This is a genomic window from Veillonella parvula (genome assembly GCF_040094895.1).
GTDB classification, from domain to species: domain Bacteria; phylum Bacillota; class Negativicutes; order Veillonellales; family Veillonellaceae; genus Veillonella; species Veillonella parvula_L.
Window position 1 is genome coordinate 1 of record NZ_JBBNGV010000003.1, and the last position, 57,671, is coordinate 57,671.

Sequence of the window (57,671 nt, forward strand, 5' to 3'; positions counted from 1 at the left end):
ACCAATTCGATCAATTCTTCATCGTCAACCATGTCAGCTTTGTTCAAGAATACTACGATTGCAGGAACACCAACTTGGCGAGCCAACAAGATGTGTTCGCGAGTTTGAGGCATAGGGCCGTCAGCTGCGGATACAACCAAGATAGCGCCGTCCATTTGAGCCGCACCAGTAATCATGTTTTTAACATAGTCAGCATGGCCTGGGCAGTCAACGTGTGCATAGTGACGGTTAGAAGTTTCATACTCAACGTGTGCAGTGTTGATTGTGATACCGCGTTCACGTTCTTCTGGAGCTTTATCGATCATGCTGTAATCTTGGAAGTCAGCTTGACCTTTTTCAGCCAATACTTTAGTGATTGCAGCAGTCAAAGTAGTTTTACCATGGTCAACGTGACCGATTGTACCGATGTTAACATGCGGTTTCGTACGTTCAAATTTTTCTTTTGCCATTAGGATTATATCCTCCTTCACAAAAACAAATTACATTCTAGTATTAATATAATATATTAACCCTAATTTATCAATGGAATATAAGATTTCCTTACCTATTATTATACCATATATACAAAGTCTTAGAATAGCATGTCATATGTAAAGAAATAAAAAAATCCCCACCAAGGTGAGGTTTAATGGTGGCGGCACACGGATTTGAACCGCGGACACACCGGGTATGAACCGATTGCTCTAGCCAACTGAGCTATGCCGCCATGTATGGAGCTAGTGACCGGGATTGAACCGGTGACCTTATCCTTACCAAGGATACGCTCTGCCGACTGAGCTACACCAGCACAATGAACGATCATTTCACTGTGGTTTTTATGGTTGCGGGGACAGGACTTGAACCTGCGACCTTCGGGTTATGAGCCCGACGAGCTACCAACTGCTCCACCCCGCTATGAATGGTGGAGGGAGAAGGATTCGAACCTTCGAAGTCGAAGACGGCAGATTTACAGTCTGCTCCCTTTGGCCGCTCGGGAATCCCTCCATAAATAAAATGGAGCTGGCGATAGGAATTGAACCCACAACCTGCTGATTACAAGTCAGCTGCTCTACCTATTGAGCTACGCCAGCATCATTACGACAAGATGAATTGTATCACCTAGCACACTAAGTGTCAAGAACATTTAAAAACTTTTTTGAAGTTTTTCGTTCACTGTGGTCACTCTTAGTGCTTAATCATAATAACATGAAACGATACCCTATGCAAGTATTTTGTCAAAAAAAATTTATATTTTATCAATCCTCTATAAAATGCCTCGTTTTCAGTATATATCCAGTAATCAACTTTTATTTACTAGTATATTCTTTATATACCTTTACATAGTTTCATTCCTTACCAGTCCATGTCTGCTAACATCCATATTTCAGGTTTACTAAAATCAAATAATAGGAAATTACAAAACTATATTTTTTACCTAATAACTGTAATTATATAACTAAAAAAGGAGATAGCCCGCTATCTCCTTCTATACATCTATAGTTTTCCCTATATTCAACCAATATGTTCAAACATACATTTAGTCGATTGCAATAACATGATCTGGATGTGCAATACTAACTACAGCATGTTTAGGATTATTGTTATGTTCTAAGTACAACTGATCCCCTTCAATATGTCCACGCCAGCCAACGACAATAGGATACTTCTTACTAATAGTTTTTAACAACTCAAATGGTTTTAGATTTAAGATAGGTGCAAAGAATACATTAATGCCATCTAGCAAGACTACTTCCGTATCGCTACGGCTAAGAGCACGGCAAATAACTTCTTCCGCTAATTGAGGCCGTTCATCACGAGGCACGAGCAAAAACTCTTCCTCGATGAGTTGCTTAGCTTCCAAGTATTTCCAGCCCTTCTGCTCAGACAATTCACGAATTAGCAAACTTTTACCAGAACCTGGACCACCAACGATAAACAATATACGTTCATCATCACCTTGAATCTTTTCCCAACGTTCTTTTACATCTTGTACAGTAACCATACCCTTTGCCTCCTCGCTGTGACCTATCCTATTTTACAGGACGGTCAGATAACATAACGGATTTGATATATTGGTTTTTATCATCTAGGGCAAACTGTAAATAAGAGTTGCTTGCCGCTGGATTTTTATATTCATATACGGTAGACGTCCCCGCCTTTGTTGTAGATTCAACAATACGAGTTGGCATACCATACACAAAGAGCAATAAATATTTGGTATCACCCATTGCGATTCCACGACGTGTAGGCGTATACACATTTAATAATACGCGATTGATAAGATCTTTTTTATCTACACTCACACCGTATTCATTATAGCCAATAAAAGTGGAACCAAACAATATGCCTTGATGTTTCCAATCATTATTAGGATCATTAACAAAATGGTCATTCAACTTGAACCCACGCAATACAAAATCATCAGCCGTAAGTGTACCAGCTTCAAAATCATACACTTCAGCTTTCGGCAATCCAAATCTAGGCCATACTTGTCCACTAATAATATCTACAGCCTCTATATTACTTTGTTTAATGGTGAAAGCAATATATTCTTTTTGCTGACCAAGCATAGATTGTTGTTGGCTATCACTATTTGTATTCTCTACGGGACTCTTAAACTCCTTTTTTTGAGGCAATGAATTTTCGGAATGCCCCTCATAAAGGAAAATATATGTCTCATTTTTCTTATCACGCCACATCGCATTAGGACTGCCATAGGCAAATATCAATTCCATCCGTGTGCTACCAGGACCAATGTCGCGTACTGTATTAGAGCCTTTTTTCGTACTATGAATATTTGTAATAGTATTTGGTTCAAAGAAGTAAGTCGCCCCTTGCCCACGTAATTGATTGTTAACCAACAATTCTTGAGCAGGTCCAGTATATACAGTTACTGCTACATCTTTCATGTAATACGTAGTAAAGTTATCACGTACCTCAGTTTTTTCTACATCTTTTGGAACTTCAAACTGATCTCCCAATCGGTATGTGCCGATAGCATAGTCATCCTGAGAACCTAAAGGCGGTAAACTGTTTGCCGTATAAGACTTACCAATATCAGCTAAATTATTTTGAGTGATACTCGGCAAAGAACCTTCGTTCTCACTAGCCGCTTGCCAGAATTGTATAGAATCACCAAATTCAGTTACAGCCATTTGCTCTGCGAGCCATCCGGTTTTAGAACCTTCCTGTTTCGTTTTTGGATCTAGCTTAACAACTCTAACTGGTGCATTATCAAGGTAAGACAAGCTATCAACCTCACCAGTTCCATCTACACTACCATCATTGCTCGCATTAGCGGAATCTTGAGCTACAACGTTAGTGTCATCAGTAGTTTCTACTGCAACTGGATTAAAAGTGGAAATGGCAGGCTCTGCTGCATAACTGATTGTAGTAGCACACAAACCCACAAGGAGGGCCGCTACAATACGGCTCTTCATAGAATAGTTCATCGATTATTCTCCAACTGTGCACGCAACCAATTCAACCATGGTTCAAGACCGTTGTGGGCGGTGCAACTTACTTCAAAAATTTCTCCATTTGGATTTAAATTACGGATATCTTGTATTGCCTGCTCCTTTTTGAAAGGCACATAGGGCAATAAATCAATCTTGTTAATAAGGATGGCCTTAGACTCTTTAAAGATTAACGGATACTTAAGGGGCTTATCTTCACCTTCGGTAACAGATAAAACCGTTACTTTCATGCTTTCACCAATCTCAAATTCCGCAGGGCACACTAAATTGCCTACATTTTCGATAATAATCATATCGAGGTCATCAAGATTCAGATCACCTAAGGCATCTTGAATCATCTGTGCATCGAGATGACACCCACCAACCGTATTAATCTGGATAACAGGCACACCCAACTCATGAATGCGCTTGGCATCCTTTGCCGTAAATAAATCGCCTTCAATAACGGCTAAGCGATACTCCTTTTTTAAATCTTGTAGGGTTGCCTCCAAAAGGGAAGTCTTACCTGCCCCAGGTGAACCTAACAGATTAAATACAAATATATTCTTTTCCTTAAACAACTGTTGTAAAGCCTCTGCAATAGCATCGTTTTTTGCCAGTACATTAGTTTTAACTTGAACTTGCATGCCCTAACCTTTCTATCAATCGATATCCATAGAGGTCACTTGTAACTCACGACCGCCTATAGTTTGTACGAAATGGCTGTCACAATAAGGACAAATAAACGTATAATTTTTTACAGAAAATATTTTATCACAATCTAAACACTTTCCTTCAATAGGAATAGTATTGATTTCTATGCGTGAGCCTTCCGCAGGGGTTCCCTTTGTAATGGCTTCCCAACAAAATAACAATGAATCAGGTTCTACCCCACTCATTAACCCTAAGTCTAGTTGAATAGAATGAATGACTGTCGCATCGTGTTGACGTAAGGTATCGAGCGCTACATCAAGAATACCTTCTGCTATAGACATCTCATGCATGGTATGCCTCGTATACCGCTTCTAACATCATTGTCGTTGTTACGGATCCAACACCTCCTGGCACAGGAGTAATGGCAGATGCAATATCTTTTACCGCATCATAATCAACATCACCTACAGTTTTGCCGTCCAGTTCATTAATACCTACATCAATAACAACAGCACCAGGCTTAATCATATTAGCAGTAATCATATGAGCACGACCAGCCGCAGCAATAATAATATCACCACGCTTTACTTGCTCTACTAGATCAGAAGTTCTAGAATGGCACATTGTAACAGTACCATGTGCAGCGAGTGCCATAAGCGCTACAGGTTTACCGATAACTTGGCTACGACCGACTACAACCACATGTTTTCCTTCTAAAGGAATATTATAGTGATTTAAAATAGCTATACAAGCCTTAGCCGTACAAGGAGCAAAGCCACCCTTACCAGCTGTTACTAAACCGATGTTATATGTTGTAAGACCATCAATATCTTTTTTAGGATCTAACATATCGATAAGAGTTTCTGTATCAATGTGTTTAGGCATTGGCATTAGCGGTAAAATTCCATGAATAGATGCATCAGTATTTAATTCATGCAACGCCGCTACCACTTCATCTTGTGTTGCCGTTTCAGGCAATTGCTTTAGCACAAAACCATAGCCAAAATTTTTAGCTGTTTTTTCCATAAATGTAGCATACATATGAGCGCCGTGATCTTCACCGACAAGTAACACTGCCATAGTAATCACAGAGTTGCCTACTGCTGCAACTTTTTCTTGTAAAATCGCCTTGTGAGCATCTGCTACCGCTTTACCTCGTAATTCGATCATATATATCTCCATTCATTCAAACTATTTATAAAAAAGGTGCCTCCTGAGAGGCACCAAAGTCTCTTATTCTATTATATAACGAACTGTCTATAATTTCTAATTATCTACTAAAGTGAACGGTAATTGCCGTCCCGGCTTGAACAGTAGTGCCTCCACTTTCATCTTGAGAAACGGCAATACCCGTTCCATCAGGTTTAAATGCAAGCCCCGCCTTATGTAACCAATCACGTACCTCACCATAGGTGAAGCCCGTAAAATTAGGTAATGTTACGGAACCATCACTAGAAAGATTTGGCTCTGGCAATGTATTGCTAGGTTTAACAGCTACAGGAGTACTATCTTTAACATATGGGCTCAATTGGTAGTACCGTACAAGTTGAGACACGATGTCTTTAAATACTGGCGCTGCAATTTGGCCCCCATAAATAGACCCTTTTTGAGGATCATCAATGGCTACAAGAACCACAAATTTTGGATCCTCTACAGGGCCAAAGCCGATAAAGGATGCAATGTATTGACCATCTAAATAGCCCCCACGTTTAGTGTCTAGTTTTTCTGCGGTACCAGTTTTACCACCGAAGTGGTAGCCTTCCACCATCGCTTTGTTACCACCGCCTTCAGACACTTCTTTTTCCAAGATATCTACAATAGTTTTTGCCGTTTCCTCTGGCACTGGTTGACCTACTACAGTATTTTCGGTAGTGCTTGTTACTTCCCCTTGAGCATTGCTATAAGACTTGATAATATGAGGACGCATCATAGCACCCCCATTAGAAAGAGCACCAAAGGCACGTACCATTTGTAACGGCGTAACCGCAATACCTTGACCGATAGACATAGTCGCTACATCTAGCTTACTCATATCTTCTGGATTATACAGGATACCTGCGCCTTCACCAGGCAATTCAATGCCTGTTTCAAAGCCAAAACCATAATCGCGTACATATTTAGAAAGGATATCTGCTCCAGTTGTTGTACCAATTTCTGCCATACCTGTATTGATAGAATACTTCAAGATATCTAGCAATCGAACTGGTCCATACCCTTCACCATTCCAGTTTCTCATCACATGACCATTCGCTACAAAGGCCCCTTTATCATTGTACACTGTTTCTAATTTCCACTTTCCTGATGCAAGAGCTGCAGATGCAACGATTGGTTTGAATGTAGAACCTGGTTCGTATAAGTTAGTAACAGCAATATTTTTGAAAGCCTCTTCTCCACTTTGGTTATAATTGTTAGGATCATAGCTTGGACGATTTGCCATCGCAAGAATTTCACCGGTCTTAGGATCCATAACGATAACACTAGCATGTTTAGCCCCTGTATCCGCCATCGCTTTATCAAGCGCACGTTCTGCAATAAATTGAATGGTCGCATCGATTGTTAATGTTACGCTTTTACCCTTATCAGGTAAGAACTTGGACAAAACGGAACCAAAGATAGCATTACCTTTGTTATCGGTAGCAACGATTTCTTGCTGTACACCACCCTTTAACTCTTCATCAAGGACCATTTCGAGACCATCAAGGCCTTTATCATCGGTGCCTACAAACCCCAGTATTTGAGCCGCTAGTACACCATTTGGGTAATAACGTTTGGACTCTTCCACAAAGTTAAGGCCTGCAATATTATTATCCTTAATAACTTGTGCCACCGCCTTAGACTTGTCCGCATCCATCATGCGATTAATCCATACGAAGGCAGAATCCTCTTGCAGAGCTTTCACAATATTTTCTTTTGACATGGTTACATATGGCGAAATGAGTTCCGCAATCTCTTGGGGAGACTGTTTAATCATCTTAGGGTCCGCATACAAAGATTTTGTAACCACACTCATCGCCAAAGGCTTACCATTACGGTCATAGATCGTACCGCGCGGTGATTGTAATTTTCTATCTACTTGAACCTGTAATAAATTTTTCTTCTCCAGATCAAATGTATCAAAGACCTGCAACTGTGCCAAACGCCCTATGAGGACAAAGGCAACAGTCATGAGAATGGCAAGACACCAAGTAGTACGACTCCAACCACTCATGCGTCGCAACGCTTTATTTAGTAAATTCATCATTTCTCCACTGGACGGCGTAACTTATGGTCTAATGCGTCATATAGCGCATCTGGTTTATTAGGAATAACCCCATTTTGTACCTGACCTAATAAATACTGCAATCCTTCCCCTACTTGTTTTCCAGCGAGCTTAATCACTCGTTCGTCATAATTTAAGTCCTTGGTATGCACAGGCATCTCTAAACTAAGATCTGCCATACATTCTCCAAAGGCTAATGTTCCGTCTGTAGACGAGTAAGGTTTCCCACAACCTAATACATCGGCAGCGCAAACCTTAGCTAATTGCTCCCATGCAGTGCGCATAATTTGGCTATCTCGGAATTCACCACTACGGGCTTCCTTGCGAAGCCATTTTTTCTCGTTTGCATCGCCATTTTGTACAAAATAGTGAAAGCGCATGTGATTTTTCACAATCCACGCCACGCGTTTTACAAAGGCCTTCGGATATCCTAGTCGGGTTAATAACGTTTCTGCCATTTCCGCGCCTAGTGTATCATGGCCACGATCCGTAAGGCGTCCATTGATAACAGCACGTACCGCTGGCATTCCCTTTGCCACATCATGTAATAAGGCACCCCAACGCAGCACCAAATCCGGCTCCGTATGGGACACAACGGCTAGTGTATGGTACCAACCATCGAATTCGTGAAAGTCCTTTTCTTGGGGCAAATTCACGAGATGATATAGTTCAGGCAAGATGGGAATCTCCCGAGCCGCACCATTTTCTACAACACGACAAGAGCATTCTGCCAAGCGGGATTGAACAAGAACATCAAGGCCCTTAGCCACTGCAGGCTCTAACATGAGACGATTAATCTCATTTCGTACACGTTCTAATGACAATCCAGGTACGCGGTGAAAAGCCTTGGGCATAGCCTCTAATAGGTCTTTACTCGGCAAAAAATCCAACTTCGCCACAAAACGGCATGCTCTAAATAATCGTAATGCATCTTCTTCAAAACGTTTCTGCGCATTACCAATGGTTCGTAACGTTTTATGTTTGATATCACGTCGTCCACCTACAAGGTCTATAACTTCACCATAACGGTTCATAGCTATGCCGTTGACAGTAAAATCACGACGCAACACATCTTCTTCTAAGGTATCGGCATAAGTAATTTCTTCGGGACGATGGCTATCTGCACCATATCGTTCTGTTCTATATGTAGCGATTTCGTATTGCTTGCCCTCTAATGTAGCTACCACTACACCAAAAGATTTTCCTACGAGGTCTGTCGTTTGAATATCATGACCGCGAAGAACCTCAATCACTGTATCGGGACGTGCAGACGTCACAATATCGAAGTCATGTGGCTTTTGATGCATCAACATATCGCGCACAGCGCCGCCTATGATATAAGCTTCATGGCCGGCTTCTTCTAATATGGTCAATATTCGATTTGCTTGTTCCATCATACACGCTCCTTTCTGAACTAGTCTAATCTTTATTTTACTACAAATGAAAGCATGAAAAAAGTGCAATCCTTATAAGGATTGCACTCGTTCTGCAATAGCTGTACCTGTCGGTGTCACCGCAAGGCCGCCATCACTTGTTTCACGCAATGCTGCCGGCATAGCGCGACCTATATTATTCATCGCTTCAATGACTTCATCTGGTGGAATTTGGCTTTCAATATTCATTAACGCCATTTCAGATGCAGTAATAGCATGGACTGCATAAAAGCCATTACGCTTAACACATGGCACCTCTACGAGCCCTGCTACCGGATCACAAGCAAGTCCCAATAGATTTTTCATGCACAATGCAATAGCATGACCTACTTGACGTGGTGATCCACCCATCATTTCAACAATGGCTCCTGCCGCCATACACGCCGCTGTACCGATTTCCGCTTGGCAACCGCCAACAGCACCAGCAACACAAGCGCGATTTGCTACTACATTACCAATACCAGACGCAGCTAAGAAGCCTTTTACCACTGTAGCTCTATCTAATTGGTAGTGGTCCGCTACGGCTTTCACAGCACCAGGCATAACACCACAAGAACCCGCCGTAGGACAAGCAACAATGCGGAACATCTTTGCATTTGCCTCATTTACAGCAATAGCATACGTCATTGCCTTATACGCAATATCACTCATAAAACGAGGTGTTTGCCCATTAAGCTGTGCCGCTTGATCACCGGACATACCAGAAGCCGTTTTCTCCGCATAAGCTATGCCATCTTGAATGGAGCTTTCAAAAATATCTAAGCGATTCTCTATTTCACGAACAACCGCGTCTTCACTGCGGTCGTAATTCTCTAATTCATAACGCAATACTACATCGCCAAAAGAAATATTGTTTTCCTCACCTAGGCGAATAATATCTGCAATTGTATCATATGCATAACTCATCATTCGCCCTCCTATAATGCTTCAAAGGTCATCACATCCTGGATGCCTGGAAACTCGCGCATAAACTGAACTGTAATAGGATTTACCACTGTATCTGTAGTAATAACCATGACTGCATCCTTATGCTTGCCCTTACGGAATACGCGCATCGTAGCGATGTTAATATCAGACTCACTCAATGCTTGGCTCACAAGAGAAATCGCACCAGGTCTATCCTCATGGAACACAACGAGCGTAAACTCATCTCCTGTAATGGACATATCATTTCCATCTACTTCGGTAATCATAATCTGACCACCGCCGAGAGAGCGACCAATAACAGTCATATGACGATTATGTTCATCATACATATCAAAACGCACCACATTCGGATGCCCTACATCAAGAGGAGACTCAATAAAAGAAAACTCCATCCCCTTTTTTTTCGCTAATTCATGAGCAACTCGGATGTTCGCATCATCCTCTTTATAACCTAATAAGCCGCCAATCAAAGCACGATCCGTACCATGCCCTTTATAAGTTTTTGCAAAAGATCCATATAATGTTAAATCTACCTTTTTGGGAGTAGCACGAAAAATACACCGCGCCATCTTGCCTAGTCGCGCAGCACCCGCTGTATGCGAACTAGACGGACCAATCATAATAGGCCCTATAATATCAAAAATACTGTTCATACATACCTCTATATACACATAAACCATGTGAAAAAATCCTATTTCACCTATAGTATAGCAACCAATATCGAGCCTTGTCTATATGCACATTAGGGGCATATTTGTTTGTCTACAGAGGACTACTATTCTTATGAAAGCTGTTCTAAAACTTTGTATATTGATGGGACGCATCCATATCTACAGTTATAAAAGGGAAAGACTATACTTATGCAGCGACATCTCCCCCTCACCTCACTATTCTGATGAAAGCTATTTTATGAGTTTGTATATTGATGGGACTTATATTTCAGAAACGTTTTACTTATGGGCATAACCTATTGAGGGCCGACTTACGCTGAGTATGGAGGCATGAGATAGGTTATGCCCATTAGTAATCTAGTTGTCGCAATACTGTCAGGCCCCATCAATAAACAAACACTCGATAGATAGCTTTCACAATAATAGTAAAAAAACGCACCTAAGGATAACCCTAGGTGCGTTATTTATAACAACAGTCCTAAATCATAAAAGAGAGGGGACGTAGGACTGTAGTTAACAGATTAATAGATCCTATTAGCCCAAGATAGCTTTCATGTCAGCTTCTGGAGTTGTAATTGGATGTAATTGGAATTTTTCTACCAAAATGTTCAATACATTGCTGGAGAAGAATTTAGGCAAGGAAGGTCCGATGTAAATGTTACGGATACCCAATGCTAACAATGTTAACAAGATACATACCGCTTTTTGTTCGTACCAGGACAATACCAATGTCAATGGCAAGTCGTTTACATCACATTCAAATGCACCAGCTAAAGCTACTGCTACTTGAATAGCGGAGTAAGCATCGTTACATTGACCCATATCAAGGATACGAGGGATACCACCGATTTCGCCGATGTTCATGTCGTTGAAACGGAATTTACCACAAGCCAATGTCAATACTACAGTATCATTTGGAGTTTGTTTAACGAATTCAGTGTAGTAGTTACGGCCTACTTTAGCACCGTCACAACCACCTACCAAGAAGAAGTGTTTGATTGCGCCAGCTTTTACAGCATCAATTACTTTATCAGCAATACCCAATACTGTGCCATGACCGAAACCTGTAGTTACTTCATGACCACCGTTGATACCAGTGAATTCTTGAGCTTCTTTGTAGCCGCCCAATTCGATAGCACGGTTGATAACTGCGGAGAAGTCTTTAGTACCATCTTCTTTTTCTTCGATATGTGCACAACCATCGAAACCTACCATATCTGTAGTGAAGATATTTGCTTTGTAGTTTTCTTTTGGTGGCATAATGCAGTTTGTAGTGAACAAGAATGCGCCAGGAACATCAACAAATTCTTTTTGTTGGTTTTGCCATGCTGTACCGAAGTTACCTTTCAATTGAGGATGTTTCTTCAATTCAGGATAAGCGTGGCAAGGCAACATTTCACCATGAGTATAGATATTTACACCTTTACCATCAGTTTGTTCCAATAATTGTTTCAAATCATGAAGGTCATGACCAGTTACAACGATGAAAGGACCTGGTTCTACAGTCAAAGGAACTGTAGTTGGTACAGGTGTACCATATGTTTCAGTATTAGCTTTATCAAGAACAGCCATACATTTCAAGTTAATTTGACCAAATTCCATCAAAAGATCAAGCCATTCTTCAGCGCTGTGATCTTTAGCGAATTCTACCATGCCTTTAACGAACCAAGCGTCAACATCAGCATCGTGGAAGCCAAGGCGAGCAGCATGCCATGCGTACGCAGCCATACCACGCATACCTAACAATAATGTGGAGCGAAGGGATACGATGTCTTCTTCACCTTTCCACAATTGTTCCCAATCAAAGTTTTGTTGAGCGCTATCCACTTTTGCATGGTAAGCATTTACTTCGTCAATGAATTCTTGAACGCGGTCTTCAGAGAAGTTTACGTTTGTTACACACATGAACAAACCGCGCATAATATAATCGATACCTTCTTTAGTATGACCCTTTACGTCTAAAGCGCGAGCCAAGCCAACTAAAGCAGCAGTTAATTCGTCTTGTAAGTTAGCAACTGGTGCAGTTTTACCACATACACCTTGTACAGTACAGCCACCTGGTGCTGCAGATTGTTCGCATTGATAACAGAACATGCTCATTTGAAAATCCTCCTTTGCGAGACTTCCTCGCAGTCAAGCTAGATAATATAAAACCTATACATTACACTGATGTTTTATCAGTTGTCTGATTGATTACATTTGAAAGTATAACGTAAAGATGATACAATTTCTGTAGCTTGAGCAACAAATAAAAACTTTTTCAAAAATTTTCCTGACTCCCCTTATGGAACAGGTAGACCATTTGGTCTTATACTTTTATTATACAATAATCATTTTTAATTGCTATAGACTTTATCACACCGGAGGTGCCTATGAAACAAATACTTTCAAACGATATCATTAATCAATATATGCCCACCCTCGTGAAATGTCCTTTATTCAATACATTAGGAGAGCCAGAGCTGCGTGGCTATTTAAATAATGCCAAAGTTATCATCCACAGTTACAAAAAAAACGATTTTATAGCCCTCGCTGGAGATCCTATGGAGGGTATCGGCGTCATCCTTGAGGGCAGCGCTTTACTAACTCGTGAAAATGTAATGGGCCAACGGGTTATTATGGCAAACTTAGAGCAATCAGATATTTTCGGAGAAGCACTATTATTTAGTAAACAGCCTTTATGGCCTGCTACCATTAAGGCAACAAAAGCAACTAAAATTATGTTTATTCCGCTTGAAACCTTTATTAAAACATTGCCGGATTGTCATCAATGCCAAACTAAAATCCTATCTAATCTATTAGAGGATTTATCTGAAAAAGCAATTCTATTAACCAGAAAAGTCCACTACCTCACATTAAAAGGGATGCGCGAAAAGATTTTTGCGTACTTAACAGATATTTATAAACGTCAGCATTCTAACACAATTCAATTACCCCACAACCGCGAGCAAATGGCTGAGGTACTCAATGTATCTCGCACAGCCCTTAGCCGTGAACTAGGGCGCCTTCGCGATGAAGGTCTCATCGATATTACAGGGCGCACCGTAACAATTAAAAACATTGAAGACATTGAAGAATTCGGCTTTAACACCTTTTAATACTTAATGGCTATTAAATTTAACAAACTAAAAAGTCTCTCAAGATTATCTTGAGAGACTTTTTTTTATTACACGACTCATAAAGTATATAACGGTTTTAAGTATATACCCATATTAATAACTATATTATATAATTTTTCAAACTATATAGTGCTTAAAATTATACATTAGAACCAATGAGACAAATCAAATTCTTCACCAATGGTTGCTTTCACATGAGCACGGCCTAAGTAAAGGCCTAACAATGTTAAGCTAATTTTAGACATTGGCGTGCTATCAAAGACATCAGCTAAGTCCAATAGAACCGGTGAAATATCATCCATAATATCACGCGCCTCTTGGCCCCTGAAAGCAGTAGGTTTGCTCTTCATCAGAGCTAAAAGATCACGTTGAACCATCGCATTAGAAATTCGTGTTTGTCTAAAGAATTGTGGTGCCAAAGACTCATCTACCAAGGCTAATTTATAAAGATTGGAGTTCAAGCTACGCACCACATAACGTGGATCTACACCATGACCATCTGTAGCACGGAAGAGTTCTTCCTTAGAAAAACCACGATAGTTAAATACAAACGGATATGAATTAGACAACACTTGGCATAAAGTGATAGGCTCTTGTTCTTCTTGTGTACAGCGTAAATAGTCTAGCTGGCGATAGAAGGAATCATTTCGAGGCAAATCAGAGATGAATGGCTCAATATATTTTTCCACATAATGTTGGAAATGAATCAATCCATAGTTATTAGAGTTTCTAGAATATTGTAACAATAATGTTAAGGCCATAACTTGGAAGTGACCTAAAGTTAAATGAGGTAATACACGTAATGCATCAAAAGCTACGAGGTATGGCGTACTAGATTTAGGAGATTGAACCACATCTAGAAAAGCACCTAACGCAGCGGACTTCATCCACTCTGTATTTGTAGCGGCATATGCCTTTTGCATACTCATCAACGCTTCTTGAATAACAATATTCTCTAGTAATGCATTCACTTCAACAATTTTTGTAATATTGAGAGCTGCTAAAGCATCTCTTGTAATAGATTCTACATAGTGTTGCGTATCACCATGTAACACCCCAAAGGAATGAACAAATGGTACTATAGCCAACTCAACGCATTTATCCTCATGCGCCGCTTTTGCCCATTGACCATGCGGTTCCTCCTCTTCAGTTAAACTTGTTGCCGCCAATTGTGCTTCAATTTCAGAAGCATCAAACAAACGCGTTTCATCTAATACCGATGGGCCTTCCGCGGTTTGTATTTCGTTCGCACCACCTATCATCTGCGTAGCATCTATGCTATCCGCTTCATCAGCTTCAAAGGCTTCCACAGATTCACCCATAGCAATTGTATCTTCAACAGAGTTTGCGTTATTGAGAAGTTCATCTGTAACAACATCGAGGACAATAGTTTTATCCACCAACGGAGTAACACCTTGATTAGCTTGATTAGCTTGCTTAAGATCTGATACGGCTGTCATCACAATGGTTTCATCCCCTATTGGTGTGCCATTATCCGATCCTATTGGTGTTCCATTATCCGAACCTAATGCTAACGCATATTCTCCCTCTGAAACATGACTTGAATTAGACTTTAGAGTACTTCTTCTATTATAAGAGGTATCTATAGGATCAACCAGAGGTTCAGCCGGTTCTCGCTCTTCACCGACCACCGTTTCAACTGTATCCGGAATTGATGCAGTATATACATTAGTTCCACTCGTATGTGTGATTGTTACATTGCCCTCTTGCGACTCCGTTGCAAATATAACATCATGATGCGCTTTAAGATTATTTTTATTACTTATGTTTTTATAGGATTTTTCTTTTGCCTTACTTTCACCATCACCACCGCTAAATACAGCATAGCAAACAGCAAAGAATCCCAATGCCACGACGGCTAATACAAAATACGGTATTAGGTTTGACATACTATCCCCCTACATCAATGCTTCATTATATGCAGCACGCTCACCGCCAATGCTCTTCGGACGAACACGACAAGCGGTCACATGTGCTTTCCCAATTTCTTTCACACAAAGACGTACAGGCACTGCAACGTGTTTCATGTGCATACCAATGAAAGTATCTCCAATATCGATGCCTACATCAGCTTGAATAAATTCAACCATCACAGGATCATCAAAATGTTCGTACGCCACCACAGCCAGGGCACCACCCGCATGACGTTGAGGAACAACATTAACTTCCTCCTCCCATGTCATAGCGCTACGGTCCATAACAAGTGCACGATTAATATGTTCACAACATTGAATCGCCAAGTTAAGTCCTTTAGCCTTAACAGCATTGTATATTTCGTCAAATACGACCTGAGCCACATCAAGGTGAGAGTCAGTGCCGATTTTTTTACCTACAATTTCGCTAGTGGAACAGCCAACAACGAATAATTGACCTTCGCGAACCTTTGCTAAATCAAGTAATTCAGCCATCGCGTTGCGAGTTGACTGACGAATAGTTTCTACAGAAGTCATGTTATCGCCTCACTCAAATTGAATGTATAAAATCTATATGTATATTATCATAAAACCGACAGAATCGGTAGACTAAACTCTACACGTAACGGATGAACATCTTATGATTATGGCTTAACAACAAAAAGAGGCTTGCTTTAGCAAGCCTCTTTCAATCACTCAATGGTGATATTAGATTTTTCTGTAAGGTTTTTGGCCTAATTCGTAGAAGTTATTACCTTCAGTATCGCCAACTACGATGCAAGGGAAATCTTCAACAGTCAATTCAGCCAAAGCTTCTGGTCCAAGTTCACCATAAGCAAGTACTTCATATTTTTTGATGGATTTTGCAATCAATGCTGCCGCGCCACCAACTGCTGCGAAGTATGTGCAACCATTTTTCTTCATGGATTCAACTACTTCTGGTTTACGGGAACCTTTACCAATCATGCCTTTGATACCTTGATCAAGCATTGTTGGTGTGTAAGCATCCATACGACCGGAAGTTGTAGGACCAGCGGAACCAATTGGATCACCAGGTTTTGCAGGTGTTGGTCCAAGATAATAAACAAACTTATTTGTCCAATCGATTGGCAATTTTTCACCACGCGCTAAAGCTTCAGTCATAACTTTATGAGCAGCGTCACGAGCGGAGTAAATTTTACCAGTAATAAGAACGCTATCACCAACTTTTAATTTGCGGGAAAACTCTTCATTATATTCTTCAGTATTAATGCGAATTGATTCAGCCATTGTTTTTACCTCCTATCGATTAAAGTACTACGTGAGCATGACGAGCAGCATGGCACATGATAGTAACTGCAACAGGAAGACCTGCGATGTGAGTTGCACCCCATTCGATGTTTACACCGATACAAGTTGTAGTGCCACCCAATTGTGGTCCAATACCAGTTTTGTTAACCATTTCCATGATTTCTTCTTCTAATTTTGCATAGTCTGCATCTTTATGAGGTACACTAATGTCACGAAGCAACGCTTTTTTGGACATAACAGCTGCTTGGTCCATAGTACCGCCAATACCAATGCCGAGTACGATTGGAGGGCATGGGTTAGGGCCTGCATGTTTTACGATTTCAAGGACTGCATTTTTAACGCCTTCCACACCATCAGCAGGTACGAGCATAGCTACATCGGATTTATTTTCAGAACCGAAACCTTTTAATTCTACTTGAATATCTACTTTATCGCCAGGAACGATTTCAGTGTAGATGATTGCAGGTGTGTTATTTTGTGTATTTTTACGGTTGAACAATGGTTCAGCTACAACGGATTTACGAAGATAACCTTCAACATAACCAGCTGCAACACCAGCATTGATAGCTTCTGTAAGATCACCACCAACGAAATGAACATCTTGACCAACTTTTAAGAATACCATAGTCATACCAGTATCTTGGCAGTATGGACGATCTTCAGCATCGGCAATTTCTGCATTTTTAATAATTTGATCAAGAACGATACGACCTACCGAAGACTCTTCTGTTTCACGGCCTTTTTTCAAACCTTCATAGATGTCTTTTGGCAAGTGGTAAGCTGCGTCCATACACATTTGACGGACTGTTTTTGTGATTTCAGATACTTGAATCTCGCGCAAGATAATCCCTCCTCAGGAAAATAGTTGAATATTAATTCTAATACCGATGAGATAAAATAAAATTCTCAAACATATGAAAGAATATCTATCTCAAACCGATGAGATTAACTCTATACATAAATCGTAGCACACAATATAAGGGGATTCAACGTCTCACCTATACAGTTTTCTCAATGCTTTTCCAGTTTTTGAGAATTGTTTTCATGAATATTTTTGTATATATTTCGGTTTTTCAATAGCCTACATAGACTTTATTCTCCAGTCACTAAAAAAGCCCCATTCTGTGATAAAAGTCATAGTCTATCACATATCAATAAGATTTTAATATCTTATATTTTTACCTACTTTCTTATATATAAATTTGGTTTAAAATGAACCACAAACATAGACTATATCTAATAAGATAAATACACTTTCATCTTAACTGATACTACTTTTCAACTAAATCTTTTAAACTTTTCTATAATGCATATGTATACCGATTATCTTCAATATACTAATATTGCTAACTCCTATTCATTTAGAGCCATACAATCACCTTAGAACGCAGTAAATATCTATAGTTAATAAGCTCTATAGATTTTATTAATTTTAATGACTCTCTCATCAAAATTATTGATAACTAATTTTATTTATAAAGTTATGTCTTTTAGTCATAATTGACAATATCTATTTTATAGTGTTCTAAAAAAAATGCTTGCTTTTATAATTAAACTAACATATAATAACAATCGTACCATTCCTCGATAGCTCAGTCGGTAGAGCAATCGGCTGTTAACCGATCGGTCGTAGGTTCGAGTCCTACTCGAGGAGCCATTCTGGCCCGTTGGTCAAGCGGTTAAGACACCGCCCTTTCACGGCGGTATCCCGGGTTCGATTCCCGGACGGGTCACCACATATGGACGATTAGCTCAGCTGGGAGAGCGCCTGCCTTACAAGCAGGATGTCGGCAGTTCGATCCTGTCATCGTCCACCAAACTAAAGGAGCAAGCTGTTAAGCTTGCTCCTTTTTTTTATATATATGATATAATAATATAAATTGTATAATTTGTAATTTTAAAAGAGTTTTATTAAGAGGAGGAATTATGTTACATAACTTCGGACTCTATAAACGTCCACTACTTACAGTACTTGCTGTACTACTCACAACTGCATTTACAACAGCCAGTGCCGCTATGATCGATTTGAGTCAGCTAACACCAAATACAACGCAACCTGTGGTTCTTAGCACTATACAAAGTAACACAAGTAATGAGGCTTCTACATTGACCCCTAAAACAAATATGGAGCCTGTCATAAAAGTAGCTGCCACACCAACATCTACACCAATTTCTGGAGTTTCAGAAAAAGCAACTATTAATGCTACTAGTACAAGTCATGATGGTCTCTTGGAAAACTTTCCAAGCCGCAAAGTAACTATTGTTGTACCAGCAAATTTGCGCAATGAAAACACAGCTCAATTTGGTCACTACATGACAGATCGCTTATCAAATACACTTAAATATCCTTACTATGATACAACCATTGTAAGTACTAACACACCAACTGCAGAAATTAAAGCCGCTGATCTTGCTCAAATTGCAGAGGCCCAAAATTCTGAAATCGTTATTATGCCTGTACCATTACAAGACGTATATGTACAAGTTAATACTATTAACAGCCCAGATCCATACAATAAGGATAATCATGAAATTTATATCGCTGCAAAGGTTAATGCCCTTTTATACTATTATGATGTAAACGATAAGGTAATCCATACTGTTCGTACGGGCTTCAACCAAACTGATGACTCTTTAACTATGCCAACACATAAATCAGTTTGGAACAAAGTTATGACTATATTACTTGATAAATTACCATACAAACGAATTCCAACAGATCGTGACCGCTACCAAGCACCTGGTATCAATTCTGAGGCACCTGTTGTATTAGATTTTCAAGTAGAACAACCTAAGAATACTGCATACTCCTTAAAAGGTGTGAGCGTTTTATAATCAAAATTAGAAAGATAAAAAGGCTAGCCAGATGGCTAGCCTTTTTCTTATAACATTTTTGTAACATGCAAGCGCAGTAAAGCACGTTGCAATGCTGCTTCCGCTCTTTCTACATCAATATCAGGTGTAGGATTTGATAACCGACCTTCTGCACGCTCTTTAGCTCGACGAGCACGTTCCACATCAATGGATGTTGGATCTTGACAGTCAGGGGTTACAATACTCACCTTATTATGTTCAATTTCACAGAAGCCACCAAATACAGCATATTCACGAGATGTTCCATCTGGTTGTTCAATGCGTAAAGGTGCCAAGTCTAATGCAATAATCATAGGCGCATGATTTGGCAAAATACCAAAACCACCATCGATAGCTTTACCTACAAAGAATGTAGATTGGCCCTCGAATACGATTGCATCAGGTGTAATTATCTGTAGGGTCATAGGTTCCGCCATGGATTATTCCCCCTTCTCTTGCATTTCCTTTGCTTTTTGAATGGCTTCATCAATGGTACCAACCATGTAGAATGCACCTTCTGGCAATTCATCATGTTTACCATCCAAGATCTCTCTGAAGCCTCTCAATGTTTCGGACAATGGCACATATTTACCAGGAGAACCGGTAAATACTTCTGCTACGAAGAATGGTTGACTCAAGAAACGTTGAATCTTACGAGCGCGAGATACAGTGAGTTTATCTTCGTCAGACAATTCTTCCATACCGAGGATTGCGATAATATCTTGAAGATCGCGATATTTTTGCAATACTTCTTGTACTCCACGAGCTACTGCGTAGTGCTCTTCACCAAGTACATGTGGGTCCAAAATACGGCTTGTAGAGTCCAGAGGATCCACCGCTGGATAGATACCAAGTTCCGCAATGGAACGAGACAATACTGTTGTCGCATCCAAGTGAGCGAATGTCGCTGCTGGAGCCGGGTCAGTCAAGTCATCGGCAGGTACATATACAGCTTGTACGGAGGTAATAGAGCCTTCTTTTGTAGATGTAATACGCTCTTGCAATGCCCCTACGTCATTAGCCAATGTAGGTTGGTAACCTACGGCAGATGGCATACGACCTAAGAGGGCGGATACTTCGGACCCCGCTTGAATAAAGCGGAAGATGTTATCGATGAACAAGAGCACGTCTTGTTTTTTCACATCACGGAAGTATTCAGCCATTGTAAGACCAGTAAGACCTACGCGCATACGAGCCCCTGGTGGCTCATTCATTTGTCCATATACGAGGGCTGTTTTATTGATAACGCCAGACTCTTTCATTTCGTTCCACAAGTCATTACCTTCACGAGTACGTTCCCCTACACCGGAGAATACGGAATAGCCGCCGTGCTCTGTAGCAACATTGTGAATCAATTCCATAATCAATACGGTTTTACCTACACCGGCACCACCGAAAAGACCGATTTTACCACCTTTTACGTATGGAGCGATAAGGTCAACGACCTTAATACCTGTTTCCAAGATTTGTGTATCTGGAGAAAGGTCATCAAATTTAGGTGCTGGACGGTGAATAGGCCATTTTTCATCAGCCACAACTGGAGCTGGATCATGGTCTACAGTTTCACCAAGTACGTTAAAGATACGACCCAATACGCCTTCCCCTACAGGAACGGAAATTGGAGCACCAGTATCTTCTGCTTCCATATTACGTGTCATACCGTCAGTAGAACTCATGGCAACGCAACGAACTGTATCGTCGCCTAAGTGTTGCATAACCTCTACTACGATTTTTTGTCTATCGTGTGCCTTGTGGTCATGGTAGATGTGGATGGCGTTGTAGATAGCTGGTAAATGACCAGCATCAAAGCGCACGTCTACAACTGGGCCGATGACCTGCACAACTTTACCAATATTATTACTCATCGACAGATGTCTCCTTATCTATTGCAAGGCATTAGCGCCACCAACGATTTCAGAAATTTCGTTTGTAATGCTAGATTGACGCAACTTGTTGTATTCAAGGCCTAAGGACTCAATGAGTTCCCCTGCATTATCTGTAGCCGATGTCATGGCCGTCATACGAGCACCCAATTCACTAGCTGCAGATTGTAACAATCCATTATAAACTGTAATTTCTAAGTATTTTGGCAGCAACGCCTCCAAGACGGATACAGCGGACGGCATAAAATCATACTCTTCGCCTTTTACCTCATCTTGTGGTTGCTCTATTGGCAACAAGCGCTCAGCCTGTGCAATTTGCGTCATAGAATTTACAAAACGTGTATAGATCATGATGACTTCGTCTACTTCATGACGTTCATATAGTGAAAGTGCTTCATGCATGATGGCACGCGCATGTTCATAGGACGGTTTATCAGAAAAGCCCGCATAAGACTTATCGATGCGAATACCTCTAGATTTCATGCTATCTCTAGGCTTTCTGCCTGCCGTGATAACACGGTATGTATCAGGAGATTTACCATGTAATTGTTCCATAGCAAATTTCAACACATTAGACGAAAATGCCCCTGCAAGACCTTTATCTGCACCTACTACAATATAGCAAGTGCGCTCTACAGGTCGCACATCTAAGAGAGGACTTTCAAAGCCTTCTAAATCACTATTAGACATATGACGCAAGATTTGCCCTATCTTTTCTGCGTAAGGACGAGTAGCTTCCGCTTTTGTTTGTGCCCTACGAAGACGAGCAGAAGCTACCATCTTCATCGCTTTTGTAATTTGTTGCGTATTGGTAACACTTTTTATGCGTTTTCGCAAATCTTGTGCACTAGCCATACATTACGCCTCCTTACGAGACACTAATGTATGTGTAGAGCCAAATGCTTCAACACATTCTGGGATTGCTTGCTTCAATAGATTTTCAGTTTCTTCGTCAATTTTCTTAGACGTTTCAATGTTAGTGATGATTTCAGGGTAATTTGCTTTTACATAACGTAAAAGTTCAGCTTCAAAGGACAATACATCTGCCACTTGAATATCTGCTAAGTACCCTTTAGTACCAGCGTAAAGGTTGATAACCATTTCCGCTACACTCATAGGCTCATATTGACCTTGTTTTAACATTTCAGTTAAGCGTTCACCACGATCAAGTTGAGCGCGTGTAGCCGCATCAAGGTCGGAACCAAACTGAGCGAAAGCAGCCAACTCACGATATTGAGCAAGGTCCAAACGCAATTGGCCCGCCACTTGCTTCATCGCTTTAGTTTGTGCGCTACCACCTACACGGGATACGGACAAACCTACGTCAACAGCTGGACGAATACCAGAATAGAACATATCTGTTCCCAAGAAAATTTGACCATCAGTAATGGAAATTACGTTTGTTGGAATGTATGCAGATACGTCACCTGCTTGTGTTTCAATGATTGGCAACGCTGTAATAGAACCTCCACCAAGTTCAGATGAAAGTTTCGCAGCCCGCTCTAATAGACGACTGTGTAAGTAGAATACGTCACCTGGATATGCTTCACGCCCTGGTGGACGGCGCAATAATAGGGACATAGCACGATATGCAGCCGCTTGTTTTGTTAAGTCATCATATACGCATAATACGTGTTTACCTTGGTACATAAAGTATTCACCCATGGCAACACCAGCATATGGTGCAATGTATTGAAGAGGTGCACCTGTGGAAGCACTCGCAGAAACTACGATTGTATATTCCATAGCGCCTGCTTCTTCAAGCTTTTGCACTACGCGAGCAACCGTAGATTCTTTTTGACCAATAGCTACATAAATACAAATAACATCTTTGCCTTTTTGGTTCAAAATAGTATCTAAGGCAATCGCAGTTTTACCTGTACCACGGTCACCGATGATAAGCTCACGTTGACCACGGCCGATTGGTACCATCGCATCAATCGCTTTAAGACCTGTTTGCAATGGTTCGTTTACGGATTGACGATCCGCAATACCAGGTGCTGGATGTTCGATAGGACGACGTTCTGTAGCTTGAATAGCACCCTTGCCATCAAGAGGTTGACCAAGAGGATTTACTACACGACCAATCAAGGCATCTCCAGCAGGAACGTCCATAATTTTGCCAGTACGACGCACTTGGTCTCCTTCTTTAATCAAGAAGTCATCACCTAATAGTACGGCACCAACATTATCTAATTCTAAGTTCAAAACCAAGCCATATACGCCGTGTGGTAATTCTAGCAACTCACCGGCCATGGCTCTTTCAAGACCATAAATATGGGCGATGCCATCCCCTACGTCGAGAACAGTACCCACGTCATCGACATTGAGGTCAACATCATAGTCCTGAATCTGCTGTTTGATTATAGCAGTGATTTCTTCAGGCTTCATTTTCATATATACCCATTCACCCCTATCTAATAGAGTTCGTTCTTAATAAAGATTTTTCTAATTCCTCTAAACGACGAGATACAGAACCATCAATGCGTTTATCTCCTACTTGGATAACGATACCACCCATAATTGATGGATCTTGGCGCACAGATAAAATAACATCTTTCCCTGTTACTTCTCGTAATTTAGCTTGTACAGATGCTTCTACCTCAGCTGTGATTGGTTCTGCTACAGTTACAGTAGCTTCCAAAATACCACGAGCTTCTCGTGATTTTTGAATAAACGCTGCAATAGCCTGCGCAATATAACGATGGCGCCCACGTTTAATCATCACATAGATAAAATGTAAAGCAACTTTGTCGATACTAGATTCAAAGATAGAACCAACTAACTTAATCTTTGCATCTTCTGTAACGATTGGATTTTCAAGGAATGAACGAAGTTCAGGCTGTTCCGCCATAACGGACGCTACATAACCTAATTGCTCCTCCATGAGTTCCAAAATATTTTGTTCTTGAGCTAATTCAAACATAGCTGAACTGTATTTATCTGCTACAATTTCTATGCTCATCGTATCACAACCCTATCGTTTTACTATCAAGTTGACGAATAGCGTCTTCGATCAATTTTGTATTAGTTTCGCTGTTCATATCTTTAGCAACAACTTTACCAGCCATAGCTACAGATAAAGATACCACTTCGTTACGCAAGCTGTTCATAGCACGATCGCGTTCAATAGCGATATCTTGGCGAGCACGATTTTTTTCTTGTTCAATTTGCTCGCGTGCTGTTGACAATTGTTCACGTGTTGTATTTTCTGCTTCTTGAACTGCTTTTTCAACAATTTGTTGTGCCTCTATACGAGCATTAGCAATTTGAGCTGCATAATCAGCTTTAAACCCCTCTGCTTCTGCGCGAGCTTGTTCTGCAGCTTCTAAGTCTTTAGCAATTCGTTCTTTACGTTCTGTCATTATAGCCAATAATGGTTTATATGCAAAACGAGCCAATAGCCAAACTAATATAAAAAAGTTCAACATTTGAGCAAGAATCGTTCCAAGGCTTAAGTCAACCAAGGTTATTCCTCCTCGTTATTATCTGAATAACAAAATAAATGCTACTACTACACCGATGATAGGCATCGCTTCGATCAAACCAATCGCTACGAACATAGTAGACATCAATTGACCGCGCAATTCAGGTTGGCGTGTAATACCTTCAATAACTTTGCTAGATACAAGACCATCACCGATACCTGCACCAATAGCACCACAACCTACTGCAATTGCCGCTGCTAACGCGAATAAACCTTGAGCTTCCATAATATATCCTCCATATAAATTAATTAATGTTCCTCACTAAGCCCCATCCCCAAATAGGATGCAGTAAGAACGGTAAAAATAAAGGCTTGAATAATACCAATAAATAGACTAAAAGCAATCCAAACCCATGGTACCGGCACAAACCAAGGCAAGTTATATAATACTTCTAACAAAATTTCACCTGCCACAATGTTACCGAATAGACGGAAAGCAAGTGTAACAGGTCTAGCAATTTCCTCGAAAATATTGAGTATTAACAAAGCCTTATAAGGTCGTACAAAATGCTTAAAATAAGATAAGCCTTTAACTTTAACCCCCATAACCCATACCACTAATGTACTACATAAAGCTAATGCAATTGTAGTGTTAATATCGGATGTTGGTGATGTTAAAGCCTTGAATGTTGGCATTAAGCCTAACTCATTTCCTACAAAAATAAATAAGAAAAACGTAAATAACAAGGAACTCACCATCGGCCAATGGCGACCCAAATTCGGAGCTAATTGCCCCTCTAAGCCTTCTAATATAGATTCCACTATATTCTGCAAGCCTACAGGCACCAATTTACGTCCCCGGGTGGCTAATACTGTTATCAGTATTACAATAGCCATAGTAACCCATGTAGCAATTAAAGTATCCATATTAAATGTCAACCCCAACCACTGCACGACCTCATGGTGTCCCGCATGTAATTCCACGTTCTCAACCCCTTCCATAAACCTAATAAAAACCTAATATATTTACATTAATATAAATATAATATATATGTATCATCATACATCGTTATAGATATATAATCAACACTTGAAGGGTAAACAATTCCAAATAATCATAAATAGAATGTATTCAATGCATTATTAGAATACGACTCCATGTCTTATTAAAATCCACATCAATACATTAATTGGAATACAATACATTAATTTAAATGCAATAAAATTCTTAATTAAAATAATAAAAATTAGAACCGTCCACTAAACCGCCAATACACTATATAAAGTGCAGGCTGGATAAGTGCAATCGCTACAAACATACTAATTGCTTCTACATGGGGAATCTTCAAACCTAATACGACTAAAGATCCAACAAGCATAAGACGCCACACCATCTGTCTACGCGCCTTACGAACAGCCTTATAAGGATCACCTAATATAATTGCTTGACCATGTAGTGCAAGGCTAAGCAAGTAGAGCACCATTATAAAAATGCCCCACAGCCATCCCCATACATAGTGTTGTAATCCGCATGCAACCTGTATTATTACACCTAAAAAGGCAATAAAAAAACAAGACAGTAGCACGCGCACTATGAATTTTATATATTGATTCATACATACCTCACTACTTAACTTGTTTATATAACATATAAAACCCTGTTATAGCTCCTATTAGGCCAAATATGACCATGCAGAGTGGTTCCGTTTGAAGCCAAGTATCCAATTTATAACCTAGCCAAATAAAACCTCCTATACAGGAGACCAGTGTGACCCCCGCTGATGTTGCCATGGCGAGGGCTTTCACAAGATCCTTATCCATATTATTTACCAAAACGTTCAGGACGACGCGCATCACCTAAGAATTCATGTCGCAACGCTTGAATGATGCGTTCAGAGGCTTTTCCGTCACCATAGGGGTTAACAGAATTAGACATCAACTTATACGCTTCCGTATTGCTCAATAATTCATAAGCGGCTTTATGTACCGCATCCTTATCAGTACCTACAAGGCGAACAGTGCCTGCTTCTACCGCTTCAGGACGTTCTGTCGTATCACGTAATACGAGAACTGGCTTACCAAGAGCTGGGGCTTCTTCTTGAATCCCACCTGAATCAGTCAAAATCAAGTAAGATTTAGCCATCAAGTTTGCAAACGGTTCATAGTCAAGAGGGTCAATTAATGTAACACGCTCCACAGAACCAAGTTCCTCTTGTACAACTTGGCGAACTTTAGGATTTTTATGTACAGGGAAAACAACTTGAATATCTTCAAATTCATTGATTAAATCTCGAATGGCTTGATATACATGGCGCATAGGTTCACCTAAGTTTTCTCGGCGATGTGTGGTAACAAGAACCGTACGTTTTTTAGGATCAAGAGCATTAATAGCTGCATCATCGAATACATAGCTGTCTTGTACCGTCGTATCAAGAGCATCGATAACAGTATTCCCTGTTACATAAAGATGTTCTGTATTAATATTTTCTTTTTTTAAATTGCTTTCAGAACTAGAAGTAGGCGCAAAGTGATACGTCGCGATCGAACCCGTCAATTTTCGATTCATCTCTTCAGGGAATGGAGAGTAAATATCACCTGTCCGTAGCCCTGCTTCCACGTGACCTACAGGAATTTCTTGGTAGAAAGAAGCCAATGCCCCAGCAAAGGTAGTTGTAGTGTCACCATGAACGAGTACCACATCAGGTTTTGCTTCTTCTAATACATCTTTAAGGCCCATCAAAGCACGATTAGTTACATCATATAGTGTTTGACCTTGGCTCATAATATTTAAATCATAGTCTGGGGTAATATTAAACAAGTTTAGTACTTGATCAAGCATATCTCGATGCTGTGCCGTAACGGTGACGATAGGTTCCATATCTGGTGCTGCTTGTAATGCTTTTACAAGAGGAGCCATCTTGATAGCCTCAGGTCTTGTACCAAAGATTGTCATAACTTTTAACATAGTTGCCTCCAACGTAGTAGGATAGAAAAAATGGGGCGCCAAGCGCCCCACAGATGGTTATTCCTTATGAGAATCATCAGTATTCTCCAAGGCTTTAGCCAATTCATCGCGATCAAAGGATATGGTATCATCCGAGTCGCTGCGTTCAATTGTAGGACGTGGTAACGGATGCCCTGCCGCATCACTATGCATGATAACGCCAAGACGTCGTGCAATATAAATACTACACAAGAAAATTACTAATACCAAAGTCGCGCCGACCCAAGCATTGACCTCTGCAACGATAACAGATACACCGCCGAAAAGAGCTGTTACTGCATACATCAACAATACAGCTTGCTTTTGTGTTAATCCTTGTGCCAATAAGCGATGGTGAACATGACCTTTATCGGGTTTAAAGATGGGACGTCCACTGATTTTACGGCGCACAATGGCAAATAAGGTGTCTAAAATAGGCAAGCCTAACACAATGGCAGGTACCACTAGAGCAATCATAGCCGCCGTCTTCACAGCGCCCATAACGGAAATAGCTGCTAATGTATAGCCTAATAACATGGATCCCGTATCACCCATGAATATTTTTGCAGGATTGAAGTTATACCGCAAGAAACCTACAGTCGCACCTGCTAAAGCAAGAGAGATACAAGCAAGATCAGTTTGACCAAGTTGCAATGTCATTGCACAAACAGCGATACATGCGATAAAGGAAATACCTGCAGCCAAGCCATCAAGGCCATCGATGAGGTTTACAATATTTGTAAAACCAACTATCCAGAAAATAGTCAATGGAATAGCCCAATACTTGAGATATACTACACCACCCCAAGGAAGGTTAATGAAATCTACTCGAATATCATAAGCCACCAAAATAGCGGCTGCTATAATTTGGCCCATTAACTTAGTTTTTGGCTCAATTTGTTTAATGTCGTCCCAAATACCAACTAGCACCAAAATGACTGTACCAAGGACAAACCCAAACAATTTATGATCATGCGGAATGGAATCGTTAAAAAGAACCGATCCCACATAACCGAGAAAGATTGCTAATCCACCAAGTCGTGGAATCGCACCATGATGCACCTTTCGAGCATCAGGCTTATCTATTGCCCCAACAGCAACGGCAAAGCGTTTTACCAATGGGGTAAGTGCAAAGGTTATGATGAGCGCTAGTGCAAAGGCCCACACATAATCGAGCACATATTCACTCATAAGACACCTCCAACAAGTAGGTTGTAAAAACGGATTAGTTCGTTAAGCTACGAATAGGAGCAGGAATTCTGCCACCACGGGCGATGAACTCGGCTGCACTATATGGACTCACTTCGATAATAGGAGCATAACCTAATAATCCACCAAATTCAACAACCTCTCCAACAGTCTTACCAGGTACAGGAATTACACGAACCGCAGTTGTCTTATTATTAATCATACCAATTGCTGATTCATCTGCAATGATAGCAGAAATGGTGTCAGCAGTAGTGTCTCCAGGAATAGCAATCATATCAAGCCCTACAGAACAAACACATGTCATGGCCTCTAATTTATCAAGTGTCAAACTACCACAGGATACAGCATCAATCATGCCTGCATCTTCCGAGACAGGAATGAATGCACCACTAAGACCACCTACGTGAGAGGAAGCCATAAGACCACCTTTTTTCACCGCATCATTAAGTAATGCTAGTGCCGCTGTAGTGCCATGACAACCACAAGAGGACAAGCCCATTTCTTCAAGAACATGAGCTACAGAGTCACCTACAGCTGGCGTTGGCGCCAAAGATAAATCAATAATACCAAATGGTTTACCTAGGCGGCGAGATGCCTCTTGGGCTACCAATTGACCTACGCGCGTGATTTTAAAAGCAGTACGTTTAACCGTTTCTGCTACAACGTCAAAGGATTGACCTCGAACGGATTCAAGCGCATGTTTTACAACGCCCGGGCCAGATACACCTACAGAAATAGCACTATCCCCTTCTGTTACCCCGAAGAAAGCACCCGCCATAAATGGATTATCCTCTACAGGATTACAGAATATTACGAGCTTAGCACAACCAAGAGCATCATTATCCTTTGTAAGCTCTGCAGTTTTCTTAACGATGATTCCCATGTCTCGCACTGCGTCCATGTTAATACCAGTTTTAGTAGAGCCCACAGCAACAGAGCTACAAACGATATCCGTAGTTGCCAGCGCTTCAGGAATAGAGTCAATCAAAATGCGGTCAGCTCGAGTGGCGCCCTTTGTTACAAGCGCAGAAAAGCCGCCAATAAAATTAACACCTACAGTTTTTGCAGCACGATCCATAGCTTCCGCCACAGGAACATAAGATGTTAAATCACTACCTCCTGCAACTAAAGAAATGGGTGTTACAGAAATACGCTTATTGATAATAGGGATGCCGAATTCTCGCTCAATATCTTCCCCTGTAGATACAAGATGTTCTGCCTCTTTTGTAATACGGTCATAAATACGGTCACATAGCTCTTTACCAGAACTAGATGCACATTCAAGCAAGCTAATTCCCATCGTAATAGTACGAACATCAAGCTTGTTATCGTGAATCATCTGATTCGTTTCTAAAATATTGTCGATAGATAACATAGTGCCTCCTATCCTACACGGTGCATGCTCAAGAAAATATCAGCATGTTGTGCACGGATTTCAACACCTAGTTCTTTACCTTGAGTCGTCAAAGCCTCTTGGATAGCTGTAAGATTTTTCATATCTTCAGACTTGGTTTCACACATCATAATCATATTGAAAACGCCATCGAGGATGGTCTGATTAATGGACATAATATTTACACCGTAGTTAGCGAGTACAGTACTAACTCCAGCAATGATACCAACGCGGTCTACGCCGACAACGGTAACAACTAATTTCATAACATCACCTTCTCTAAGCACTACAAACTATATAGCCAGTATAGGGCATTCAATAAACTATATTAATATATTATAACACATTTATTATTTTTCATGAGTGAAATCTTTATGAGTTTTCTAGTGAAAACAACATGTTACACTTCGTCAGACAAAGCACTTGTTACAATCTCTTCACCAGCAGTTAACAATGCGATAAGACCTTTATCCCCTTTATAGCTTTCACCATAAATTTTATATAAATCTTCAGTACCAGATGGACGTGCTACAAACCAGCCCGTTTCCGTTTCCACACGAACGCCATCGATAGGCATATCTTTATACAGAGAAGTAGTGCGAACATTAGTAATCGCATCACCATCTACTTCGGTAGCCGTAATGGAGCTTGCATTTAATTGTTTCAACTTAGCCTTGGCCGCCTTTGTACAAGGTGCATCAATACGACCAAATCGAGGATCGCCACACCCTACAACAAGATTATTATAGAGACGGTCAACAGTAGCCCCCATAACGGCATACATTTCCATCGCAAGGAGAGCCATTACCATGCCATCTTTATCAGTAGTCCATACGGTACCGTCTTTTTTAAGGAACGATGCACCAGCAGATTCTTCACCGCCAATGCCAATCTCACCATCGAATAATAGGGAACTAAAATATTTAAAACCTACTGGAACCTCATAAACAGGAACCTCTTTACTAGCAGCCCATTTATCAATCATAGTGGTACAAACAACGGTTTTACCGACCCCTTTATTTGTCCAACCACGAGTCGTAAACAAATAATCCGCCGCAGTCACAAGGAATGCGTTTGGAGAAGCTAGCCCATACGGACTAACGATACCATAGCGGTCATAATCAGGGTCATTCCCAACAGCGAGATCATAATTACCAATTTGTTTAATTACGTCAGCCATGGCATATTCAGATGAACAATCCATACGTACCTTACCATCATGGTCATAGGTCATAAAGCTAAAGGTCGGATCATACTCATCATTAATAATATCTAGGTTTAGATTATACCGCTCTTTAATAGCACGCCAATAACCTAGCCCACTACCACCGAGAGCATTAACGAGGACCTTAGGTTTTGCACTTTGGATTGCCTCCATATTAATGATAGAAGATAGTTCTTCTACATATAGACCTTTATAGTCATATGGAACCTGTTGGTCGGGTTCAATATTGTCGATACTAATACGTTTAAATCCTTCTAATTCACAATATGCGTGAACATATTCATTGGCACGTGTTTCAATCCATTTAGTAATCAACGTATCCGCTGGACCACCATTGGTAGCGTTATACTTAATGCCACCATTATCTGGAGGATTATGAGACGGCGTAATCACGATACCATCAGCCTTATCATCGTGGCTTTCATTATAACGAATAATAGCACGAGATATAGATGGTGTCGGCACGAAATCCATATCGGAATCAACCATTGCAGTTACACCATTGCCAGCAAGGACCTCTAGAACCGTCACAAGGGCTGGCTGAGATAAAGCATGTGTATCTTGACCGACGAAAATCGGACCTGTAGCGCCGAATTGACCACGGCCATCACAAATAGCCTGTGTAATAGCGGCCACATGTAAATCTGTAAACGTACTATTTAAAGATGTACCGCGATGGCCAGATGTGCCAAAGGATACGAGTTGTGTCGGATCTGTAATATCCGGAGCATTATCAAAATATGCATCCACAAGGGTTTGCACATCGATAATATCTTGTTCTTGTACAGGCGTACCTGCTAATTTGTGAGTCATAGAAACCTCTAATCTTATCTTGAGGGCAAGCCCTCTCATTTTACAACCTTGATATTCGATCAATTACATTAAATTATTTCCAAAATGTATGTATCATTCATAAAATATTATATTTACACATAATTAATATAAGATGACAACAGCCAGAGATTTTATCATAATTCTTTATTTTGATTTATTACAACTATTTTCATCTATATCTATTACAACATTATTGTTCGCTTCGGTAGTTCTATCTTTTGATTTCAGCTGTTTAGATATTTCCGCAGGAACAATAGGTTGAGTAAAACCTTGCCCGATAACCTCTTGGGCATCAGTAATCAAGATAAACACATTTGGGTCCGCTTCTTGAATAACCTCTTTCAATTTATTTACCTGCAGCAAGTTGACTGCAACCATCACAATTTGCTTAGGCGTCCGTGTATAGGCACCAATACCATTAATAATAGTGGCACCACGACCAACCTTATTGATAATACACTCACATACTTCATCGGTGCGATAGGTAATGATAAAAGCAACTTTACGTTGATTAAAGCCGATTACCACCTTATTTGTAATAATAGTATACACATACACACTGATAAGAGTTACAGCTACCGCTTCAAGTCCAACAACGCCGACAGCAACTAAGAGGATGGCACAGTTGATAGCGCTATTAATGGACCCCATTTGAAGGCCATAATATTTACGAACGATAAGTGCAATTGGATCAAGGCCTCCTGTATTACCACCTACACGGTAGACGATACCAAGCCCTAGTCCAGTTGTGATACCTGCCATCATAGAACTGAGTAGTGGATCCTTAATAATCATGTCATATTGCAAGAAACTAAACAGATCAATCATCCACGATAACATGAGCGTACCATACAAGGTATTAAGCACTACACGTTTACCAAGCCACTTCCAAGCAGCCCAAAATATAGGGACGTTCAAAATAACGTTCCAAGAACCAACGGATAATCCCGTTAGATAATACAAAATCAACCCTACCCCACTAATACCAGTACTAACCAGTTTGTGAGGTAGTACAAAGGCATCTAAACCAGCACCAAAAATTGCACAACCAATAGCAACTATGACACATTGATAGACAACATCTTTATACTTGGCGAACATAGCTCCCTCCAAATTGCCATTTCACTATAAATATTCTATAATGAACTAATTAAAACATACGCTGTTTACAATGCTTTTAATAATCAAACAACAGGTATATACAAAATCATCATAAACCACTTAATGGTTATTTTCAATCACTTTATAACAGTATAAAATAAACATATAAACTGCATATATTTTGTACATTACAAACGAGGCTATTATGAGTAAAAGTTTTGAGCAACTCGGTTGCAGCAAAATTAATATTGGGCTTGCTATTACAGGCAAGCGTGACGATGGATACCACGACATCGATTCTATATTTCAATCGATTCGCCTTAGTGATTCTATTTATTTCGCTAAGCATCATTCCGTAGTATTTTCTGGTGGCGCTCCCGAATTGCCTGACTACATGCAAAAACTCGTAAGCTATGGAGAAGATAATCTCGCGCTCAAAGCGTTACGCGCCATACAGGCCTATACGGGTTGTAAAGCCGGTGCCGCCATCCACCTATTAAAACGCGTTCCTATTCAAGCGGGTCTTGGTGGCGGTAGTGCAGACGCAGCAGCCATGTTATTAGGTCTCAACCGCTTTTGGGACTTACGGCTCACACAAGAGGAACTTTTAAATATTGGTGCCTCACTAGGATCTGATGTGCCGTTCCTACTACAAGGTGGTACAGCTCGCGGAACTGGTCGTGGCGAAGTGTTAACCTATAGCCAATCGCCAGAAGCACATTGGCTATTACTAGTAAAGCCAAAGGTATCTATTTCTACAGCGGTTGCTTATGGTCGCTTCAACGGTAAATCTAATGCCACCGCAAAAACAATCGATACCGTTCTGAATCATCTTCAGAATAATGATTTACAATCTGCTTTCACTAGTAGCGCTAATACTTTCGAAGAATTATTATTCCCAGATCACGAAGAACTAGGAATATGTAAGGAGTTTTTCACCAACCGTGGTTACCCAACCATCATGACAGGAAGCGGTCCTACGATGGTAGTATTACTTAACAAACCTATGGAAGCCTTACAATTACAAGAAGAGATTAAAGCAGCTGGTCATGATTGGCTGTCACTCATTACTAAAACATGTACACAGGAGGACTTAGTATGACAAAACGGTTACAACCTATACGACTCGATGCGTATAAACCACTAAGAGAAGTGGTAAGTGAAACATTGCGTCAAGCCATCCAAGATGGGGTGTTAAAACCTGGGGAGCGCCTCATGGAAATTCCCCTTGCCGAAGAGTTAGGTGTAAGTCGTACCCCCATTCGTGAAGCCATACGTAAACTAGAACTAGAAGGCTTTGTCGTTATGGTTCCTCGTCGCGGTACCTACGTTGCCAACATATCTTTAAAGGATATCACTCAAGTATTTGAAATTCGCTCTGCCCTTGAAGAACTTGCAGCAGGCCTTGCAGCAGAACGCATTACAGAAGAGGAAATCGAAACGCTGGAAAGAATGCTCGTAGAAATTGGCGATCATATGGAAAACAAAAATATGGAATCCGTCGTCGCTGCGGATGTAGAGTTCCACGAAGTCCTCTACCGCGCTTCTCGTAACGAAAGATTGGCTGATATTGTTCACAATTTACGAGAACAAACCTACCGTTTCCGCAGTTTCTCCATGAACCAACCAGGTCGTCTTAGAAAAACTTGGGAGGAGCATCGTCAATTAGTGGAAGCCATTGCCTCTCACAATGCTGCGCAAGCTCGCAAACTAGCTCGAATTCACATGGAACATTCTGAACAAACCTTGTTGCAAGGAATGGAAGAGTCACAAGAATTTACTAAGGCATAAACAACATCCTACAAAAATACTATATAAAGCAAAAATCCTTCCTATTTGTGAAGGATTTTTGTTTTACATAGTCTATAGAAATTGATACAATATCATTGATTAGTATGAAATATGGATTTTTTATAAGAAAGGGAGTTTTTATGGAAGCAATGCTCAATGATGCTATATCCACCATAAACGGTTATTTATGGAGTTATTTCATCATTTTTATTCTTATCGGCGCAGGTCTCTTCTTTACGATGACAACGAATTTTGTACAAATTCGCATGATTAAAGAAATGATTCGCCTCGTAATTAACGGCGCAGGTAGCTCTACAGAAAAGAACCATGTATCCTCATTTCAAGCATTCTGTGTTAGTACCGCATCTCGTGTAGGTGTTGGTAACATCGCAGGTATAGCTATTGCCGTTGTACTTGGTGGCCCTGGTGCTATTTTCTGGATGTGGGTTATCGCACTCATCGGTGCTGCCACGGGCTTCATCGAGTCTACATTAGCACAAATCTACAAAGAACCTGTTGCTAAGGGCGGTTTCTATGGCGGACCAGCTTACTATATTCGGTATGGTCTAAACAACAAGGCATTATCTGTTCTATTTGCTATTTTAATCAGTATTACCTATGGTTGGATTTACAATTCTGTACAAGCCAATACTTTGGCTGCATCTCTCCAGGTATTTAACCTTGATGTGTCCTATACAGGCGCTGTAGTAGCAGTCCTTCTTGGTATTATCATATTCGGTGGTATCAACCGCGTTGCAAAAGCATCTGAAATCATTGTTCCTATCATGGCGATTCTATACATTGCTACTGCGTTATTTGTGGTAATTATGAATATCACCCAATTTCCACATGTAATCTATACTATTTTCTCCTCCGCATTCGAGCCTGTTGCAGCAGGTGGGGGCTTATTAGGTGCTACTGTTATGAATGGTATCAAACGGGGGCTCTTCTCTAACGAAGCCGGTGAAGGTTCTGTTCCAAACGCAGCCGCTACGGCAGCTGTTAACCACCCTGTGGAACAAGGTCTTGTACAAGCATTCGGCGTATTCCTTGATACATTCATCATTTGTACAGCTTCTGCTTTCATCGTACTCATCGTGGGTGATTACAGCACTACAGGTCTAACAGGTATTGCTCTTGTACAACATAACCTAGCTCAACAACTTGGTTCTTGGGCGCCTACAGCCGTAGCCATTTTCATCGTTATGTTCTCCTTTAGTTCCTTAATTGGCAACTATTACTACGGTGAAATCAATATCAGCCACTTAACAAATAAACGATTCTACCTACATTTGTTCCGTATTGGCGTAATTCTTATGACATTTGTTGGCTCTGTTGCCTCTCTAGATCTCGTATGGAACCTAGCCGATTTATTCATGGCTTTCTTAGTATTAACTAACGTAAGTTCCATCGTACGCATGGGGCGCACAGCAGGTCTTGCCCTCGATGACTATATCAAACAACGCAAGGCAGGTATTGAAACGCCAGTATTTAACCGTTCTATTCTAAACCACACGTACGGCATCGTATGGTGGGGTGATGGTCAAACTACAGACTCCTCCGTACCTCCTACTCCAATTGAAGATACTGTGGAAAAATAAAATATATTGACGTATGAGGCTGGTGAAAGTATCTTTCACCAGTCTTTTTCGTATAATCTTTAAAATAGTTTATTAGTACATACAAAAAGGTCTATTTTTTTCAGAATATAAATCTTTATTCTTTTTGTAAAAGTATCCATTTTCATAGATAAAAACATCGTTCATTAGCAAATTGTACTGTGATAAAGATCATAGTAATTATCTATATTTTTACAACTTTTACAGGTCAAAAACTATAGAATATATTTATGAAAATATAAAGGGTATTCTGTTTACAATGTCGAATACTTAAGTATGCGATAAAATTAGCATTAATTAAACTATTAATTTACTCTATTATCCAGGAGGTAATTATGAGCGGTTATAACCCATATGAAAACATGTTAAACACATTAGACGTAGCAGCTGAAAAGCTCGGCTATACTCGTAGTGAATACGAAGTGTTACGTCACCCAGAACGAGAACTAAAAGTAGCAGTTCCTCTTCAACTCGACAATGGCGAAGTTCGCGTATACGAAGGTTATCGTTGCCAACATTCCACATTGCGTGGCAGTGCTAAAGGGGGTCTTCGCTTCCATCCAGATTCTGATGAAAACGAAGTTCGTGCATTGGCAGCTTGGATGACTATTAAAAACGCGATTGCTAACATCCCTTATGGCGGTGGTAAAGGGGGCATCAAAGTTGATCCAAAAACGTTAAACCCTCGTGAATTAGAACGCTTAACTCGTAACTTCGTACGCCGTATTGCACCTATCATCGGTGTTAATACAGACGTCCCTGCACCAGACGTAAATACGAATGCTCAAATCATGAGCTGGATTGCTGACGAATACAGCACATTAAAAGGTGAATGGAGCCCAGGTATCGTTACAGGTAAACCAATCGAAGTAGGCGGTTCCTTAGGCCGTAATGAAGCGACTGGTCGCGGTTGCCTCATCGCATTGCAAAGCTATCTTGCTAAGAAAAACTTGGATATCAAAAACCTTACTGTTGCAGTTCAAGGCTTTGGTAACGTAGGTTCCGTAGGCGCTCGTCTCATTGCACAAGCAGGTGCAAAAGTTGTGGCTATCGGCGACGTAAGCGTTAACATCTACAATCCTAACGGTCTCGATGTTGAAAAAGCATACGAATATGCTAACTCCCATGGTCGTTCCCTAGAAGGTTACAGCGAACCAGGCATGACTACAATTGGACCTCAAGAGTTATTGGCTCAACCAGTTGATGTATTATACATGGCAGCCCTTGAGAACCAATTAAACAAAGACAACATGGAAAATATCCAAGCTAAAATCATCTTGGAAGGCGCTAATGGTCCTACTACTAATGATGCGGATAAATACTTCTATGAAAAAGGCATCGACATCATCCCTGACGTTCTTGCTAACGGCGGCGGCGTAGTTGTATCCTACTATGAATGGGTACAAAATAAAGCAAGCTTCTACTGGACTGAAGAAGAAGTTAATGAAAGATTAACTAAGAATATGCAAAATAGCTTCGAAGCTGTTTGGGAGATGCAACATAAATACAATGTACCTCCTCGTCAAGCAGCGTACATGGTTGCTCTTGAACGCCTCGTAGTCGAAACTAGATGGCGCGGCTATAACTGTTAAATTCCCATACCTCCATACATTTTAGCCATAAAAAAGGCGTAAGCTTGATTTGAGCTTACGCCTTTTTATTTGTATTCGTTAATGCTCCATATGAATGGAAATTAACGCCCTCTCTTTAGTTTTATTTGAAAGCACCTAATAAGGCAGCCATGCTAGGACGACTAATTAAGGCTTTCACCAATACAGAACCAAGAATCGCTGGAATAGTTTGACCCACGATAAGATTCAACACTAATGGCCAGTACGGTAGACCAAGTAATGGGCTGAGCCACATTGGTACACATAGTGCAGGCACAAAGACAATGGGAAGCGTTGCCCACCAAGCACTAAGGCCAAGGTTGCGCATTCCTACGATAATGCCAGTCGTCAATACGCCCACACCAAAGCCCCCTACCATATCGAAGATACCAAGACCACCGAATAAGAAGTTAGAAATGAGGTTGCCAATCCCCATGGGAATCACCAAGAACGGAAAGGCATAAGCAAGTGCATATAATGATGTTGCTATACGAATTTGATACGCCCCGAAGGAAACGCTTTGCGTTACATACAATACAACGATGTACAATGCCACAACCATGGCAGAAATAGTCAATTTGCGTGTAGAAATCATAACACTCACCTCCTCAAAATAAAAAAGCATGGCAAAACTACCATGCTTACAATGCTTATGAATTTCCGTAGTTTTGTTTAGAGACAGGATGGTTTCAAACTGTCTTATTTAGTTGTCGCCTTTAGGCAGTACTAATATTAGCATATATCTAATATTTTCGCAATCAATTTAGATTTAAGCGGACTTTTTAGGGCTAACTACTATTAGTATTAAGTTTGTAAGGTCGGGGTGGTGGCAGATACCTTTCCTCATCGCTCCACTGGCGAACCGGTCATCGGCCGAAGGCCTCGACCTGCCAAAGTCGCTCTTTGAAAAGGTATCTGCCACCACTTCAAATTTAGCAACTCTACTTATACCCTAATACTAGTGACGTACAAGTCCGCCTTAAATCACATATACATGCTACTCTATTAGAATATATGTAAAGTAGCCGCCTAAAAGGCGACTACTTGTCTAAGCCAGTTTATGGGAATTATAGTGCTGGGTCTTCGACTCCGTTTGCGTGGAAGGCTTTGGCTCTGTCGATACAGGTGCCGCAGTGTCCGCATGGTTTGTCTCCGCCTTCGTAGCAGGACCAGGTAAGGTGGTATGGTACGCCGAGGCGTAGGCCTTCTTTTACGATGTCTGCTTTATTAGAGTTAATAAAGGGTGCTTCTAAGGAGCATTCTTTACCGGATCCTTCAAAGATGGCGTCCCCCATGGATTTGTAGAATTGTTCTGTACAGTCAGGGTATGCATTGCCTGCCGCATCATCACTGTGAGCACCGTAGTAGATATAGCCGCAGTCTAAAGATAGTGCCAAGGATGCTGCGGCGGATAGGAATAGACCATTTCTAAACGGTACATAAGTGCTTACTGTACCTTCACCTTTTGCATCTTGTTGTTCTTTGTAGGAACCTTGTGGAATATCTTCACTAGATTGTACTAATAAAGAGCAGTTACTAAAGGCAAATAGCTTAGCAACATCCATCGTTTTACCTTCCATACCGTAGTACTCTAAAATAGCTATAGCAGCCTCTAATTCCTTACTATGTTTTTGACCATATTGAATCGATAAGGGTACCACATTATCTTTGCCAAATCGTTCAATAGCAAGGGCTAAACAAGTAGTACTATCTACACCTCCGCTAAATAGAACGACAGCTTTTTGTTTTTGAGCCATAGTATCTCCTTTTCTATCACAACAGCCTCATCCGTAGATGAGGCTGTACTTTTATATTCACTAAAATTTTATAGATCAATAACCAATTCTACTGGACAGTGATCAGAGCCAAAGATTTGTTGATGAATCTTCGCTTCTTGGATTTTATCATCAAGGCGTTTGGATGTGATGAAATAGTCAATTCTCCATCCTGTATTCCGTTCACGAGCTTTCCCCATATAGGACCACCAGCTGTATTGCTCAATAGCATCTGGATAGAGGTGACGGAATGTATCTGTAAAGCCTGCCCCTAAGAGTTCTGTCATCTTTGCACGTTCTTCATCGGAGAAGCCTGCATTTTTACGGTTTGTCTTAGGATTTTTTAGGTCGATTTCTTGATGGGCTACATTGAGATCACCACATAGAATGACAGGCTTTTTCTTATCTAATTCAAGTAGATAATTACGGAATGCGTCTTCCCAAGTCATACGATAATCAAGGCGAGCTAATTCACGTTGGCTATTCGGTGTATAACAGCATACCAAATAGAAATTATCGTATTCAGCAGTGATAACACGGCCCTCTTGATCGTGTTCTTCAATACCGATGCCATTAGTTACGGACAATGGCTTAATACGCGTGAATACAGCCGTGCCACTATAGCCTTTCTTAACTGCACTATTCCAATATTGCTCATACCCTGGCAACTCCAAAGAAATTTGATCGGGTTGCAATTTTGTTTCTTGCAGGCAGAAAATATCTGCATCTAATTCATTAAAGGATTCCATGAAACCCTTTGTTACAGCGGCGCGGAGGCCGTTTACATTCCAAGAAATTAATTTCAATTCTTACTCCTTTATAATACTTCTTTATAATACTTCGCATCAATCTAATACTATTCACCGTATTTAACTTGGTGAAAGTCTCTTTCACATAGAATATACGTCAAGTTTTTGCTTAATGTAAGCTAATCTAAAGATTATATGTTAGCAATACTACTGCTTTTTATGTTTCTTAGCATGTCTTGCTTCTGCACGAGCCTTACGGGCGTTTTCGTTGGCTTTAAGATCACTTTCACGTTTCTCACGGAAATAGTTAGCCACCGCCGACAAGACAAGAATCACTAATACAGTTACATTAAACATACCAGGTCCAAAGGTATAGATGTGATAACACAAATAACCAAAGGCAACGACTGTTAGTAATTGTTTTAATAGATTCATTCGCCCTCCTAAGTTAGTTTAATGTTTCTACACCTGTACTAAGCGGGAAGCCTTCATACGTTACCCAGTCACTAGAACTACCAACATATAAAGCAGATTCAAGTCCTACTTCACTCATGGTTAACAACGCATTGCAGGCAGTCACACCAGACCCACAGTACGTTACAACTGGCCTATTTTGGTAGATTTCGTTGTAATACTCAGCCTCTAAATCTTTCAAGGATTTAGGACCATCTACGGTATAGCCACTTTCATAAAAATGATTAACAGCCCCAGGAATATGCCCTGTCATACCATCCATCGTATCCACTTGAGATCCATCATAACGGAATGGCGCACGAGCATCAATAATAACATGATCTCCGCTTTCACTAGCCTTGAGCACCTCATCGCGACTCATAACCATATCCGTTTGCAACTCGTAGTTAAAAATAGATGGTTCAGCAGGTAACGGGGTCGGCTCTTTAGTTAAGAGATGGCCCTCTCGAACCCATCGTTCAATACCACCGGATAAAACGCGTACATCTGTTAAGCCCATGTAACGTAACGTCCACCAAAGACGGCCCGCTAAGAATAGCCACGAATCATATACTACAACCTTTGAGTTACGAGTGATGCCATAAGACTCAAAGGTATGAGCTAACTGTTCCATATCTGGCAATGGATGACGACCACCATGCTCGCCTAAAGGACCAGTCAAATCCTTGTCTAAATCTACCGCATAAGCCCCCTTAATATGGCCTTTTTTATAATCTTGATACCCTCTAGCATCTAAAATGATGACCTCATCGAAACAAGCTAATAATTCTTTAGGAGTGATAAAATTTGACATGTTGTACTCCTTTCTTTGATTATATCGAAAAATACAAATCTTTTAATATTATTATATACGACTATAGCGGGATATACAATTGAAAGCTACTGATATTAAAAACTCATCACAATTGCGTAACCCATCTTCAATGGCAGATAATTCATTACGCCCTTCCCCATTAGCAATAAGTTCCGAAGATGTAGCAAAATTGATTAATTGATTCGATTCTGACATAACGAACTCCCTATATAATGAATACTATACTTGCTATTATACCAGCCGCAGCTACAACGTCTAGAGAGTATATAGTTTTACTTTTAAAAGTATATTTTTATAACAGCTTACAGCCTCATTCATCGTTTAATCGCTAATTATAAATATAAATACATGTCCAAATCTAACATTTTCATCTATTCCTTATAATGATCGTATCTATACGTCTTTTTTGCCACGTAAAGTTGTGATATAATGTAAATAATTACTCTTAGGACATTAGTCTGTCCAAATGGATCCAAAAGAGTTAGTGTGTTTTCAAGGAGCGTGCGCAGTTGAAAAAGGGGTACATCAAGTTAATAGCAGCCATTGTGCTCGGTGCTGCTATTATCGGTGGTGGGATCTATGGGGTGTATACACTCTTATCATCCAATACAACGACAATTTTATATCGATCAACCGTTGACGATAAAATCAACGCCATACGACCTTATATTGTTGCATTAGATGCATATAACTCATACAGTGTAGCCTATGCTAACCAATTACAGCCAACTCTTGAAGAGTTGCGCAATGGGTCTCATAATACGACGATTACCTTACCTAAATATAAGGAACTTAAAGCTGCATTAGAGGTAGCAAAACAAGATAGTTCTACACCCTACGAAGACGTAAACCAAGCGACAAATGACGTCCTCGTAGTACTTGATCAAATTATTCCTATTGCTGATCAGTTGCAATCTTACTATGTGGAACGTCGTTATGAAAAGGATAATTATAAAGGTAGCGATGAGCTAGCAGCTCAATATGTACCTTTAGCAGAACAGTTCTACGCTACATATAATGCATTAGACTTAGCTTTAGATAATCGTAATAATGAGCTTTATAACGAACGCATGACTGAGTATCAGGGAGAAAAGCGGGAAAATGCGGTTAACTTTATAGAGATAAATCTCATAACAGCACAAACTATTGACCTTATTGATCCAGATGGGAATACAGACACCCAAAAGGTAGAATCAAACTTACAACAAATTACACAACGCCTCAATAAATTACAACCTGGTACTACACCAGAAGTACAAAATGCGGTAAGAGAGTATCAAGACTCAGTAAAAGAATTTGTTGCAGAGGCACGCAACTACATTATTATCAACTCATCTTATGGCGAAGCTTATACGCAATTATTTACCAAGTATAATAAAATGATTGGCAAGGCCAATGCAGTTAACATGGCAGACTTAGATGTAACAGAAAAAAAATAATATTTAGATAACACAAAGGACTAGCCCATGCGAGCTAGTCCTTTTATTTTTATGTAAGCAGCAAACTTTATTTCTTTTTCAAATCTTTTGTAATGATGTAATATTCAGACGGTGTTATCTTGATACCATCAATATGTTTATTACCTACAATATTAATTTTAGGATACCCAAGGAATAATGCTACAGCGTTATCTAACATCAGTTGTTGGGCATTGATAACCGCATTACGACGCACCACTGGATCGCTACTACTTTCACCAAGAGCCAACAATTCATCGAAACGAGGATTAGAGAAGCCAGAGCCATTAGTTTCAACGCCTATACCCCAATATTGTTTCAAGAACCATACTGGTTGACCCGTATTAGCGGTTACAACACTGGAGATAATCATATCATAATCACCAGATTGAGATAATGTGTCGATAACCGCATAATCTACGATTTTAATTCGTAAATCTACACCGATTTTTTTGTAGTCCGCTTGCAATGCTTCCGCATATAATGGCAATTCAGGACGAGTTGTGTAGGCATAAAAATCAAGTACGAGGTTTTCACCGTCTTTATCTACAATACCGTCGCCATTTGTATCTTCATAACCTTCACGTTTCAATAATTCTTTAGCACGTTCTACATTATATTTATTAGGATCACGCAATTGGTTAAAGCCATAGTCTATGGATGGTGGCAATGGAGCCTTACCGGCTACGAAGGTATCCTTCATGAGGTTCTTCGCATAAGACTCACGGTCTGCTGCTGCAATGAGGGCTGCACGAAGATTAGGATTCTGTAGTTTCCCTTTTTGCCCCATACGAACAAATACGTCACGCAAGGAAGCCACTTCATAGATAGTGAATTTCTTATCATTTTGGAAGATACTATATTCACCAGGTCCAATGTTAACGGCCATATCTACATCGCCCGCTTGTAACGCCATAGCACGAGTATTCGCATCATTAATAGATGGGATTTCAACCTTAGCAAAGCCTGCCTTGCCATCCCAGTAATTATCATTGCGCTTTAGTTCAGCACGCTCTTTTGTGAAAGAGGATACTACATATGGACCAGTACCAATAGGACCTTCCTTTGCAATATCACGACCATTCGCCTCTGCTGTCACATCCATAATCAAAAACAATGGATCTCCTAACAAGTTGGGCAAATTATAATATTCCTTGTCAGTCTTGATGGTCAACTCCTGACCGTTAGCAGTAATTTCTGTATAGTTAAAGAACGTTTTTGCTCGTTTACTTTTAGCAAAAGTTCGTTCTAAAGATGCTTTTACCGCCTCAGCTGTCAAACTATTACCATTTGAGAATTTAACTTTATCATTGATGGTGAAAGTCCATGTTAACTTGTCATCACCTTGCTTCCAAGAGGTGGCAAGCCAAGGCGTTGCTTTCATTTGATCATCAAACTTGATAAGCGTTTCACCTATACCAAATCGTACAACGGCCCAACTAAAATAATTTTCCGTTGGTTCTAATGTGCCAGCAAAACTAATAGCCCCTACCTTTAATACATCATTAGATGAAGCAGAATCTTGATTCATACAACCAATAGTCCCGAGCATAGTCACACCAAGGGTCATACCAATTAGTAAAGCCTTGCGTAATCCTTTCATTTATACACCTAACCTTTCTACACACATTAACTATCTATTTATACTCAGATACTCACTATTTTTTGCATTAACATAATCTAGTAAATATAACCTGCTTTTACAATAGTTAATATAAAGAGAATCTATGTACATCACTTCATATGAGCATATCTTATTATACCCATAGGGGTATATTTTATACAGTCAACTATACTATATATTAGGTGTTAACACAATGTATAATTTGAGAAACATTTCAATATATCTATTAAAAAATTTCATATCTTAACTATGCATAAAAATAGCAGTTAGTCTTGAAACTAACTGCTATTTTAAGTTTACCTATCCGATGTAACTCTCTACATTTCAAATTTATACTTTTGAAATTTTGAAAGTAAATTTTCCTATTAAGCTTCTAATGCAGCCTCATCCAAGGTAAGCGGCTTATGATCTTGACCAATTTCAAAGATAGAGCTCAATAAAACCTTTGTATATGGATGTTTTGCATCCGCCAAGTGGAAAGCATCTAGTTCTTCAACGATAGCACCTTTGTACATTACGACCACCTTGTGGCACATAGTACGAATAAAGGCAATATCATGAGCAATAAATAGGTATGTTAAATTTTTCTTTTTTTGTAAACGCGCCAAAAGGTACGCAATGGAGTCTTGTACAGATACATCTAGGGCACTAGTAGCCTCGTCTAACACGAGGATTTCGGGCTCTAAAACGATAGCACGAGCAATGGCAACACGTTGGCGTTGACCACCAGACATTTCATGAGGATAGCGATGCATAAACTCGCGAGGTAAATCTACCATTTCCAGGTAGTCACCTGCGATTTGCTCTTCTTTTCCCTTTTCAAGAAGACCAAAATTATAAAGTGGCTCAAGAATGATATCTTTAACCTTCATACGTGGGTTAAAAGCTGCAGATGGATCTTGGAATACCATTTGAATCTTTTTACGATATTCTTTCGTTTGTTCAGAATTCATATGTTGAATCTCTACACCCTCTACATAAATCTCGCCTTCCGTAATAGGAAGCATTTTCATGATCATACGAACCAATGTTGTTTTCCCAGAGCCAGATTCCCCTACAATCCCAAGGGACTGACCTTTTTCGAGAGTTATATTAATATCCTTACATGCTTCAAGCTCACCACCAGTAGGAAGTGGGAATCGTTTACATACATTCTTAATTTCTACTGCGTAATTAGTCAATGTAACGACCTCCTCCCAATGTTGGCACAGCGTCTTTTAGTTGTTTCGTATATTCATTAGATGGATTTTCCAAAATGTCTTGTGGGGTTCCAGCATCTACAACACGGCCCTTTTTCATAACAATAATATAGTCAGACATATACGCTGCTACACCAAGGTTATGAGTTACCATGACTATTGCAGAATTATGCTCTTTAGCTAGTTCAAGCATTTGCATAACCACTTGAGATTGTGTTGTTACATCGAGTGCAGATGTCGGTTCGTCACCGATGAGTAATGCTGGGTCCAATGCTAACGCCATAGCAATACCAACACGTTGACGTTGACCACCAGATAATTCGTGTGGATAACGGCGCAATATATCCGCTCCATTAGGAAGAGATACAGATTCTAATAACTCAATTGCTCGTCGATCACATTCATCATTAGTGATTTCAATATGAGATGTAAACAATTCTCTAAATTGTTTACCAATGCGAACAATTGGATCTAATGCACTACCACTATCTTGGAAAATCATAGCCATATCTTTACCACGTATGGCTCTCCATTCTGACTTAGATAGGGTACGAAGGTTGTGACCGTTAAAGATCATTGTACCGTCTGTAACCTCACCACCTACAGGTAATAAACCCATGAGGGCCCGGATTACAGTAGTTTTACCGGATCCGGACTCACCTACAATGGTTAATACCTTACCGCGTTCCAAGGTAAAGTTCACATCCATAACAGCAGGCACACCTTGGTACGCAATGTTAAGGTTTTCTACAGTTAGTATGTTTTCTGCCATTATAGCTCCTCACTATTTTGTAATTTTGTTAGTAATCCAGTAGTAATCACTTGGGTACATTACAGCACCTTTCAAGTAAGAACATGTAACGATATTAGTTTTAGGATAGCCTAAGAATAATGCAGCACCATCATTCATCAACAATTGTTGAATTTGCATTGCGTAATCACGACGTTTTGCTGGGTCGAATTCAGTTTCAGCTGCATCTAACAATTGGTCAACTTGTGGATTGGAGTAACCAGAACCATTTTGAGGGTTGGAGCCATTGTTGTTAGTGTGCCAATAGTTAGCCAAGAACCAGATTGGATCACCTGTATTAGCTGTTACAATGTTGGAGATAAGCATATCATAGTCGCCGTCTTGACCCATTTTATCGATCAAGTTATAGTCAACTGTTTTGATTTTCATATCGATGCCAACCTTTTTAAGGTCTGCTTGAACAGCTTCTGCATAAAGTGGTAATTCTGCACGAGAGTTATATACTATGAAGTTGAATGTTAATGGTTTGCCATCTTTATCAAGGATCCCATCGCCATCAGTATCTTTCCAACCATCTTCAGCCAACAATTGTTTAGAACGTTCAGGATTATACGCATTAGGATCTTTCAAATCGTTGAAGCCATAGTCCATGGATGGTGGAATTGGAGCAGAACCAGGAATAAATGTACCTTTTAACAATACATCAGCATAGTTTTTACGGTCTGTTGCAGAGATAACTGCAGCACGAACTTTGTCATCCCCAAGAATACCTTTTTGATTAATACGGGCCAATACGACACGAAGAGATGCGATTTCATCTACTTTGAATTTATCATTGCCTTGGAATAAACCAATTTCACCAGGACCGATGTTAACAGCCATATCTACGTCGCCAGATTGTAAGCTCAAAGCACGCGTATTAGGGTCATCGATGGAAGGAATTTCTACAGTTTTAAATGGTACTGTACCATCCCAGTAGTTTTCGTTCGCAGCCATTTCAGCACGTTCTTTAGTGAAGGATTTAACTACATATGGGCCTGTACCGATAGGACCTTCCTTCGCAAAGTTACGGCCATCTTTTTCAGCTTGAACGTCAACGATTAGGAACAACGGATCCGCTAAAAGGCCAGGCATATTAGGATATTCTTTTGTTGTATGAATAACTAATTGTTGACCATTAGCTTCCATAGAGTCATATTCGAAGAATGTTTTCGCACGATTAGACTTTGCAAAAGCACGTTCAATAGACGCCTTTACAGCTGCTGCATCAACTTTTTTACCATTGGAGAATTTCACCTTATCATTGATTGTGAAAGTCCACGTTTTATGGTCTGGGGATACTTCCCATTTAGATGCAATCCATGGTTGAGGTTTCATTTGTTCGTCAAACTTAGCCAATGTTTCACCTACACCATAGCGCATTACAACCCATGCGAAGAAGTTTTCTGTAGGTTCTAATGTGGATGCGAAGTTAGTAACGCCTACTTTTAATACATCTTTGTTAGCAGCACCATTATTATCAGACCCACAACCAGCTATGAAGGAACCCATCATTACAATACTAAGACCTGCTAAAAGGGCCTTTTTCCAAGATTTTTTCATGTAAAATCTCCTTGTACAATTACATACAAAACATAAAAACATTTAAACATCAAGACTATGATAATCCAAAATAGTCAGTGATGGAAAAACCATTATTTATACCTATTCACATAGAAGCTTTTACAAGAGAAATTACCACCAAAAGCTTTCAAAACATGAATAGATATACTATATTATCCTTGATTTTTTGGATCCACTACATCTCGTAAGGAGTCAGACCAAAGATTAAAAATAGCAACCACGATAAGGATGGACATACCAGGGAATGCCATGAGCCATGGACTCGTTTGCAAGTACTGGCGACCCTCGTTAAGCATAAGACCCCATTCTGGAGTCGGTGGCTGAGCACCAAAGCCAAGGAAGGATAAACCTGCTACCTCAATCATGATAGCCCCGATATCTAATGCACCTGTTGTAATAACGAGAGGCATAATATTAGGAATGATATGACGTCTGATGATGGCCGTCGTAGATGCGCCCATCATAACAGCAGCCGTTACATATTCCTCACCGCGCACCTTGAGCGTCATAGAACGTACAATACGAGCATATTTTGCCCAACCTACAACAGATAAGGCTAAAATCGTATTTACAATGCTACCACCTAGAATACCAGCAATAGCAATAGCCAATACGATACCAGGGAATGATAACATGATGTCTGCTAAACGCATAAGAACCATTTCAACTTTACCGCCAAAATAGCCTGCTATAGCACCGATGATAGTACCAATGCTCACCATGATAACGACGATGGATACGCCCATGAACAAGGATAATTGAGTACCATAAATGATACGAGATAATACATCACGTCCTAATTTATCTGTACCAAACCAATGTTGGCTGCTTGGTGCTTGCAATGCCTGACTTATATTTGAGGTGAAAGCATCGCCCGGTGCAAGCCAGGGTGCAAAGATAGCGATGAGAACAATGATAATCATCAACCCACTATAGAAAGAGAACAATTTATGTTTTTGAATAAATTCTGCCATTATGCTCTCTCCCTTTTCAATCTAGGGTCTAATAAGATATATGATGCATCAACCAATGCGTTAATACACATATATGCTAAAGCAACCCACAACACAAAACCTTCAATCAATGGATAATCGCGCATAGTAATAGCATAAATTGCCATATTCCCAAGTCCCGGCCAAGAGAATACCATTTCTACGACTGCCACACCACCTAGTAACCAACCAATAACAACACCAAGAATAGTGATGAGTGGTAACACCGCATTAGGTAAAATATGACCGAATAAAATTTTTATCTCACTAACACCGCGAGCACGAGCGCCAATAACATAATCCTTTTGCATTTCCTCAAGGATAACTAGCCGCACTTGACGCATGTATTTAGACCCAACAACAACTGCCAAAGTAATAGCGGGCAAAATAACACCAGACGCAGTCACTCGAGAGGATGCAATCGGTACAAGGCCCAATTTAAGACCGAAGATGTAAATCAGTACAAGACCTAACCAGAACGTAGGCATAGATACGCCTACGAAGGATAGAAATCTCAACACATAATCAACCCATTTGTTACGATTTAAGGCGCTTATAATACCTGCAGGCAATGCATAGAGCAGCGTAAATACTAAAGCCGTACCCGCTAACATTAATGTACCTGGTAAAGCCTCCAACATACGATCTACTACTGGTTTTTTAGCAGAATAACTCATCCCTAAATCACCTTGTGCGGCATTGACGACCCAGTTTGCATACTGTACTACAAATGGTTTATCTAACCCAAGCTGAGCTCGAGTTTCATCGATAAGCTCCTGAGATACGATAGTATCTGCCGTTTCAAGTAACATCGTTACTGGGTCACCTGGTGCTAAATAGGTGAGACAAAATGTCAAAAATGTGATGCCAAACAAGGTAACAATAAATTGCCCCAATTGTTTGACAAAGCGTTTGCCCATAGGCGCCTCCTAAACTCTCTAAACACTAACAACAATTCAAATGACAAACTAATGGTACTAGCTTTTTATATAGCGATGAAGCTTAAAGGCTAGGGAACGAAAAAAGGTTAGTCGCCCGACTAACCCAAATTAAGCACAGCATATGCATACCATGCCTTTAGAGCAGGCTTTCTGACTCTGATTCATCGCAACATTTCGGCCTTCCCAGTTTCCCAGTGACCCTATAATGAAACCTTGCTCCTCATTACAGCTATTTGCATAGTATGGGTTTTTCACCCATTTTCCTCTTTTACGCTCGGTAAATACCGACACTCACTAGTTCATTCATTTTTATCGATTATAAATATACTATATTAACACTCTATTTACAATACATATACCCCTTATGGGTATATGTATTTCGCATATTTTCAATATAATTTTTATACTGATAAAAAATATTGATTAATGATTAAATTCACAATCCTGCATAAAATTATATAAATTAACTTATATAAATAATTTTTTATTATATTTACTGTATATGACGGTATATATATTAATTTTAATAATAATAAAGCAATGTAAAAACTTTATTATAAAATCTTTTTATACACAGCAAAAATTTGATTAATAATAATACTCTTTATATTTTTTCATATCTAGCTCGCATTAATTATGAGTCTAATGCATGATTATGATAAAAAAGAGGCTATTACCAAGTAATAGCCTCTAATAAGACGAGATGTATTCAGTTAATCAATACTTTGTTGTAAGCGGTGTGCTCTGCGTGTATCCCACGCTTTACGCAAAACATAGATCACCAAGCCTATGCTTACTGCCACTGCGCTACCTACCATAGCATCAAAGCCACATGCGTAGATTGCATATAGGCAGTAAAGAACGCCTATACCGAACAAGTAATTAGAGCGTTTAATACGACTTTCAGCTACGCCAGCCATACGCATCATTGTAGGTACTGCCAAGATGCACAATACATACGGTACTACGTTAGTTACAACCGCTAAGTTTACTAGGATTTCAAACTGCTCACGCAAGGATTCGCTTGCAGTGAATAAAGTAAGTAATGTTTCAACAGCGAGTAAAATCAATACACCACGAACAGGAGCATCTTTGCTATTTACACGAGCGAATATTTTAGGGAAGTAACCATGTTCTGCTGCACTTTTGAAGACGCGAGACAATGTGAATTGCCAGCAAAGCAAAGCGCCAAAGCAAGAAATAACCATAGCAGCCATAACGATGTTTGCAATTGTATCATTGAACATGTATACGAATGTCAAACCGAATGGTGCGTTAGAATTTAATAAATCAACGTTAGGCACAATACCTGCCATAACGTTTGTGGACAAGATATAAACCACTGCCACTGCTAATGTACCCGCCACAGTTGCGATAGGTACGTTTTTCTTTGGATTCTCAACAGCATCAGCATTAGCCGCTGCGGACTCAAATCCTAGGAAGCCCCATAAAGTTAGGGAAATAGATTGTTTTACCGCATCATAAAGCGGAAGATCATTTGGGTTCCATGCCGCCCAATAGATAGATGGATCAAACCAATACCAGCCGATTGTACCGATTAATAAAACCGGAACAATAGAGCCCCAAATAGTCATATTGCTGAGTCGACCTGTGAAACGATTCCCTCTGAAGTTTAGAATCGCTGCAAACCACAAGAGCACAATTGTTACTTGACTTGTTTGTGTCGCATTGAGGTCAACACCAAAGAAAGCTGCGCCATAACCTACGGCAGATACCGCGATGGCGATATTAGCAATGATGAGAGATATGCTGTAAGCATAGCTCGCCATAAAATGTCCAGTTTTACCGAAGCGATGTTCTGCATAACCGCCCATGCCCCCTTGTTTTTGGGAGAACATACCCGCTTGAGCAAAAATATACGCTAGTAAAAGCGCACCCACAGCTGTCACGAGCCAAGATAAAACTGAAATAGTACCAACTTGAGCCAAATTAGTTGGTAACATAATGATCCCAGCTCCTAGCATATTGGCTGCTACCATTGTGGTTAGCTGGAATACAGACATTTTTTTAGCGGTGGTTTTCATGTATCAATCCCCTTTCACTAAGGTGAATTTTTTCTCGTCCATAATTCACTTAAAATATATATACCGCTAAGTAAATTCAGTTCGTGCTGTGATGGGCTTGAATGTGAATTTACCGTTTTTATTCTTATTACGAGTTAAATAATAACACCTATGAAACCAAAATAAAAGTACTTTATTGGCGGACAAGGCATATTACACGAATTGAATAAATCATAGGTAATTTATCATCAAAATCGAACAGAACTCATTTTAATCGTAGCAAAGTATATTTTTACCCCATTTTATTCTGTGTATAGATGTAATTTTTCCTATCTATCACGGTTATAGTGTCCTAGTACAAGACTATTATTCTCTCACAGTCCACTACATATGTACATGTAAATACATCATTTTAATAGTGGATTATCAATTAGAATTTTGGGCTTTATAGGTATCGTCTAGCTTTTAAATAAAAAATCGATATACATATAAGTATAATGGGCAATATTAGACCCTTAATGAAATCCTTATATGTATATCGATCTTATTTTTCCAGATTTTATTGATAACTATTCTTTATTTTTATCTACTACTTATTCCGCACTAAGCTCTACTCTTCTACAGATTCAACGATTTCTTTCCATTCAGCAATTTGCTTTTCCTCAGCAGCGATAATGATTTTACCATTATTACGTTGTCGTTCCACACATTCTGGAGCCGTACCAGAATAGTTATTACGACCTGCAACACAAGCTTCGATGGAGATAGCGTCAAGAATATCTGCATCAAAATGGTTGGAAATAGCTTTGAAGTCCTCTACGGATAGATCAAGGAGTACACAACCTTTTTCGATGCAATGATGCACCGCATTACCTACGATTTCATGGGCTTCACGGAATGGAACACCTTTCTTCGCAAGATAATCCGCCATATCTGTAGCATTGGAGAAGTCGTCATCCAAGACTGCTTTCATATGAGCCCCATTGACCTTCATACCACGAATCATAGCCGCATTAATGGACAATGCGAAGTGTACTGTATCAATAGCATCGAAGATACCTTCTTTATCCTCTTGCATATCCTTGTTGTATGTAAGAGGCAAGCCTTTCAAAGTTGTTAAAAGGCCTAACAAATGACCATAGGTACGGCCTGTTTTACCACGAACCAGCTCGCAAACGTCAGGATTTTTCTTTTGCGGCATAATACTAGAGCCCGTGCAGTGAGCATCATCAAGTTCAATAAAATTGAACTCATTGGTAGACCACAAGATCAACTCTTCGCTAAGACGACTCAAATGCATCATTACTAGAGATGCAAAGGACAAGAATTCAACTACGTAGTCACGGTCAGATACGGCGTCCATACTATTTTCGTAAATACGAGAAAAGCCCAAAAGCTTTTGCGTATATGTTTGATCAATGCCGTATGTAGAACCAGCTAATGCGCCGGCCCCAAGTGGCATGATGTCAGCATGTTTGAATACCATCAACAAACGATCAAAATCACGTTCCAACATAGAGAAATAGGCCATCATATGATGCCCAAACAATACAGGTTGAGCCCGTTGTAAATGCGTATAGCCAGGCATGATAACATCACTATACTTTTCAGCTGTTTCGATGAGAGCCTTCTGCATATCTACGATGAGTTCACCCATTTCCACAACAGCTTTACGCACGTACATGTGCAAGTCTACTGCACATTGGTCATTACGGCTGCGGCCTGTATGCAAACGACCACCAGCTTCACCGATATCATCAGTAAGGCGTTTTTCAATATTCATATGAATATCTTCAAGAGCCACGGAGAACGGAAACTCTCCTTTATCAATCTGATTTTTAATCTTCGTTAAACCTACTAAAATAGCATCTCGATCTGCGTCGGAGATAATATGTTGTTTTGCCAGCATAGTCGCATGAGCCTTGCTGCCTGCAATATCTTCGGCGTACATCCGCGCATCAAAAGCGATAGAGGATGTAAAATCCTCTACCGCTTTATCAGTGCCTTTTGTGAAACGCCCGCCCCACAATTTAGCCATTATTTACCTGCTTTCTCTTTCATCAATGCATTAATTTTGAGAGGTAAACCGAACAAGTTGATGAAACCTTCTGCATCAGATTGATCGTATACATCATCTTCTTCGAATGTTACGAAATCTTCGCTGTACAAAGAATATGGAGAAGTACTACCTGCAGAAATGATATTTCCTTTGTACAATTTAAGTTTTACTTCACCTGTTACAGTTTTTTGAGTTTCGTCAACAAACGCTTGTAACGCGTTCATCAATGGTGCGAACCACATGCCATCATATACGAGTTCAGCGTATTTGTTAGCAATGAGTTCTTTGTAGTGGTATGTAGCTCTGTCGAGGCATAGGTATTCAAGTTCTCTATGAGCATACATGATGATAGAGCCACCTGGGTTTTCATAAACGCCACGGGATTTCATGCCTACCAATCTATTTTCGACGATATCTACAACGCCTACACCATAGTGTGCACCGATTTCGTTGAGTTTTTCTAATATTTGTAATGGAGTACCTTCTTGACCATCTACAGCTACAGGTACACCTTCTTTGAAGGATACAGTTACATAACCAGCTTCATCTGGAGCTTGTTCAGGTGTATGTGTTACCAAGTACACATCATCTTTAGGTGCATTTGCTGGATTTTCAAGATCGCCGCCTTCATGGGACAAATGCCATACGTTTTGGTCCATAGAATATGGATGAGATTTTGTAGCTACAACTGGAATATCGTGTTTAGCAGCATATTCCATACAGTCTGTTCTAGATTTCAAATCCCATTCTCTCCAAGGAGCGATGATTTTCATGTTAGGAGCTAATGCTTTGATAGTCAACTCAAAACGAACTTGGTCATTACCTTTACCAGTCGCACCATGAGCGATTGCATCAGCGCCTTCTTTTTTTGCAATATCTACAAGAATTTTACCAATTAAAGGTCTCGCGAAGGATGTACCTAATAAATATTTACCTTCGTAGATTGCACCAGCTTTTACAGTAGGCCAAATATAATCTTTTACAAACTCTTCCTTAGCATCAACGATATACGCTTTAGAAGCACCAGATTTAATCGCTTTTTTCTCAACTGCATCATAATCCTCAGGTTGGCCCAAGTCTACACACACAGCAATAACTTCAGCGCCATAATTTTCTTTCAACCAAGGAATGATAACAGAAGTATCTAAACCACCAGAATACGCGAGTACTACTTTATTTGCTTTACCCATGATAACACCTCACAAACCACTATCTATTTAGACTCATATAATCAATACAATATCAGATAATTGTGAAAGCACCGTGGTATTTTCTATTCCGACAGGCATTTTCTCCTTCTGACAAAAAATAGTATACACCTGTATAATTATAAATGCAAGCATTATTTTTATTCATTTTAATAATATATTTCGAAACCGAACTAAAAAACATAAAAAGCTATATCGAGTAATCTAAAATCAGATATAGCTTAATTTCTTACTACGAAATAAATACTAACACTATATTAATTTATACGGGTATCCTCATTAGAAATCACATGATATGTTAATTCATTAACTTTACTAAAAGTAAAGTTAACATCTACTTTATTCTTTGGGACGCAATAAAAATAATCTCTAATATTTATTTCTATTATATTTAGATGTATTTTCTGCCGTTTGATATTTAATACATCATTATCAATGTCAATTCTATCAAATTGCTGGATAACTTCATTAAATTCATCAGAATATTCGAAGTCTAACACCTTAATATTCTGAAGAATATTCTCTTTAAGAACAAGAAACACATCATTAAAGTAATCATCAAGTTCTGCCAAAAACAAAGTATAACCTAATAAGAAAACAGTATTAACGTACTCAAAACTTAATAAGGAGTCAAAATCAATTGTAAGACTTTCTGCTTCTTTATTCACCACCTCAAATAAATTAAAAGAATCAAAGCAAGCGCGATATACTGGACTGAGCAACAAAGCTTTGCACTCAAAATCTATACTATTTATAGTATCCACTAATAATGTAGTCGGAATTACACCTCCAACCCACGACTCAACATCCTCTAGTGCCATACCTTGAAATGTAATTTCCTTAAGTTCAGATGATAAACTCATTTCATCGATTAGTTCTAACATATCCATCCTATAAAATAAGGACTCTAATATATTTAAGTTAATACAATTATATCTATAGGCTTGAATTGTTCCTAATGCAATCATTAAAAAGTAAAATTCAATATTTCGTTTCCCGTTAATAATTATTTTCATAGTTTTTGATTCCCACGATAGGTTATGTCTGTTCAAACAATATCAATAGGTGAAAACTGGTAATCTAAAGCTACCTTATAATCTGTAGTTGTATTTATTGATGCTTTTAAAGTATTAACTATTAAAGACTGAATTTCACCTATAGCCGAGTAAAGCTCATTTTGAGCTTCATTAATAATCGCTTCAATACGAACATCTAAATCATAAGACCTAGAAATTCTATAATCACCTGTACTGTAGTCTACATTGCTAAATAGCTTTAATATATTCATCTCAGATATCGCTGTATCGAAGGCATTTATAGTATTTAAAATAT

General features: G+C 39.8%; 55 protein-coding genes, 8 tRNA genes and 1 riboswitch (1 of these 64 running past the window's edge). Of the genes, 10 read left to right on the plus strand and 53 right to left on the minus strand.

The window, feature by feature from the left end; translation table 11 throughout:
* From AAAT26_RS05965 to hcp, 16 genes are all read right to left on the minus strand, one after another.
* Positions 1-449, minus strand: a 449-nt coding sequence (locus AAAT26_RS05965; protein ID WP_349208994.1) for a GTP-binding protein, incomplete at its 3' end; no start/stop codon positions are given.
* Positions 450-629: 180 nt separating this feature from the next.
* Positions 630-706: transfer RNA gene (locus tag AAAT26_RS05970), tRNA-Met, on the minus strand.
* 5 nt (positions 707-711) lie between these two features.
* Positions 712-787: transfer RNA gene (locus AAAT26_RS05975), tRNA-Thr, on the minus strand.
* Positions 788-818: 31 nt separating this feature from the next.
* Positions 819-894: transfer RNA gene (locus tag AAAT26_RS05980), tRNA-Met, on the minus strand.
* Positions 895-899: 5 nt separating this feature from the next.
* Positions 900-984, minus strand: a tRNA-Tyr gene (locus AAAT26_RS05985).
* A gap of 10 nt (positions 985-994) precedes the next feature.
* A tRNA-Thr gene (locus AAAT26_RS05990) sits at positions 995-1,070 on the minus strand.
* A gap of 446 nt (positions 1,071-1,516) precedes the next feature.
* Positions 1,517-1,981, minus strand: a complete 465-nt coding sequence (brxF, locus tag AAAT26_RS05995; protein WP_004695092.1) for a BREX-3 system P-loop-containing protein BrxF — start codon at positions 1,979-1,981, stop codon at positions 1,517-1,519.
* Between the two features lie 28 nt (positions 1,982-2,009).
* Positions 2,010-3,431, minus strand: a complete 1,422-nt coding sequence (locus tag AAAT26_RS06000; RefSeq protein ID WP_077707629.1) for a hypothetical protein — start codon at positions 3,429-3,431, stop codon at positions 2,010-2,012.
* On the minus strand, positions 3,428-4,081 hold the full coding sequence (gene hypB / locus AAAT26_RS06005) for a hydrogenase nickel incorporation protein HypB (protein WP_060919012.1): 654 nt from the start codon (positions 4,079-4,081) through the stop codon (positions 3,428-3,430). The genes AAAT26_RS06000 and hypB overlap by 4 nt, the downstream gene beginning before the upstream one ends.
* 15 nt (positions 4,082-4,096) lie before the next feature.
* Positions 4,097-4,438, minus strand: a complete 342-nt coding sequence (locus AAAT26_RS06010; RefSeq protein WP_008602471.1) for a hydrogenase maturation nickel metallochaperone HypA/HybF — start codon at positions 4,436-4,438, stop codon at positions 4,097-4,099.
* A complete protein-coding gene (locus AAAT26_RS06015; RefSeq protein ID WP_227037349.1) occupies positions 4,431-5,258 on the minus strand; it encodes a bifunctional 5,10-methylenetetrahydrofolate dehydrogenase/5,10-methenyltetrahydrofolate cyclohydrolase in 828 nt (275 codons plus the stop codon). Before AAAT26_RS06015 ends, AAAT26_RS06010 begins: the two co-directional genes overlap by 8 nt.
* 100 nt (positions 5,259-5,358) lie before the next feature.
* A complete protein-coding gene (locus AAAT26_RS06020) occupies positions 5,359-7,326 on the minus strand; it encodes a penicillin-binding transpeptidase domain-containing protein (protein WP_227065193.1) in 1,968 nt (655 codons plus the stop codon).
* The gene (locus tag AAAT26_RS06025) at positions 7,326-8,744 is read right to left on the minus strand and encodes a CCA tRNA nucleotidyltransferase (protein ID WP_077707630.1); all 1,419 of its coding nucleotides are present in this window, start codon (positions 8,742-8,744) and stop codon (positions 7,326-7,328) included. The genes AAAT26_RS06020 and AAAT26_RS06025 overlap by 1 nt, the downstream gene beginning before the upstream one ends.
* Before the next feature lie 69 nt (positions 8,745-8,813).
* On the minus strand, positions 8,814-9,686 hold the full coding sequence (gene sdaAA, locus AAAT26_RS06030) for an L-serine ammonia-lyase, iron-sulfur-dependent, subunit alpha (RefSeq protein ID WP_349209071.1): 873 nt from the start codon (positions 9,684-9,686) through the stop codon (positions 8,814-8,816).
* An 11-nt stretch (positions 9,687-9,697) separates the two neighbouring features.
* Positions 9,698-10,360, minus strand: a complete 663-nt coding sequence (gene sdaAB, locus AAAT26_RS06035) for an L-serine ammonia-lyase, iron-sulfur-dependent subunit beta (RefSeq protein ID WP_042976031.1) — start codon at positions 10,358-10,360, stop codon at positions 9,698-9,700.
* 552 nt (positions 10,361-10,912) lie between these two features.
* Entirely contained in the window at positions 10,913-12,478 is a 1,566-nt protein-coding gene (hcp, locus tag AAAT26_RS06040; protein ID WP_004695081.1) for a hydroxylamine reductase, read from the minus strand.
* A 272-nt stretch (positions 12,479-12,750) separates the two neighbouring features.
* Here hcp and AAAT26_RS06045 point away from each other — a divergent pair, with 272 nt between their 5' ends.
* Positions 12,751-13,476 (plus strand): Crp/Fnr family transcriptional regulator, encoded by a 726-nt coding sequence (locus tag AAAT26_RS06045; protein ID WP_004695080.1) that lies wholly within the window; start codon positions 12,751-12,753, stop codon positions 13,474-13,476.
* A gap of 167 nt (positions 13,477-13,643) precedes the next feature.
* Here the strand turns inward: AAAT26_RS06045 and AAAT26_RS06050 are convergent, their stop codons facing one another.
* The 4 genes from AAAT26_RS06050 to AAAT26_RS06065 all read right to left on the minus strand — a co-directional run bounded on the left by AAAT26_RS06050 (position 13,644) and on the right by AAAT26_RS06065 (position 17,562).
* Positions 13,644-15,407, minus strand: a complete 1,764-nt coding sequence (locus tag AAAT26_RS06050; RefSeq protein WP_227065192.1) for an LPO_1073/Vpar_1526 family protein — start codon at positions 15,405-15,407, stop codon at positions 13,644-13,646.
* A 9-nt stretch (positions 15,408-15,416) separates the two neighbouring features.
* Complete coding sequence (locus tag AAAT26_RS06055) at positions 15,417-15,968, minus strand: TIGR01440 family protein (protein ID WP_004697525.1); 552 nt, start codon at positions 15,966-15,968, stop codon at positions 15,417-15,419.
* 171 nt (positions 15,969-16,139) lie between these two features.
* The gene (locus AAAT26_RS06060) at positions 16,140-16,700 is read right to left on the minus strand and encodes a Fe-S-containing hydro-lyase (protein WP_004695073.1); all 561 of its coding nucleotides are present in this window, start codon (positions 16,698-16,700) and stop codon (positions 16,140-16,142) included.
* 19 nt (positions 16,701-16,719) lie between these two features.
* Positions 16,720-17,562, minus strand: coding sequence for a fumarate hydratase (locus AAAT26_RS06065; RefSeq protein WP_004695072.1), 843 nt, complete (start codon positions 17,560-17,562; stop codon positions 16,720-16,722).
* Between the two features lie 740 nt (positions 17,563-18,302).
* On the opposite strand from AAAT26_RS06065, the gene AAAT26_RS06070 reads away from it, so the two are divergent.
* The 4 genes from AAAT26_RS06070 (at position 18,303) to AAAT26_RS06085 (ending at position 19,556) form a co-directional block, all read left to right on the plus strand.
* Positions 18,303-18,378, plus strand: a tRNA-Asn gene (locus AAAT26_RS06070).
* Between the two features lie 4 nt (positions 18,379-18,382).
* Positions 18,383-18,457: transfer RNA gene (locus AAAT26_RS06075), tRNA-Glu, on the plus strand.
* Between the two features lie 5 nt (positions 18,458-18,462).
* Positions 18,463-18,538 (plus strand) — tRNA-Val (locus AAAT26_RS06080).
* 109 nt (positions 18,539-18,647) lie between these two features.
* The gene (locus AAAT26_RS06085) at positions 18,648-19,556 is read left to right on the plus strand and encodes a hypothetical protein (protein WP_004697512.1); all 909 of its coding nucleotides are present in this window, start codon (positions 18,648-18,650) and stop codon (positions 19,554-19,556) included.
* 47 nt (positions 19,557-19,603) lie between these two features.
* On the opposite strand, the gene atpC is transcribed toward AAAT26_RS06085, so the two are convergent.
* The 16 genes from atpC to AAAT26_RS06165 all read right to left on the minus strand — a co-directional run bounded on the left by atpC (position 19,604) and on the right by AAAT26_RS06165 (position 33,629).
* Entirely contained in the window at positions 19,604-20,011 is a 408-nt protein-coding gene (gene atpC / locus AAAT26_RS06090) for an ATP synthase F1 subunit epsilon (RefSeq protein WP_004697509.1), read from the minus strand.
* 3 nt (positions 20,012-20,014) lie between these two features.
* Positions 20,015-21,439, minus strand: a complete 1,425-nt coding sequence (gene atpD / locus AAAT26_RS06095; RefSeq protein WP_004697530.1) for a F0F1 ATP synthase subunit beta — start codon at positions 21,437-21,439, stop codon at positions 20,015-20,017.
* An 18-nt stretch (positions 21,440-21,457) separates the two neighbouring features.
* Positions 21,458-22,312 carry an ATP synthase F1 subunit gamma gene (atpG, locus tag AAAT26_RS06100; protein WP_004697537.1) on the minus strand — a complete coding sequence of 285 codons (855 nt, stop codon included), beginning with the start codon at positions 22,310-22,312 and terminating at the stop codon, positions 21,458-21,460.
* 3 nt (positions 22,313-22,315) lie between these two features.
* Positions 22,316-23,854, minus strand: a complete 1,539-nt coding sequence (atpA, locus tag AAAT26_RS06105) for a F0F1 ATP synthase subunit alpha (protein WP_004697546.1) — start codon at positions 23,852-23,854, stop codon at positions 22,316-22,318.
* Positions 23,855-23,870: 16 nt separating this feature from the next.
* Positions 23,871-24,422: an ATP synthase F1 subunit delta gene (gene atpH, locus AAAT26_RS06110; RefSeq protein WP_004697545.1), complete on the minus strand. Its 552-nt coding sequence runs from the start codon at positions 24,420-24,422 to the stop codon at positions 23,871-23,873.
* Positions 24,423-24,426: 4 nt separating this feature from the next.
* Positions 24,427-24,924: a F0F1 ATP synthase subunit B gene (gene atpF, locus AAAT26_RS06115; protein WP_004697511.1), complete on the minus strand. Its 498-nt coding sequence runs from the start codon at positions 24,922-24,924 to the stop codon at positions 24,427-24,429.
* A gap of 18 nt (positions 24,925-24,942) precedes the next feature.
* Positions 24,943-25,170 carry a F0F1 ATP synthase subunit C gene (gene atpE, locus AAAT26_RS06120; protein ID WP_004695064.1) on the minus strand — a complete coding sequence of 76 codons (228 nt, stop codon included), beginning with the start codon at positions 25,168-25,170 and terminating at the stop codon, positions 24,943-24,945.
* Positions 25,171-25,193: 23 nt separating this feature from the next.
* Positions 25,194-25,886: a F0F1 ATP synthase subunit A gene (atpB, locus tag AAAT26_RS06125; protein ID WP_004697507.1), complete on the minus strand. Its 693-nt coding sequence runs from the start codon at positions 25,884-25,886 to the stop codon at positions 25,194-25,196.
* 245 nt (positions 25,887-26,131) lie between these two features.
* A complete protein-coding gene (locus AAAT26_RS06130; protein ID WP_004697515.1) occupies positions 26,132-26,368 on the minus strand; it encodes a hypothetical protein in 237 nt (78 codons plus the stop codon).
* A 142-nt stretch (positions 26,369-26,510) separates the two neighbouring features.
* Positions 26,511-26,705, minus strand: coding sequence for an AtpZ/AtpI family protein (locus tag AAAT26_RS06135; RefSeq protein ID WP_012864790.1), 195 nt, complete (start codon positions 26,703-26,705; stop codon positions 26,511-26,513).
* Position 26,706: 1 nt separating this feature from the next.
* The gene (wecB, locus tag AAAT26_RS06140) at positions 26,707-27,849 is read right to left on the minus strand and encodes a non-hydrolyzing UDP-N-acetylglucosamine 2-epimerase (RefSeq protein WP_004697520.1); all 1,143 of its coding nucleotides are present in this window, start codon (positions 27,847-27,849) and stop codon (positions 26,707-26,709) included.
* Positions 27,850-27,906: 57 nt separating this feature from the next.
* A complete protein-coding gene (locus AAAT26_RS06145) occupies positions 27,907-29,058 on the minus strand; it encodes a glycosyltransferase family 4 protein (RefSeq protein ID WP_004697504.1) in 1,152 nt (383 codons plus the stop codon).
* Positions 29,059-29,092: 34 nt separating this feature from the next.
* Positions 29,093-30,451, minus strand: a complete 1,359-nt coding sequence (locus AAAT26_RS06150) for a PFL family protein (protein WP_004697539.1) — start codon at positions 30,449-30,451, stop codon at positions 29,093-29,095.
* 8 nt (positions 30,452-30,459) lie between these two features.
* Positions 30,460-30,735 (minus strand): ACT domain-containing protein, encoded by a 276-nt coding sequence (locus tag AAAT26_RS06155; RefSeq protein WP_004695058.1) that lies wholly within the window; start codon positions 30,733-30,735, stop codon positions 30,460-30,462.
* A 134-nt stretch (positions 30,736-30,869) separates the two neighbouring features.
* Entirely contained in the window at positions 30,870-32,507 is a 1,638-nt protein-coding gene (locus AAAT26_RS06160; RefSeq protein WP_004695057.1) for a phosphoglucomutase, read from the minus strand.
* 165 nt (positions 32,508-32,672) lie between these two features.
* Positions 32,673-33,629 carry a YitT family protein gene (locus AAAT26_RS06165; protein WP_004697517.1) on the minus strand — a complete coding sequence of 319 codons (957 nt, stop codon included), beginning with the start codon at positions 33,627-33,629 and terminating at the stop codon, positions 32,673-32,675.
* A gap of 205 nt (positions 33,630-33,834) precedes the next feature.
* On the opposite strand from AAAT26_RS06165, the gene ispE reads away from it, so the two are divergent.
* The 4 genes from ispE (at position 33,835) to AAAT26_RS06185 (ending at position 38,631) form a co-directional block, all read left to right on the plus strand.
* A complete protein-coding gene (gene ispE / locus AAAT26_RS06170) occupies positions 33,835-34,731 on the plus strand; it encodes a 4-(cytidine 5'-diphospho)-2-C-methyl-D-erythritol kinase (protein ID WP_004697538.1) in 897 nt (298 codons plus the stop codon).
* Positions 34,728-35,420, plus strand: a complete 693-nt coding sequence (locus tag AAAT26_RS06175; protein WP_004697535.1) for a GntR family transcriptional regulator — start codon at positions 34,728-34,730, stop codon at positions 35,418-35,420. The genes ispE and AAAT26_RS06175 overlap by 4 nt, the downstream gene beginning before the upstream one ends.
* Before the next feature lie 140 nt (positions 35,421-35,560).
* Positions 35,561-37,021 carry an alanine/glycine:cation symporter family protein gene (locus tag AAAT26_RS06180; RefSeq protein ID WP_077707638.1) on the plus strand — a complete coding sequence of 487 codons (1,461 nt, stop codon included), beginning with the start codon at positions 35,561-35,563 and terminating at the stop codon, positions 37,019-37,021.
* 353 nt (positions 37,022-37,374) lie between these two features.
* On the plus strand, positions 37,375-38,631 hold the full coding sequence (locus AAAT26_RS06185; protein ID WP_004695052.1) for a Glu/Leu/Phe/Val family dehydrogenase: 1,257 nt from the start codon (positions 37,375-37,377) through the stop codon (positions 38,629-38,631).
* Positions 38,632-38,752: 121 nt separating this feature from the next.
* Here AAAT26_RS06185 and AAAT26_RS06190 read toward each other — a convergent pair whose 3' ends face one another.
* The 6 genes from AAAT26_RS06190 to AAAT26_RS06215 all read right to left on the minus strand — a co-directional run bounded on the left by AAAT26_RS06190 (position 38,753) and on the right by AAAT26_RS06215 (position 42,656).
* Positions 38,753-39,244 carry a QueT transporter family protein gene (locus AAAT26_RS06190; RefSeq protein ID WP_349208995.1) on the minus strand — a complete coding sequence of 164 codons (492 nt, stop codon included), beginning with the start codon at positions 39,242-39,244 and terminating at the stop codon, positions 38,753-38,755.
* Between the two features lie 472 nt (positions 39,245-39,716).
* Positions 39,717-40,406: a 7-cyano-7-deazaguanine synthase QueC gene (gene queC, locus AAAT26_RS06195; protein ID WP_024061589.1), complete on the minus strand. Its 690-nt coding sequence runs from the start codon at positions 40,404-40,406 to the stop codon at positions 39,717-39,719.
* 68 nt (positions 40,407-40,474) lie between these two features.
* Complete coding sequence (locus tag AAAT26_RS06200) at positions 40,475-41,230, minus strand: exodeoxyribonuclease III (RefSeq protein WP_004695049.1); 756 nt, start codon at positions 41,228-41,230, stop codon at positions 40,475-40,477.
* 150 nt (positions 41,231-41,380) lie between these two features.
* On the minus strand, positions 41,381-41,608 hold the full coding sequence (locus AAAT26_RS06205) for a hypothetical protein (RefSeq protein WP_008602417.1): 228 nt from the start codon (positions 41,606-41,608) through the stop codon (positions 41,381-41,383).
* Positions 41,609-41,621: 13 nt separating this feature from the next.
* Positions 41,622-42,440 carry a sulfurtransferase gene (locus AAAT26_RS06210; RefSeq protein ID WP_008602416.1) on the minus strand — a complete coding sequence of 273 codons (819 nt, stop codon included), beginning with the start codon at positions 42,438-42,440 and terminating at the stop codon, positions 41,622-41,624.
* 51 nt (positions 42,441-42,491) lie between these two features.
* Positions 42,492-42,656 carry a hypothetical protein gene (locus tag AAAT26_RS06215; protein WP_315296633.1) on the minus strand — a complete coding sequence of 55 codons (165 nt, stop codon included), beginning with the start codon at positions 42,654-42,656 and terminating at the stop codon, positions 42,492-42,494.
* A gap of 314 nt (positions 42,657-42,970) precedes the next feature.
* Here AAAT26_RS06215 and AAAT26_RS06220 point away from each other — a divergent pair, with 314 nt between their 5' ends.
* Positions 42,971-43,900: a DUF3829 domain-containing protein gene (locus tag AAAT26_RS06220; protein WP_008602411.1), complete on the plus strand. Its 930-nt coding sequence runs from the start codon at positions 42,971-42,973 to the stop codon at positions 43,898-43,900.
* A gap of 67 nt (positions 43,901-43,967) precedes the next feature.
* Here the strand turns inward: AAAT26_RS06220 and AAAT26_RS06225 are convergent, their stop codons facing one another.
* From AAAT26_RS06225 to AAAT26_RS06275, 11 genes are all read right to left on the minus strand, one after another.
* A complete protein-coding gene (locus tag AAAT26_RS06225; protein WP_287531289.1) occupies positions 43,968-45,521 on the minus strand; it encodes an ABC transporter substrate-binding protein in 1,554 nt (517 codons plus the stop codon).
* 386 nt (positions 45,522-45,907) lie between these two features.
* Positions 45,908-46,723 carry an ABC transporter ATP-binding protein gene (locus AAAT26_RS06230; RefSeq protein ID WP_004697532.1) on the minus strand — a complete coding sequence of 272 codons (816 nt, stop codon included), beginning with the start codon at positions 46,721-46,723 and terminating at the stop codon, positions 45,908-45,910.
* Positions 46,716-47,513 (minus strand): ABC transporter ATP-binding protein, encoded by a 798-nt coding sequence (locus AAAT26_RS06235; RefSeq protein ID WP_004695041.1) that lies wholly within the window; start codon positions 47,511-47,513, stop codon positions 46,716-46,718. The genes AAAT26_RS06230 and AAAT26_RS06235 overlap by 8 nt, the downstream gene beginning before the upstream one ends.
* 12 nt (positions 47,514-47,525) lie before the next feature.
* A complete protein-coding gene (locus AAAT26_RS06240; RefSeq protein WP_349208996.1) occupies positions 47,526-49,094 on the minus strand; it encodes an ABC transporter substrate-binding protein in 1,569 nt (522 codons plus the stop codon).
* Between the two features lie 173 nt (positions 49,095-49,267).
* Positions 49,268-50,089, minus strand: coding sequence for a nickel transporter permease (gene nikC, locus AAAT26_RS06245; protein WP_004695039.1), 822 nt, complete (start codon positions 50,087-50,089; stop codon positions 49,268-49,270).
* Positions 50,089-51,027: a nickel ABC transporter permease gene (nikB, locus tag AAAT26_RS06250; RefSeq protein WP_004697516.1), complete on the minus strand. Its 939-nt coding sequence runs from the start codon at positions 51,025-51,027 to the stop codon at positions 50,089-50,091. Before nikB ends, nikC begins: the two co-directional genes overlap by 1 nt.
* 144 nt (positions 51,028-51,171) lie before the next feature.
* A riboswitch (cobalamin riboswitch) is annotated at positions 51,172-51,359 on the minus strand.
* A gap of 402 nt (positions 51,360-51,761) precedes the next feature.
* A complete protein-coding gene (gene potE / locus AAAT26_RS06255; protein ID WP_004697529.1) occupies positions 51,762-53,093 on the minus strand; it encodes a putrescine-ornithine antiporter in 1,332 nt (443 codons plus the stop codon).
* A gap of 589 nt (positions 53,094-53,682) precedes the next feature.
* Positions 53,683-55,110 carry an argininosuccinate lyase gene (argH, locus tag AAAT26_RS06260; protein WP_004697518.1) on the minus strand — a complete coding sequence of 476 codons (1,428 nt, stop codon included), beginning with the start codon at positions 55,108-55,110 and terminating at the stop codon, positions 53,683-53,685.
* Positions 55,110-56,321 (minus strand): argininosuccinate synthase, encoded by a 1,212-nt coding sequence (locus AAAT26_RS06265; RefSeq protein ID WP_349208997.1) that lies wholly within the window; start codon positions 56,319-56,321, stop codon positions 55,110-55,112. Before AAAT26_RS06265 ends, argH begins: the two co-directional genes overlap by 1 nt.
* A gap of 275 nt (positions 56,322-56,596) precedes the next feature.
* A complete protein-coding gene (locus tag AAAT26_RS06270) occupies positions 56,597-57,355 on the minus strand; it encodes a DUF3969 family protein (protein WP_278472610.1) in 759 nt (252 codons plus the stop codon).
* Positions 57,356-57,387: 32 nt separating this feature from the next.
* A protein-coding gene (locus tag AAAT26_RS06275; protein ID WP_278472608.1) for a hypothetical protein crosses the window boundary here: on the minus strand, positions 57,388-57,671 show its final stretch. It continues 418 nt past the right edge of the window; only the last 284 of its 702 coding nucleotides appear in the window; its start codon lies beyond the right edge, outside the window — the gene reads right to left on this strand; the stop codon is at positions 57,388-57,390.

Coding starts and splice junctions, on each gene's coding strand:
- AAAT26_RS06240 (WP_349208996.1), bottom strand. CDS start 49,094: ATGAAAAAATCTTGGAAAAAGGCCCTTTTAGCAGGTCTTAGTATTGTA.
- AAAT26_RS06210 (WP_008602416.1), bottom strand. CDS start 42,440: ATGTCAAATTTTATCACTCCTAAAGAATTATTAGCTTGTTTCGATGAG.
- AAAT26_RS06190 (WP_349208995.1), bottom strand. CDS start 39,244: ATGATTTCTACACGCAAATTGACTATTTCTGCCATGGTTGTGGCATTG.
- atpG (WP_004697537.1), bottom strand. CDS start 22,312: ATGGCTAGTGCACAAGATTTGCGAAAACGCATAAAAAGTGTTACCAAT.
- hcp (WP_004695081.1), bottom strand. CDS start 12,478: ATGAGCATGTTCTGTTATCAATGCGAACAATCTGCAGCACCAGGTGGC.
- wecB (WP_004697520.1), bottom strand. CDS start 27,849: ATGTTAAAAGTTATGACAATCTTTGGTACAAGACCTGAGGCTATCAAG.
- nikC (WP_004695039.1), bottom strand. CDS start 50,089: ATGGCAGAATTTATTCAAAAACATAAATTGTTCTCTTTCTATAGTGGG.
- AAAT26_RS06135 (WP_012864790.1), bottom strand. CDS start 26,705: ATGGATAAGGATCTTGTGAAAGCCCTCGCCATGGCAACATCAGCGGGG.
- sdaAB (WP_042976031.1), bottom strand. CDS start 10,360: ATGAACAGTATTTTTGATATTATAGGGCCTATTATGATTGGTCCGTCT.
- atpH (WP_004697545.1), bottom strand. CDS start 24,422: ATGAGCATAGAAATTGTAGCAGATAAATACAGTTCAGCTATGTTTGAA.
- AAAT26_RS06020 (WP_227065193.1), bottom strand. CDS start 7,326: ATGAATTTACTAAATAAAGCGTTGCGACGCATGAGTGGTTGGAGTCGT.
- potE (WP_004697529.1), bottom strand. CDS start 53,093: ATGAAAACCACCGCTAAAAAAATGTCTGTATTCCAGCTAACCACAATG.
- AAAT26_RS06085 (WP_004697512.1), top strand. CDS start 18,648: ATGTTACATAACTTCGGACTCTATAAACGTCCACTACTTACAGTACTT.
- argH (WP_004697518.1), bottom strand. CDS start 55,110: ATGGCTAAATTGTGGGGCGGGCGTTTCACAAAAGGCACTGATAAAGCG.
- AAAT26_RS06180 (WP_077707638.1), top strand. CDS start 35,561: ATGGAAGCAATGCTCAATGATGCTATATCCACCATAAACGGTTATTTA.
- atpD (WP_004697530.1), bottom strand. CDS start 21,439: ATGAGTAATAATATTGGTAAAGTTGTGCAGGTCATCGGCCCAGTTGTA.
- AAAT26_RS06265 (WP_349208997.1), bottom strand. CDS start 56,321: ATGGGTAAAGCAAATAAAGTAGTACTCGCGTATTCTGGTGGTTTAGAT.
- AAAT26_RS06235 (WP_004695041.1), bottom strand. CDS start 47,513: ATGGCAGAAAACATACTAACTGTAGAAAACCTTAACATTGCGTACCAA.
- AAAT26_RS06055 (WP_004697525.1), bottom strand. CDS start 15,968: ATGACTTCTGTAGAAACTATTCGTCAGTCAACTCGCAACGCGATGGCT.
- AAAT26_RS06015 (WP_227037349.1), bottom strand. CDS start 5,258: ATGATCGAATTACGAGGTAAAGCGGTAGCAGATGCTCACAAGGCGATT.
- AAAT26_RS06165 (WP_004697517.1), bottom strand. CDS start 33,629: ATGTTCGCCAAGTATAAAGATGTTGTCTATCAATGTGTCATAGTTGCT.
- AAAT26_RS06060 (WP_004695073.1), bottom strand. CDS start 16,700: ATGGCTGAATCAATTCGCATTAATACTGAAGAATATAATGAAGAGTTT.
- AAAT26_RS06000 (WP_077707629.1), bottom strand. CDS start 3,431: ATGAACTATTCTATGAAGAGCCGTATTGTAGCGGCCCTCCTTGTGGGT.
- AAAT26_RS06155 (WP_004695058.1), bottom strand. CDS start 30,735: ATGAAATTAGTTGTTACCGTTGTCGGCGTAGACCGCGTTGGTATCATT.
- atpC (WP_004697509.1), bottom strand. CDS start 20,011: ATGGCGGAACCTATGACCCTACAGATAATTACACCTGATGCAATCGTA.
- AAAT26_RS06205 (WP_008602417.1), bottom strand. CDS start 41,608: ATGAATCTATTAAAACAATTACTAACAGTCGTTGCCTTTGGTTATTTG.
- brxF (WP_004695092.1), bottom strand. CDS start 1,981: ATGGTTACTGTACAAGATGTAAAAGAACGTTGGGAAAAGATTCAAGGT.
- ispE (WP_004697538.1), top strand. CDS start 33,835: ATGAGTAAAAGTTTTGAGCAACTCGGTTGCAGCAAAATTAATATTGGG.
- nikB (WP_004697516.1), bottom strand. CDS start 51,027: ATGGGCAAACGCTTTGTCAAACAATTGGGGCAATTTATTGTTACCTTG.
- atpB (WP_004697507.1), bottom strand. CDS start 25,886: ATGGAAGGGGTTGAGAACGTGGAATTACATGCGGGACACCATGAGGTC.
- AAAT26_RS06130 (WP_004697515.1), bottom strand. CDS start 26,368: ATGGTGCTCTACTTGCTTAGCCTTGCACTACATGGTCAAGCAATTATA.
- atpA (WP_004697546.1), bottom strand. CDS start 23,854: ATGAAAATGAAGCCTGAAGAAATCACTGCTATAATCAAACAGCAGATT.
- AAAT26_RS06215 (WP_315296633.1), bottom strand. CDS start 42,656: ATGTCAGAATCGAATCAATTAATCAATTTTGCTACATCTTCGGAACTT.
- AAAT26_RS06160 (WP_004695057.1), bottom strand. CDS start 32,507: ATGACTCACAAATTAGCAGGTACGCCTGTACAAGAACAAGATATTATC.
- sdaAA (WP_349209071.1), bottom strand. CDS start 9,686: ATGAGTTATGCATATGATACAATTGCAGATATTATTCGCCTAGGTGAG.
- AAAT26_RS06010 (WP_008602471.1), bottom strand. CDS start 4,438: ATGCATGAGATGTCTATAGCAGAAGGTATTCTTGATGTAGCGCTCGAT.
- AAAT26_RS06175 (WP_004697535.1), top strand. CDS start 34,728: ATGACAAAACGGTTACAACCTATACGACTCGATGCGTATAAACCACTA.
- hypB (WP_060919012.1), bottom strand. CDS start 4,081: ATGCAAGTTCAAGTTAAAACTAATGTACTGGCAAAAAACGATGCTATT.
- AAAT26_RS06045 (WP_004695080.1), top strand. CDS start 12,751: ATGAAACAAATACTTTCAAACGATATCATTAATCAATATATGCCCACC.
- atpE (WP_004695064.1), bottom strand. CDS start 25,170: ATGGAAGCTCAAGGTTTATTCGCGTTAGCAGCGGCAATTGCAGTAGGT.
- AAAT26_RS06270 (WP_278472610.1), bottom strand. CDS start 57,355: ATGAAAATAATTATTAACGGGAAACGAAATATTGAATTTTACTTTTTA.
- AAAT26_RS06150 (WP_004697539.1), bottom strand. CDS start 30,451: ATGTTATCTATCGACAATATTTTAGAAACGAATCAGATGATTCACGAT.
- AAAT26_RS06145 (WP_004697504.1), bottom strand. CDS start 29,058: ATGAGTGAATATGTGCTCGATTATGTGTGGGCCTTTGCACTAGCGCTC.
- AAAT26_RS06050 (WP_227065192.1), bottom strand. CDS start 15,407: ATGTCAAACCTAATACCGTATTTTGTATTAGCCGTCGTGGCATTGGGA.
- AAAT26_RS06225 (WP_287531289.1), bottom strand. CDS start 45,521: ATGAAAGGATTACGCAAGGCTTTACTAATTGGTATGACCCTTGGTGTG.
- AAAT26_RS06185 (WP_004695052.1), top strand. CDS start 37,375: ATGAGCGGTTATAACCCATATGAAAACATGTTAAACACATTAGACGTA.
- AAAT26_RS06025 (WP_077707630.1), bottom strand. CDS start 8,744: ATGATGGAACAAGCAAATCGAATATTGACCATATTAGAAGAAGCCGGC.
- queC (WP_024061589.1), bottom strand. CDS start 40,406: ATGGCTCAAAAACAAAAAGCTGTCGTTCTATTTAGCGGAGGTGTAGAT.